We start from the raw sequence: 57,102 nt of genomic DNA, 5'->3' as shown, positions 1-57,102 counted from the left end.
GTCGAAATCGGCGGAGATCGCCGCGAGCCCTTCCAGCAATTGCGTTGAGCAGCGCTGCGGGCCGGACGGGCCGATGGCCCAGTGCAGGCGCGGCGGCAACGGATTGCGGCGCGCGATTTGCGCGCGGAGGAAGGCGATGTCGGCTTTCGCATCGCCCGGCTTGCCGTTGATGATCGCCGCCACGTCATCCGGAATGCCCGGCGGCAGGAACGGCTGAATATCCAGCGCGGCGAGGTCGCGCACCGCGATGGAGAACACCACGCGGATGCCGACTTCGGCATAGGCGGACAGGATCGTATCGAGCGTCTCCTCGTCCTGCGGCACCAGCGAGTTCATGTCCTGGATGGTGGTGATGCCGTGCCGCAACGCCTCCAGCGCACCGAGCAGCGTGCGCGCGCGGAGTTCCGCCTTGCTGCGCGTGCCCCAATAGGCCGGCTGCGAATGCAGCATCCAGACGTCGAACGGCATGTCCTCGAACCGACCTTTGGAGAGGACGTCGTAGGAATGGTAATGCGCGTTGACCAGGCCGGGGATGACGAGCATGCCGGCGGCGTCGATGACGCGCGCGTCCGGCTGGCCGACGCTCGCGGCGCGAGCAATGTCGGTCGCAGCCTGCTCGCCGGGCTCTACGACGCCGAGGATGCGGTCTTCTACGAGGATGACATCGCGCAACGGCGGGCGATGGATGTCGCCCGCCCGGTCATAGACGCGGCCGCCCCTGATGAGTGTTTTCATTCACTCAGTTCGGCTTCGGCGCAAACATCCGGTCCGACTTGGCCGGCAGGAACGAGCGGTTGAACACCTCCGACGCCTTCGGCTTGGCCTTCAGGTCATAGGCTTCCGCAATGACATCAATCGACCGCGTGAGCTTGTCGTCGGTCAGGTCACCGAAGCCGAGTTCGGTGAATTCGGCGCCGTTCATCAGGTTGCCGAGCGCATAGGCGATGCGCTTCTTCTCGACATCCTGATTGATCAGCGGCTCGATCTTGGCCAGCGTCTTCACGCCCATCTCCGGATCGGCAATCACGTCCTTAATCGCCCTGTTGATCGCGCGCACCAGACCGGCGACTGCCTTGGGATTCTCCTTCAGCAGTTTCTGCGACACCATAATGCCGTTGGAATACAGATCGAGCCCGTGATCACCGTAATTGAACCAGCGATAATCCTTGTCCGGATCCTGCTTCTGCTGGATCAGGTTCATGTAGCTGGTGACGTTAAAGACCAGCGAGCCCTGCACCTGGTCCTGGATCAGCATCTGCTCCTGAAGATTCGGGGCCATGTTGAGGATATCGACCTTCGAAATGTCGAGCTTGTTGGCCTTGGCGAGGCTCGGAAGCAGTTTTAACGTGGCGCTGCCGGCCGGCCCGCCGAGCTTCTTGCCTTCGATATCCTTGATGGTCTTGATCGGCCCGCTCGCCTTGGTGACCAGCACGAAGGGCGGCCGGTTATAGATCTGATAGACCATCACCGGCGCTTCGCCCGGCTTGGTCGCAGCCATCTGGATGATGGCATTCATGTCACCGAAGCCGGCGTCGTAAGCGCCCGAAGCGATGCGCGTGATAGTCGCGGCCGACCCTTCGCCCTGGTCGATCTTCACATCGAGCCCTTCGTCTTTGAAGTAGCCCTTTTCCTGCGCGACATAATACCAGGCGTGAATGCCCTGATGCTTGAAGTCGAGGGTGAAGCGGATCGGCGTCAGCGATTGCGCGAGCGCCGGCATCGCCGTCATGACCGCAAGCGCACCGGCAAGAACCGCACGGCGCGCAATCTTATGAGTGATCATCGAAAACTCCCTGCGCCAGCTCCAATGCCCTGGAAGGCAATTGAGCTGCGACTTCGCGTTGACGTAAGGGTGAGGTCAGCAATCCGCGTGCCACCCGATCAGGGCGACGCTAGAGCCGTCCACTGCGCCAATCTGCCGCCGATTTCTTTCCGCAACGATGCCGAAACGACAGCGCTTAATCTTTCGGCGACATCGTCGCGCCGATCGGGGCCCGGACCGAAGTCCCTGCGGAGTTTGCCTTCGGAGCGAGCGCAAACCAACGTCCGGAGCCCAATATTTAATCGCGTCTGCTGGTACTCGCGGATCCCATGATCAGGCGTATAATGAGCCATCAGACTTGGAGACTAGAGATGGCCCAGCTTCCGCTCGCGACCGTTCACGGCCTTTTCCATCTTGCGATTAAGACCGCAGACCTTGGCGCCACCGTTCATTTCTGGACCAAGGTCATCGGCCTGCGCGAGATGCACCGGCCGGATTTCGGATATCCGGGCGCCTGGCTGGCCTGCCCGCAGCCGGGCGGGCTGGGCATCATTCATATCTATGCCGGCGGACCGGCGCTCGGCCCGGAAGGCAAGGCTCCCTACGGCACCGGCGCCATCGACCACGTCTCGCTGTCATGCTCGGGCTATCGCTCATATATCGAGCGCTTCCGGAAGGCCGGACTCGACTGGCGCGAGTTCGAAGTGCCCGGCACGACGCTGTGGCAATTGTTCGTCTATGACCCGAGCGGCGTACAGCTCGAACTGACCTTCGAAGGCGCCATCGAGGGCGACGAAGGGCCCGACCTCTCGCCGGGGCGCGTCTATGTGCCGGGCGCCAGCTTCTTCAAGCCTTCGACCTATCCGAAACTGCTCGAACCGGCGTAATCGTTTCGCCCCTGGGTGGCGGCTATTTCGCCGCCACCGTGAGCGAATAACGGCCCTCGGCGGCCAAGCATTCCGCTTCCGGCAAACCCAGTTCCTTGCGGACGATGTTGGTGCCGAGCACCATCGACACCATCTTGTACGCGGCGTGCCGCCGGCCCATGCCTTCCCGGCCCATGCCGCAATCCGACGAGATCACCAGCCGCTCGGCCGGAATATGCTTCAGCGCCTCGCGGATCAGCGCCGCGACCTCGTCCGGCCGCTCGATCTGCAAGGTGTGATGATCGATGACGCCGATCACCACCTTCTTGTCCTTGATGATCTCGCCGATCGCCTTGAGATCGCCCGTTCCCGACGAGCAGGTCTCGAATGTCAGCGCATCCGCCTCGACCGTATTCAGCGCCTCGAGTGTCGGCTGGTAGCTCTGCGGCTCCTTGAAGATCCGCTGTTGCGAGGGGTTGCCCCAGCAGGTGTGGCACCAGACCTCGGTCTTGTCGCGCAGGCCCTTGACCGTATTGTTGAAGACCTTGACCAGGTCGGCGACATCGAGCTTGCCGAACGCCTTGCCGCGCACCGGCACCATATGGATCTGCGGCTCTTCCATCTGCAGCACCGGACATCCGGCATCCGCGAGATCGTTCAGTTCCTCATTGATCGCGTCGCTGAGCGCCCAGGTGCGCTCGATCGGATCCTTGTAATAGCTGTCCTCGCATGAGGCAGCGAGCAACTCGGGCAGAATCGTCCCGAACTTGACCGGCCTTGTGGTCATGCGCTGCGCCACCTTCCACATCGGCGCGTATTGCAGATTGCCGCGGCCAACCGGGCCGGTGATCTTCGGGAATACCCGCGCTTCCAGGAAGTCGTGCAAAATATGACCGCGCGGATAGGCGACAGCGCCGACCTTGTAGACCGACGGGACCGCCTCCTTCGAAAACCCTTCCATGTGGGTCAGCGGATAGCTCTGCCAGCTCATGCCGCCGACCTGCTCGTCGTAATGCGCGTCGCCGTCTGTGACGATGTCGAGGCCGGCCGTTTCCTGCGCCCGCAGATAGCAGGACACCGCGTCCTCGTATTGCTCGCGATAGCGCGAATTCACCATCGCTTCGAGAAACGGGGTCGAGCCCAGCGTCGCGGTGTACCAGGTCGGACGCGGCAGCGATCCGATAATCGAGGTGGGCAGCATGACGCCGGCCGAGGCCTTGAACATGAATTCCTCCGTATCCGTCCGCCGTTGATCGCGGATCGGTGACGCGTGCATGCACGCAACATTTCCGATGTGCCAGCGATTTTTCGCGCCGGCTGTCGCGAGTGCTATCATCGTGGCAAACGATTGCCAAGTTTTGCCGCACGCGCTAGGTTCTTTTCAAGGCCGGACATAAGGCCAATCGGGAGGACACAATGATCAACAGATCTAGCCGCCGGCTGGCAGCGCTTGTGTTGAGCGTATGCGCAGCCGTCACGCTCGCCCTTTTTTCACATGATGCGAAAGCAGCCGATCCGCTGCGCATCGGCTTCAGCATCAGCGCCACCGGACCGACATCGCCGGCCGGCAAACAGGTGTTGGCGGGCCTCGAAATCTGGCGTGCCGACGTGAACAAGCGGGGCGGCCTTCTCGGACGCCCGGTCGAGTTCGTCTATTATGACGATCAGGGCAATCCGGCGAACGCGCCCGGGATCTATGCGAAGCTGATGAGCGTCGACAAGGTCGACCTGCTGATCGGGCCCTACAGCACCAACGTGATCGCCGCGACCATGCCGGCGATTATCCAGGCCAACCGCACCACGATCGGGATTTTCGGCCTCGGCGCCAACAAGGAATTCAAGTACCCGCGTTATTTCTCGATGAACTCGCAGGGGCCGGATACGGCGAACTACTCCAAATGCGTGTTCGATCTCGCCGCCGAGCAGAAGCCGAAACCGACACGCGTTGCGCTGATCGGCGCCGATGTCGAATATTCGCGCAACGCGCTCGATGGCGCACGTGCGAATGCGAAGAAGCACGGCATGGAGATCGTCTTCGACCGCACCTATCCGCCCTCGACCACGGAATTCACCTCGGTCGTACGCGCCATGGCGGCGGCAAATCCGGACGTGGTGTTCGCGGCCACGCTGCCGATCGACACCGCTGGCATCATCCGCACTGCGAACGAAATCCAGTTCAAGCCGAAGGTGATCGGCGGCGCGATGCTGGGCCTGCTCGTCACCGGCATCAAGCAGCAGCTTGGACCGATGATCAACGGCTATATCAGCAACGAATTCTACATCCCGGCGCCCAGCCTGCAATTCGACGGTACCAAGGAGATGATGGCAGAGTACCAGAAGCGCGCGAAGGACCTCGGCCTCGATCCGCTGGGCTATACCTATCCGCCCTACGCTTACGCCGCCGGGCAGATTCTGGAAAAGGCCGTCACCGCCACCAAATCGCTGAACGATGACGTGCTGGCGAAATATCTCGCAACCAACACCTTCGACACGGTGATCGGCCCGATCTCGTTCGGCCCGGACGGCGAATGGAAGGACCCGCGCATCATCTGCATCCAGTTCAAGGGGGTGACCGGCAACGACATGAGCCAGTTCACCGACTGGTCGCGCCAGGTCGTGGTCTATCCGCCCAAGTATAAGGCCGGCGACCTGATCTTCCCGTTCGCCGAGGCATCGAAATAAGCCGATGATGACGGTTTCCCGATCGACTAAACAATGCTTCGGGCGGTACGCCGCCCGAACCGCGACAAGGGCCGCCCGGTGAAGTCGCGTAAACTACCGCGGGTTGGGCTGAAGGATCTCGCACGCGAGGTCGGCGTTCACGTATCCACCGTGTCGCGCGCGCTCAATCCGGACAGCGGCCATCCGGTCGCGCCGGACCTGATCGAGCAGATCCGCAAGGCCAGCAAACGCCTCGGCTATCGGCAGAATCTCGCAGCCTATTCGCTCAAGACCAGCCGCTCGCGCACGATCGGTGTCGTGGTCCCGGATATCACCGACGCGGTCTTTCCGCCGATCATCCGCGGCATCGAGGATGGCCTGGCGCAATTTGGCTATGTCGCGATGCTGGCGAATACCGACGGCAATACGCGACGGCAGGCCAAGGTACTGGAGACGATGCGCGCACGCGGCGTCGACGGCCTGATCCTCGCGAGCGTGCTTCGGACCGACAAGATGGTGTCGCGCCTGGCCGCCGACCTGCCGGTGGTGACCGTCAGTCGCCGGACAGACGATCCGCGCTTCTCGTCGGTGGTGCATGACGAAGACGATGGCATCGGCCGCCTCATCACGCATCTCGTCTCGCTCGGTCATCGCGACATTGCCTGCATCGCCGGCCCGCAGACCGTGTCCACCGGCTTCAATCGCTACAATGCCTTTCTGCGTCACGGCGGCCTTGCCGGTCTCAAAAGTCCGGCGCTGGTGTCGTTCGCCAAAGCCTTCAACGAAGCCGAAGGCGAGCGCTGCGCCGAAGAATTGCTGGCCGCTGGACGCCCTTTCACCGCGGTCGTTTGCGCCAATGACCGCTTGGCGATCGGCGCGATCTCGGCCTTCCGGCGCCACGACATCGCCTGCCCCACCGATGTATCGGTCACCGGCTTCAACGACATGCCATTGATGGACCGGCTGTCGCCGTCGCTGACCACGGTGCGGGTCCAGCATCACAAGGCCGGATTCGAAGCAGCCGGCGTCATGGTCGACATCATCGAGAACGAATCGTCCGACCCGCATCATCTGGTGCTGCCGGTCGAGACCATCGTGCGCCATTCCACCGCCCGCGTTCACGGGACCACGAAGAGAAAAAGAACCGACATGGCAGGAGAACAAGCGTGAGAATTGGTTTTGTCGGCCTGGGCGTGATGGGCCTCGGCATGGTGCCGCGCCTGCAGGCCGCGGGATACAAGGTCACCGGCTGGAACCGGACCAAGGCGAAAGCGCAATCGCTGATCGATGCGGGGATGGGATGGGCGGACACGCCCAAGGCCGTAGCCGAGATGTCGGACGTGGTCTTCACGGTGGTCACCGACGGCAAGGCGGTGAAGGACGTTGCGCTCGGGCGCGACGGCATCATCGAAGGCCTCAAGCCCGGCGGCATCTATATCGACATGAGCACGATCGCGCCGGAGGTGACCCGCGAAGTCGCCGATGCATTCGCCGCCAAAGGCCTCGTGATGCTGGATGCGCCGATCTCCGGCTCGCCGGTCACGCTCAACCAGGGCAACGCCTCTGTGATGGTCGGCGGCGACGAGGCCGCGTTCGAAAAGGTGAAGCCGGTGCTGTCCGCGATCGGGCCGAAGGTGACGCGGATCGGCGCCAGCGGCCTCGCGGTGAAGATGAAGATCGCGGTCAACCTCCTCCTCATGGTCGAGGTGATCGCATTCGGCGAAGCGGTGGCGCTGGCGGAAAAGGGCGGCGTGTCGCGCGAATCCGCGGTCGATGCGATCCTGAAAAGCGTCGCGGCCTCGCCGGTGCTCGGCTATCGCGGGCCGTTCATTCTCGAAGGCAAGATGCCCGAGGTGCCGCTCGCCGACGTCACGCTGCAGCAGAAGGACATGATCCTGGCGCTCGACATGGGCCGCAAGCTCGGAAGTCCGGTGCCGCTCGCCGCCGCTGCCAACGAACTCATGAATTCCTGCCGCGGTCTCGGAATCGACCAGAACGATTTCGTGGTCGCGCATCAGGTCTATCGCCGCCTTGGAGGATTCCCGAAGTGACCGCGCCGAAGATGTACCGCACCAATATCCGCGACGTGCCCAAGGTCGAAGGCCTTGCGCGCAAGGACGGCTGGGTCGAGATGCAGGTCCAGTTCCTGATCGACAAGAAGTCGGCAGGCGCCGACCATGTCGTCGGCTGGACCGTGCTGAAGCCCGGCGCGCGGCATGAAAGCCACCGCCATCATAATTGCGATGAGTTCTTCATCGTGCTGAAGGGGCATGGCCACATCTACACCGACGAGGGCGACAAGCCCTCCGGCGAAGGCGACGTGATCTATTCGCCGCGCGGCTGCTGGCACGGTTTCAACAATACCTCCGACGAAGACGTGGTGCTGGTCTGGGGCTGGATGGGCGCAGGCTCGATCGAAGCTTCAGGTTACGAAGTCGATCCCGCGAGCCATTCATGAGCGGAGCTTTGAACGACCCCCGCATCCAGGCGGGGATGCGCCGGCAATTCACGCTCCTCGAACAGCGAAGGCGCGACGGCGCCAGGCGGATCGGCTGGAAGGTCGGCTTCGGTGCGCCGGCCGCCAAGGAAAAGCTGAAAATCGAAAGCGCACTGGTCGGCTTTCTGCTCGACCGGGCCGTGCTGCCCCACGGTGCGAGCGTATCTCTGGTCGGCTGGAGCAAGCCGGTCGCCGAGCCGGAGATCGCGGTCGAGATCGGCCGCGACGTGCCGGCCGGCGCGAGCGAGCAGGAAGCGGCGCAATGCATCGCCGCGATCGGCCCGGCCATCGAACTGGCCGACATCGACGGACCGATGGATGACGTGGAGTCGATTCTCGCCGGCGATATCTTCCAGCGGCATGTGATCTTCGGTCCGCGCAAGGCGGTGCCGTTGCCGGAGGGATTGTCCGCGCTGTCCGGCGCGGTCATCCGCAATGGCGAGCCGGTGCCGGTGCCCGCCGATCTCGAGGCCAATACCGGACGCATCCTGGAAACAATCCGTCAGGTCGCGTCGACCCTCGCGGCATGCGGCGAAGTCCTGCGCGCGGGCGATGTGGTGATCGCGGGTTCGGTCACGCCGCCGCTGTTCCTCGGCGCCGACGATCGCGCGCTGTCATGGGAATTGCGGCCGATCGGGAAGGTGGATGTATCGTTTACATAGGTCGGCTGTTTTCTGTATCAGCCTGTCATCGCCCGCGCAGGCGGGCGATCCAGTACACGCGAGAGGGTAATCGTGGAATGGATGCCCCGCCTGCGCGGGGCGCATGACACCGGAGGGCAGGCGGCGGGGCCCCTCAAAACCCGTCCGGCAGCCCCGCCCACACATCTGCCTCGGTCATCGGCCGCGGCAGCATGCTCTGCGCGGAAATATACTTCAGCGCGAGCGCCACACTCGGCTCGATCGCGCTGCGCCCGATCGGCAAATCCTTGGCGGACGGGGTGTCCTTCCACGCCGCCTTCACCGCGTCCCAGAATTCCATCAGCGTATCGCGCTGCGCATCCACCACCGTCTGCTTCGCAACGATCACGTGGTTCACCGGGACGAACCCGTGCTTGCGCGTGAATTCACGGCCCGCAGCATCGGCATCCGGATAGACATCGGCGAGATCGGCATCCGCCGGCTTGTCGTTGCCGACAATGATTGCATCGAGTTCGCCTGACCGCAGCATATCGAGCAGCGCGCTACCCGGCTTCGCGCGTGTCGCAAAAGACGGATCGGAATATTCCGCGACATGCGGGTCCTCGAACGTGGTCCAGTGCACGTCCTCAGGCGTCACACCGAAAGTCTCCGCCAGGATTCCGCGCACCCAGGCGCCCGTGGTCTGGCTGTAGGCGCGCACGCCGATCCGCTTGCCCTTCAGGTCGGCCGGCCCCTTGATGCTGTCGTTGTTCGCGAGCCGGATCAGGCTCACCTCCTGCGAGCGCGCCGCCACCGCGGCCGGGATCAGCACCAGCGGCTTGCCGAACGCCTTGGCCTGCAGGAAGGTGACCAGCGCCATCTCGGAGATGTCATAGGTGCCCTGCCGCACCATCTGCGCGAACGCCTTGGTGATCGGCGACACCTCGACGAAATCGAAGTCCTTCGATCCGGCCAGCCGCTCTTTCAGCAGCCGCGTATGCGGATAGTTACCAATCGCCACACTCAACACGCATGTTCTCCGTCGAACTCTCGCCTCTGTCATGCCCCGCGCATGCGGGGCATCCAGTCGGCTCCGCGGTTATGACTGGATTGCCCGCTTTCGCGGGCAATGACAACCGAGGACGGACCGCCTCAGAACATCGGCGGGAACGGCCGGCCGCCGCGATCGAGCGTGATCCAGCGCGTCTCGGTGAAGGTCTCGAGCGACCAGCGGCCGCCATGCTTGCCCGAGCCTGACGCCTTGAAGCCGCCGAACGGTACATGCGGCTCGTCGTTCACAGACGAGCAGTTGATATGGCAATTGCCGGTATCGAGCTTGCCGACGATGGCCAGCGCCCTGCCCTCGTCGCGACTCATCACGCCGGCCGAGAGGCCATATTCGGTGTCGTTGGCAATCTGGATCGCCTCTTCGTCAGTGCGGAACGGGATCACCGGCACCACCGGACCGAAGGTCTCGTCCTGATAGAGCTTCATGTCGGGCGTCACGCCGGTCAAAATGGTCGGCTCGACGAAGCGGCCCTCGATCTTGCCGCCGAGCACCACCTTGGCGCCCTTGGCGATGGCGTCTTCAAGCTGCTCGCGCACTTTCGCGACCTGCTTGTCGTTGATCAGCGGCCCGATGATGTGTTCCTTGTTCTTGGTCGGATCGCCGACTTTGAGCAGCTTCGCGCGCTCGACAAAGCGCTTGAGGAAGTGATCGAAAATCTTTTCGTGCACCAGCACCTTCTCGACCGACATGCAGATCTGGCCCTGATGCATGAACGAGCCGAAATTCGCCGCCTGTGTGGCGCGCTCCATGTCGGCGTCCTCGCACACGATCAGCGAATCCTTGCCGCCGAGTTCGACGCAGCATTTCTTTAAGTGTGCCCCGGCCTTGGCCGCAATCTGACGGCCGACCGCCGTCGATCCGGTGAAGGAGATGCCCTTCACATAAGGATGCTCGATCAGTTCGTCGCCGACCTCCTGCACATTGTCGCGCGAACAGGTCACCACATTGAACACGCCCTTGGGCAGGCCCGCTTCCTCGAACACCTCGGCGAACAGCAAGCCGCCGCAATACGGCGTCTCTTCCGAAGGCTTCAGCACGATGGTGTTGCCGGCGGCGAGCGGAAACGCGAAGCCGCGCGACGACAGGATGCACGGGAAATTCCACGGGCTGATGATCGACACCACGCCCATCGGCCGGCGCACCGCCATCGACAGCTTGCCGTATTCGGACGGCATCACCTCGCCGGTCGACTGCCACACCGAAGCCGCGGCCGCGCGGAACACCTCGACCGTATAGCCGGTCTCGAACATGCCCTTGCCGAACCAGCCGCCGCCTTCGGCCTGCAGCGCATCGACGATGTCCATGCGGCGCTTCTCGAGAATCTCGGCGGCCTTTTCGAGATAATGCGCACGCTTGGTGAAGGGCAAAGCCGACCATTCGGCGAACGCGGCCTGCGCCGCCTCGATCGCCGCTGCGGTCTCGGCGCGGCCGCAATCCGGCACTTCCGCCCAGACCGAGCCGTCGGCGGGATTGAGGTCCTTGAACATCCGCCGGCTGGACGACCGTCCGCCAATGAACTGGCCTTCGAAAACGCGTGCCATGTCAAATCTCCCTTGAGACTTTGCCTGGGACTTTTGGTCCCTGTGCCTTTGGTCCAATCTTACGCCGTGCGGCGGCTATTTGGTATCCGGTCCGCCATCGTTCGGCAGGTCGCCGGGCTTGAGCTTCACCATGGTGAGGCGCTTGCGTCGCGCCGCGACATGCTGCGACTGGATCGTTGCCGCCCGCGACACCAGCGCATCGATATTGATTCCGCCACGCGCCGGCGGCGCCTCGATCTTGTCTTCATCCGCATCGATATCCACGCCGCGGCTGTTATGTCCGAGCAACGGATCGCGGGCGCTCTTGTCTTGCTCGGTGGAAGACGGTTCACCTTTGCCAGCGAAGGCGCTTGGCACCGGAGCGGCAAGACGCCGCTGCCGGATGTGATCCGCCATCCGCGTCGCGGCGTTCCGCGCCAGACCCGCAGGATCGAGCGCATCGAGTTCGATCAGCGCCGTTGCCGGATCGTAGAGGCCCACGAAGGCAGATGGGTTCTCACGCGTGGCGCGCAATGAGCGAATATGCCGCGCGTGGCGCAGCGACGCCGCCTTCGCGAGTTCGGCTGCATGATCAGTGAGCCGCTTGCCATCGGACGCAGCCGATGCGGTTGGCGGCGCCACTCGTGAGGTTGCGCTGTCGAGTTCCGCCCACGGATCGCCGGCCATTTTTGGGTCATAGCGTCCGGCGAACGCGCTCGGCAGAGGCGCGGCCTGACGTAGCGCCTGCACGAAAGCCACGCGGATCGCACCGGCGCGCGACGCCAGGGCTCCGATAAAGCGGCCGACCGACGCCAGATCGAGCGGCAGCGGGAACGGTGACGGTAGACGGATCTTGGTCGTCGCAGCCTTGCCGCCGCGTGCGCCGCCGAGATAGGCGTTCACCACCGCCGGATCGGTCATCAGGCTTTGCGCGGTGCCTTCGCCGGTGATGCGGCCGACTTCGATCAGATAGCCGCGGTTGGCGATCTTCAGGCTTTGCCGCGCATTCTGCTCGACCAACAGAATGCCGACACCAGTCTCCGCGATCTTGCCCAGCGAGCGGAACAGCTCCTTGGTGAGCACGGGTGACAGCCCGAGCGAGGGCTCGTCCAGCATCAGGATTTCCGGTTGCGACATCAGCGCGCGGCCGATCGCCACCATCTGCTGCTCACCGCCCGACATCGTGCGCGCGATCTGCGAACGCCGTTCCGCGAGCCGCGGAAACAGTGCAAAGATCTGGTCGAGCGTGGCGCGTTCATTTGCGCGGGCGCGGTTCGGGAAAGCGCCCAGCTCGAGATTTTCCGCAACCGTCAGCTCACCGAAAATACCGCGCCCCTCGGGTACCAGCGCAACGCCCTGCTCCACGACCAGATGCGCCTTCATGCCGACCAGCGGCGTGCCGTTCATCACGATCTCGGAGCCGGGCTCGGCCCGCACCGTGCCGGCGATCGCCTTCAGCAGACTGGACTTGCCCGCACCGTTAGCGCCGAGAATGACGCAGACCTCGCCCTTGGCGACCTTCACCGACACATGGTCGAGCGCCTGGTGGCGGCCATAACGGACGCTGAGATTTCTCACCTCAAGCATCGTCGTCGTCCCCGAGATAGGCTTCGATCACCTCCGGGTCGGCCAGCACATCGTCAACGTCGCCTTCCTTGATCTTGCGGCCGGAATTCATCACGACGCAGCGCCCGCATAGCGAGCGAATCGCGTCCATCACATGTTCGACCATGATGATGGTGCGGCCCTGGCGGCTCAGTTTGTCGATCAGCTCGATCCCGATATTCAGTTCACTCGGATTGAGCCCGGCCAGCCATTCGTCGAGCAGCAGCACCCGCGGGTTGGACGCCAGCGCCCGCGCCAGTTCGACCCGCTTCTGGTCGATATAGGTCATTGCGGCCACGGGCACATGCTCGCGGCCCCGCAGGCCCACCAGTGCGAGCAAGTCATGCGCCGCGTCGCGCGCCTGCGTGCCCCACAGCCGCTGATGGCCGAACACCGCGCCGGCCATCACGTTGTGCTCGGCATCCATCGCCGGAAGCATGCGCACCAGCTGGAAGGTACGCGCCACGCCCTGCCGCGCGATCTTGTGCGCCGGCATTCCGGATATCGGCGTGCCGCCGAGCACGATGTCGCCGGCATCCGGCTTCAGCGCGCCGGAGATGAGATTGAGCATCGTGGTCTTGCCGGACCCGTTAGGGCCGATCAGTCCGAACAACTCGCCTTCCTGCACCTCGAACGACACGTCGTTCACCGCGACCAGGCCGCCGAAGGCCTTGCGCGCGCCGTTGACGCTGAGCGCCGCCGCGGTCATGCGCGCTCCTCCACCGGGACGGGCTCGGGTTGCGCGCGCTGCTTTCGTACGTTCGCCCACAATTGTTCGAGCCGGCCGGTGATTCCATCGGGCAGCAGATAGACGATCACGAGGAAGGCGATGCCGATGACGATCGAGGTGTCGTTCGGAAAGCGAACCGACACGAAGTCCATCACCAGCGTGAACGGGATCACCCCGACCAGCGGTCCCCACAGCTTTCGCGTGCCGCCGAGCAGCGCCATGATCACGACTAGAAACGAGATCATCGGGTTGAACGCCGCGGGCGGCTCGATATAGGCGTAACGCGGCGCCAGGATCGCACCCGCCATGCCGATGAAGGCGCCGGAGATCATGAAGAGAATGATCTTCAGCTTCGCGGTATCGATGCCGGAATGCTTTGCTACGGTCTCGTCATTGCCGATGATCTGCATCGCGAAACCGAGCCGCGAGCGGTTAATCAGCCAGCCGGTGACGAAGACCAAGGCCGTCAGCGCCAGCAACATCCAGTAGATGTGCTTCTCGGTGAAGTCGGTGAAGACATAGAGACCCATCTTGCTGGTCAGCTTGATCTGCGTATACGAGACCACCTGACGGACCAGTTCGGCGAGCCCGAACGTGAAGATCACGAAATAAACGCCGGAAATGCGGAGCGTCGCGCCTCCGACCAGCCCGGCGAGGATCGCCGCCACCGCGCCGCCGAGCAGGACGAGCACCGGAAACGGCAGATGCTCGAGACCGAGCCCGACGGCATAGGTGCCGAGCCCGAAAAAGGCGGCAGTCGCGAGCGACACATAATGCGTCGGACCGGAGAACAGGGTCCAGGCCGTGCAAAGCGCGGCATACATGACCATGTTCAGGGCGAGCGAGAGATAATAGCCCTCATCAAACAGCGGTAAGGTCGCCGCTGCGACAACCGCGATGGCGCCGGCAATCCCCGTCCAGACTTCGGCGGAGCTTAACCGGGTCATGCCTGCTGCCTGCCGAAAATGCCCTGCGGCCGGAACATCAGCACCAGTACGAACAGGGCGTAGGTCGCCGCCAGGGTCAGGCCCGGATCGATCAGGCGCGCGACAGTGGTCTCCGCGATCCCAAGGATCAATGCTGCGATCACCGCGCCACGCACGTCGCCGACGCCGCCCATGATGACGATGATGAGCGCCTTCATGGTGAAGATCACGCCCATCGATGCGTTGAAGGTGTAGAAGGTCGACAGCAACGTGCCGCCGCAAGCCGTCAGTGCGCCGCCCAGTGCGAACGACAGCGCCGCGGCCTTGGCGACATCAATGCCGACCAGATTGGCCGAATTCGGGTTCACCGCGACCGCGCGCACCGCGGTGCCATAGCGCGTCCGGTAGAGAAACAGATACAGCAGGGCGGCGATCACGCAGGCCGCACCGAATGCGACCACGCGGTTGAGGCCGTAGAACGTGCCGAGGATATCGAACCGGTCGGCGAGGAATGTGTAGGACGTGTAGGCGCCACCGAAGCCGCGCAGCATCAGGCCCTGAAACAGAAACAGAAGCCCGAAGGTCGCGAGAATGGAATCGACCTCCAGCATCCCTTGAGACTTGGCGCGCACGACGAGCGGCCGTAGCAGCAGGGCATAGATCGCCCAGTTCACGAAAAACGCCACCGGCGCGATGATCAGGATGCCCCAGAGCGGATTGACGGCGTAGGAGGTGAACAGCCAGAAGGCGATAAAACAGGCGGCAACGAAAGTCTCGCCATTAGCGAGGTTCATGATGCGGGCGACGCCATATTGCAGGGTCAGACCGATCGCGATGAGCGCGTAGGTTCCGCCGAGCAGAATGCCGGTGACGATCGTCTCCATTGGGGTCCCGCAACAAATCGTCCGGCGCAGACTTCGGCTGCGCCGGACATCTTCGTTCCTCGAAGGGTTACTTCCAGGGCTCTTTCTTCACCGGCGCCTTCGCACCGGGAATGCCATCGGACGCCACGCCGTTGAACACGCCGTCCTGCCACTGGCCGACGGTCCAGACCTTTTGGTTGATGCCGTCCTTGAGGTCGACCTCGCCGACGATGGTCTTGAACGGCGCCTTGCGGATTTCCTCGGCCACCTTCGCCTTGTCGGTCGTGCCGGCGCGCTCGATCGCCTGGCCAAGGATTTCGAGCCCGGCATAGGTCACGGGGCTCGCCCACGAATCCGCATCGACCCCGGTCACTTCCTTGTGCCGCTTGCGATAATCCTGGATTGCCGGAGAGCTCGAGTCGAAGCCGCCGACGCCCATCACACCATTGGCGGCATCCTTGAAGCGCCCGATATAGCTAGGGAACGCCGTTCCGACACCAACATAAAAGGCGCCGACATCGAACTTCTGGATGCGGGCCTGATCGGTCAGCGCCATCGTGTCCGGCGGATATGAGAACGCCACGAACGCATCCGGATTGGCCGCCTTGGCCGCGGAGATGATCGGCGCAACGTCCTGCGTGCCAAGCGGATAGGATGCTTCATACACGATCTCGAAGCCGGCCTTCTGCAACGCCGGCTTGCCGGCATTGAGCAGTTCGAGGCCGAAGGCGTCGGCGACGTTGACCAGCGCCACGCGCTTGCCGATCGCGCCGGAGTCGCGAAGCTTCTTCAGCGCATCGGCGGCGCCCTCGGCGAGCTGCTTGGAGGTGCCCAGCATCCAGACCGAATTCTTCCAGCGCTTGGCGAAGTCTTCCACGCTGTTCGATGCGGCCGTGGTCGCGATATGCGGATAGCCGAATTTCGCGATCAGCGGCGCGGTCGCGGCATTGATGCCGGTCGAGTACGGCGTCACGAGGAAGTCGACCTTGTCGACCGTGGCGAGGCGCGTGATGTTCTTGATCGCCTCGTCGGCCGAGGTCTTGTCGTCCAGCTCGATGACTTCGACCTTCATCTGCTTGCCGCCGACCTTGAGGCCGCCGCGCTTGTTGACCTCTTCGACCCAGAGCTTGATGTTCGGCCAATGCGTGACCGCGGCAGGCGCGCCGAGCGGCCCGGTCTTCGGTGCACTTGCACCAATCTTGATGGTGTCCTGGGCGGCCGCCAATCCGGTCGCCATGACGAACGTGGCGGCCGAAGCCGCAAGCATCATCGTCATTCTCCTGAACATGAATTCCTCCTCTGCGTTGTCGACTATGGCGCGTTCGGCGCCTTGTTATTGCCGGCGGCAATGTATCGGCCAGTGCGGGTTATGGTCCAGCATGGTTCATCGTTAACGTCAATTGGTTCGCGGCCAACAGGCGCAAACATCGCCCACCTTCAAGGCAATACTAATTGCCTATCCGGTGCGGCGTTCTGCCGCCAAGGGCGCGCCGTTCTGGACACGCCCACGGATCGGACGGTGTTGTCGAAGGCCGGGATCGTCCCGGCCGATCACGCAAAATGGATAGTCTTGGTCTCGACGTAGTTGTCCAGCCCTTCAATCCCGCCCTCGCGGCCCACGCCGGATTGCTTGAACCCGCCGAAGGGATGCTTCGGGTCGACGATCATGCCGTTGACGGTCACGCTGCCGGTTCGCATCCGGCGCGCCATGCGATAGCCGCGTTCGGGGTCGGCGGTGTAGACCGCGCCGCTCAATCCGTAGACCGAGTTGTTGGCCTTGCGGATCGCGTCATCCTCGTCGGTGTAGGTGATGACGGACACCACCGGGCCGAAGATCTCCTCCTGCGCGATCTTCATAAACGGATGCACGTCCGTGAATACGGTCGGCTCAATGTAATAGCCTTTGTCGAAATCTTTCGGCCGGCCGCCGCCGCACGCCAGCGTCGCACCTTCCGCGCGACCTGCGGCGATATAGCCTTCCACGCGCGCGCGTTGCCGCGCCATCGTCAACGGCCCCATCTGCGTGTCCGGGCTGAACGGATCGCCGACCTTGATCTTCGACACCGCGCCCAGGAACATGTCGAGGAACTCCTGCTTGCGCCGCTCCGGCACCAGAATGCGCGTCAGCGAGAAGCAGACCTGCCCGGTGATCGGCATCGAATAAACCATCAGGCTCGGCAGCGCCGCGGCAAAATCGGCGTCATCGAGCAGGATCGCGGGTGACTTGCCGCCGAGTTCGAGGCTGACGCGCGCCAGCCGCTCCGCGCACACCGCCGCGATATGCTTGCCGGCCGCGGTGGAACCGGTGAACGCGACCTTGTCGACCTCCTTGTGACGCACAAGATAGTCGCCACCCTGGCGTCCGGCCGGCACCAGATTGAACACGCCGGCCGGCAATCCGGCTTTCTCGATGCATTCGGCGAGGATGTAAGCCTCAAGCGGGGTTTCGGGCGACGGCTTCGACACGATGGTGCAACCGGCGGCAAGACTTGCGGCAACCTTGTAGCTCAACAAGACGAGCGGCGCGTTCCACGGCGTGATTGCGGCACAGACCCCGACCGGCTCCTTCACAACCCTCACCCGGCCGCCGTCGTCGCGCTTGCGCTCATCGACGAACGGATAGGTTTCGATCAGGTCGGCGTAGTAGTTGAACAGCGTCGGATTTTGTCCGACCAGCTTCTTGGTCAGCATGATCGGCGCGCCGACCTGCAGCGTCCAGGCATTGGCAATGTCATCGAGGCGTTGCGACAACAACTCCGCGATCTTGCGCAGATAGCCTGCGCGTTCGGACGGCGCCATGCGCGGCCACGGTCCGTTGTCGAACGCATCGCGGGCTTCGGCCACGGCGCGGTCGATATCCGCCCGCCCCGCCTCGGGATAGCTCAGGATCAGTTCCTCGGTGACCGGTGAGATCACGTCGAGCGTCTGCTTCGAAATGGGCTCGACCCATCGGCCACCGATGAACAGCCGATCCGGCGCCGCGGGGACCGGCTTGATCTTCGACATCATGTTCATCGCGCGTCTCCCGCGGACCGCTGCGTGGCCCTAGTTTCTTTGTGATGATTGCCGGGCCAAACTGGCCGCGTGCGGCAACATCGTATCGCAACCCTGCGCGGTGCGCCAATCGGCGCGCCGCACCCCACGTCCTGGTTGGGACGACAAGTTGGGTTCGCCGGTTTGCGCGCTGGGTCAGACGCGCCACAAAACGCGGATTCTGCTTCCGACATCATAGGAATAAAGGCATACAAATGCGTCACCTCGTTCATGAGGGGCGTCAGCCGGTGACGTCTGTTGATGGAGCGTGGTGCGGCGCCCGCGGGTGTGGCTTCGTCGGCCATGCTCCCGGGGAGCCCCGGGACCCCGCTCTACGGGCACTACGACCCGTGCGCGAGGAGCTTGCTGAAGGGCCTGCGCCCCGTTGGCGCAGATACGCAAAGACGCCGCCAAAAAGAGCGCCCGGGACGAGCGCAACCTTGACGCGGGTGCGATGCGCCGTGAGGCGTCCGCGTTCGTGTCAAAGCGAGCGTGGCTTATCAGGAATGCCCTGCGTTTTTCGGCCGCATCATTCCCCTCACCGCTTTCATTTGAGGCAAGGCGCACCAGCGCATTTCAAACAACAGGGCCGTCCAAGCGCGTCCGCTTGGAGCGCTGGAGCGCCGGTCAGCGCACGACGAGCGTTTCGGTTTCGAAGCGCTCGACGAAATACAGGCCGATCCGTCGCGTCAATGTCGCGGCAACGACCGTGGAGACGACAAGACCGAAGGCACCGGCGAATGGCGCGGCGAAGGACAATGTCGTCGCCGTCGCCGCCGCTAGTCCGGTCGGTGTCGCGCCGCCCATGAGGCCGAGCACGATCGACCGCATCTTGTCGCGCTCGAATGCGATCCCGTAAAGATCGCTCAGCACCTTCACCATCCGCAGATTGATGGCGGTCACGCTGGCGACGTTCACGGCGGGCATCGGCACAAGTCCACCGAGACCGGCATACATCTTGTGCCGATCGACAATCTTGAAGGCCAGTTGCAGCCGCCGCTCCGCCTCGCCCTGCGTCAGCGGCGGCAACACGACAAACGAGTCATTCGCCGGCGGCGGCGACGGCTTCCAGTCATCGGCCTCGACCTGGACTGGTTCTTTCGGCGTCGTGGGCTTGGCCGTTACCGATTGCGGCAGCGGCGCCTCGGTGCCGGCTTCGCCCGGAATGTATCGCAAGCCCGATCCGGCCGGCTTGATCGCCTTCGGGAGTTGTTTGCGTGTCATGCGGCGGCCTGCTGCTGACCGAGCACCGCGTCCATCTCGTCCGCGATCGCCGCGATTTCCTTCGCCGCCGGTCCCTTCCAGCTGATCAGGCTGGGTGTCGCGCCCCACAATGACGCTTCCGGATAGGCAACCCGGTTCTGCATCTCGTTCTCCAGCACGGGAAGGCCGGCCTCGGTGAGTTCTGCGCGAATATGCCTCGCTATCACGGAATCGCGCGTCGTCTGGGTCAGGAGGCAGCGATAGAGCGGGCGGCGCCCATCGTTGCGCTCGGTCAGGAAGCCGATGGTATCCAGCGTCCGGTCGACGTCGAACGGCGACGGCTTCACCGGCACCAGAAGGAAGTCCGACGCCGCGACGCAGTCCAGCGTGGTCTTTGCGCGAAATCCCGGCGTGTCGATGATCACCAGTCCGCCGGCAAGCGAGAGCCGGCGCGCGGTCCTGGTTACCTCTTCGGTCGCATCCTCGATGACGGCAACGCCGCCAAGTCCGCGCTCTCGCGCTGCCAGTCCCATGATCGAACGCTGCGGATCCGCATCGATGAGGGTCGGGCGCCGGCCGCGCAAATGCCAGTAGACTGCCAGACAACTGGCAACAGTGCTCTTGCCGCTGCCACCCTTCATCGTGGCCACTGTGATGATCATCTCACGGCCTCCTCGGCAACAGACCCACGCTGTGATTCGTCAACAATGGTACCTAATTTCCGCAGGCAACGCCTACAGCTTGAGGCCCGGACGGCACAGAAAAGCGGTCATGCACAAGGGTGGTCACAGCTTTGTTGAAGGGTCGCTCGGCTTAACGGCCAGACGATGAGCCCATTCGGACCGGCAGGGCTTGAGCCCGATGAACTGAAGCATGTCGGATTCGGGTTCGCCGCAATTCGCGGGCGTCTCGCGGGCGGAAGCACAAGCCCGACACAGAAACGCACAGGCAAAAAAAATAACGCCGTTTCCGAGCTATTCGGAAACGGCGCCAAATTGTCTTTTCAGACAAAACCGTCCGGAGATTACCAGGCCGGGCAAACGGACAGGCCGGTGCACGAACCCAGCGTGTAGTTTGCGGAGGTCTCGGTTCCTGCGGCACTTTCCAGCACTTCGTCGGAAACGTCGAAGCTCAGGATCTCTTGTTCTTTTTGGGTGGTGAGGGTCATGGCGTAAATTCCTTTCATCCGCCAGATGCATAGAAAGTAACGAGGAAACTCGGAGAAATTTCCCCCTGCTGGCAATGCAAGGATTCGCCAAGTGAGGTAAAAAGTCAATCAGTGGTCAGTTTCTCACCACAACGAACCCTTAAAAATCCTGACTAACGATTCATGTCGATTCCCTGACCGTGACACATTGACGACGCGGTCTTGTTCGGCCGGTCGCGCGGTCCGATGCGAAACGGCCTGTTTTTACCGATCGGCGGACGTTATCGCCCGATCCGGCTGCAAAAACAGTGCAGATTGTGTGTCTCTTCGCATCGTGACATTCGTTATGCCGCGGGGGATAAGCGTGCGCGGGGCCCCTGAGACAGAGTGATGGAAGCGTTTTTCGAGCGTTTGATCGCGCGCGCCGCGGCAATTGACGAGCTCCTGTCCGGTGACTTCGAGCCGCTACCCGGTCAGGCCGGCGATCCGGACTTGGCCAAGGCCCGAATCACCGCTTGGTCCCGCGCTTCCGCCAATGGCGACGCCGGGTTGTTTCGCCGCAGGTTGGAACGCGACGGGTTGTCTTACGAGGATGTTCAGCGGCGCCTGTCGGTGGCGGTTCGCGCGGCCCCGCGTCGGCAGTCCGCCTGGGTCGAAGACGCTGCCTGGATCGAATCAGCGCTGCGGAGCCGCTCGTCGGGGCAAACCAGCACGGCTCAGGCGATGGCGCCGCAGGCTTTCGAGCATCTGCTGTTTCCGGTCGTCGAACAGGCCGAAAATCTGCTCTGGAGCGCGATCGGGACACCAGTCCGCCGCCATTTCACCGAAGCCGCGCGTGCCGACCTCCGGCGGATGCTTCTGGACCAGCTGACCGACCTCTGCGTACCGCCGCTGTATGAGCGCTTCTCTGCGGCCCGTGGCGACATGCCGTCCGAAACGGCGCCGACGGGACCCGAGGCGTCGACTGCGCTCTATGACCGGTTTGTCGCGGACATGAAGGATGGCGGCTTCCGCAGCTTGTTCGAGGAGAAGCCGGTCCTCCTGCGATTGCTCGCCACGCTGACCCGGCAATGGATCGACGCCGTCCACGAATTTGCGTTGCGGCTTGACGCCGATATCGACGCGATCCGCCGCGACCTGGTCCGCCGCGACGGCCACGCGTGCGTCGCCCGTATCGCCGGCGATCTTTCGGATCGTCATAATGGCGGTCGCTCGGTCTTCATCGTCACCTTCGAGGACGGCGCCCGGGTCGTCTACAAGCCCAAGGATCTGCGGCTCGATGTCGCCTGGCACGCCTTGATCGGGCGGCTCAATGCATCCAGCCCGCCGCTGGACTTGCGGGCGGCCGACGCGATCGCGCGTGACCATTACGGCTGGGCGGAATTCATCGACCATACCGACGTCGCCGATGAGGCCGACTGCGAGATGTATTTCCGCCGGGCCGGCGCCTGGCTTGCGCTATTCCACTGCTTTGCCGCGACCGACATGCACCAGGAGAACATCATCGCCGCCGGCGACCAGCCCGTGCCGATCGATCTCGAGACCATCCTGCAGCCGCCCGGGGCGGCGCCTAAATCGCAGGAGGCCGAAAGTGCCGCCTCCGATGCCGCCGCCGACATGATCGCGAATTCGGTGATGGCGGTCGGCATCCTGCCCGCTTATGGCCGCGCGCCGGACACGTCGGTGTTTGCGATGGGCGCCCTGACCGCCGACTGGAATTCCAGGGTCAGGATCGCTTGGATCGACATCAACACCGACACCATGCGGCCGACCCGAACCAAGCTGGTCGATACGGCGAACCCAAATTTGCCGCATGTCGACGGTCGTTACGCGCGGTTCCGTGACCATGTCGACGCCCTCGTGGCGGGCTTCGAAGACTATGCCCGGTTCTTGTCGCACTGGACGCGCGGAGCCGATCAGGGACGGCTGTTCGAGGGGTTTGCTGGCGCGGCGGTCCGCAAGGTGGTGCGGCCGACCCGCTTCTATTCGATGCTGCTGCAACGGCTCAAAACCCACCGCAGCATGGACGACGGCGCAGCGTGGTCGGCCCAGGCGGATTTTATCGCCCGACTATCCGACTGGGACGGGGCTTCCGACCCGAACTGGCCGTTCCTTCGCGCCGAACGATCCGCGCTGCTCGCGCTGAACGTTCCGCATTTCGTTTTGCCGAGCGACGGGCATGTAGTCAGCGACTTCGAAGGCCCGGTTGCAACTTTCACCGGACCCACCGCTCTTGAGCGCGCCCAGGCCCGCCTGCGCGATTTCGACGAGCGGGAGGTCGCTTGGCAGACTGCCGTTATTCGGGCCAATACCACACCGACCAGGCCCTCGAACTCCGCCGACGCATTCCGGGCGCTGCTGAAATCGGACGTTGCAGCAACCGACACAGCGTTTGCCTTGGAATCCGATCGCGTCGCAGCCGAAATATCCGATCATGCGATCCGCCGGGGCGGATCGGCGTCGTGGATCGGTCTCGACTGGATGGGCGATGCCGAGGTGTTCCAGCTCGCGCCGCTGGGCCCCGATCTCTACAATGGCGTATCCGGCATCGCGGTCTTCCTGGCGGCGCATTCGGCAGTTGCCGGCCATGCTCCCTCTGCCGAGTTGGCGCTCGCCGCCCTGAGCCATCTGCGCAGGAAGCTGAAGGACCGGAACGCGGCACGGTTCGCCCGTTCGCTCGGGATCGGCGGCGCCACGGGGCTGGGCTCGCTGGTCTACGCGCTGACCGCCATCGCTCGAAGCCTCGACAACGCGGATCTGCTGGCCGACGCCAATGTGGCCTCGGCACTGATCACGGACGAGTTGATCGCGGCGGACAAGCGGCTGGATGCGCTCGGGGGCAGCGCCGGCGCCATTCTCGGCCTGCTGCGGCTTCACCGCGATACGCAGGCGCCCGACGTCCTGGCGCGCGCGATCAGATGCGGCGAACATCTCCTGCGCCAGGAGCGCGCCGGCCCGGAGGGATTACGGAGCTGGGTCGGGCACGGCCTCGGCCCGAACGCCCTCAACGGAATGTCGCACGGCGCCGCCGGCTTCGCTCTGGCGCTGGCATCGCTTGCTGCCGCGACGGGACGTGACGATTTTCAGCAAGCCGCGTCCGAAGCACTCGCCTTCGAGAATTCGACTTACGATGCGGACCGTCGCAATTGGCCGGACCGGCGGCATGCGGACGAACCCGGCTGGGCCTGCCGCTGGTGTCACGGCGCACCGGGCATCGGCCTTGCGCGCGCCGCCCTGCTCAAACAGGGAAGGATGGACCCCGCAACCCTGCGGGACGATATCCGCCACGCCCTCGCCGGTGTGGACAAGGCCTGGCCGACGGAGCTGGACACCCTCTGCTGCGGCACGCTCGGCAATGTCGAATTCCTGTGCGAAGCCGGCGAGGCGCTCGGCCGTCCGGACATTCGCGAGACCGCAGCGAACCGCTTGGCCGCAATCGTCCAGGCTGCCGGGTCAACCGGGGACTATCGCTGGAATAGCGGCGGACAGCGCTTCAATCTCGGCCTGTTCCGCGGTCTCGCCGGCGTCGGCTACACGCTGCTGCGGCAACGCGACGAGAGCTTGCCGAACGTTTTGATCTGGGAATGACCGCGCGCGACGGCTACTCGACCTATCTCAGCTCTTCCGCACATGTGGCGTGGAGCACCGCCTTGAACATATCGAAGGACTGAATTGTCACCCGGCAGGTCCTGGAGTCGCTGACCTTGGCGGTGATGACGTCGCCGGCGGCCGCGAGGTATCGCTGGCCGTTGACGTTCACATTCACGCCCTGGATGGTCGGCGCGCCCATGAGACCGACGGTCACCCCGCCGCCCGCGACGATCAGCGACTGGTTCGGCAACACGACGTAGATGTTCTCCGATGGGACGATGCCATCCAGCACGCCCTGCACGTGGTTCAGACGCGTCTGCAGGGTGAGGATTCGATCCGCGCGCAGGTTCAGTTCTGCGCTGACCTGCTGCCTTTCCTCGCGAAGCTGCTGGATGGTCAGTTCACGCTGCGCCAACTGGCGTCTGGCCAGTTCGCGTCCGGTGATATGCCCGATCAGGGCCACACCCAGGATCAGCAAGGTCTCGATCAGCAGGATGTAGACGCGACGGCGGCGCGTCAGCAATCGCCAGGCCGCCCGCGAACTCAAATCCGCTTCGACCGCACGAGCGGCTTGCGCATTGGCCACGCCTGCCGCCCTCCTCTGTCTGATCCCACGCCACCGCGCCATCTCACCCACCACCGCGATTTCGGGTTTGCCGGACACAACCTGTGATCCGAACTCTGCTGCCCATGGCCTCTGCTACCGCTTCTCAGCCGCCGCCGGCCTGGCCGGCGCTTCGGCGCCATCCTGCTGGCTGGCCGGCCGCGAGCCGCCGGTGATCCGCGACAACACCGACTCGTAACTGGACAGGTCGAAAGGATTGAAGACCGCCGGCTTTTCGCTGGCTTGCGGCTTCGCACCCGGCTTGTTGGCGGCACCGGGCTCCGGCGAATTCGCCGGCTTTTCGCCCGGCCCGGGCGGCGTCTGCGGTGATGCGCTTGGCTGCGGATTCACGTTCACCGCTGCACCCGGCTGGACCACCACCGTGGTCGGCGACGTCACCGTCGGCGGCGTCCCAGTCGGCGGCGTTGCCGTTGGAGCCGCCCCAGTTGTCGGCCCCTGTGGCGGCGCAAACTCCCGCGGCAATGCCTGCGGAGCGAATGCGCGGGGCACCGCCTGCGCCGGGGCATAGGCACCCGGCACGGTGTCGGTCGGCGAAGATGGAACTGCATCCTTCCGCGGCGGCGTTGCGGGCCCCGCAGGCTGGTCGACATTCCCAAGAATGATCGGCAAACCGTCCTTGCCACCGCCGATCACGACGATCTTGGAGTTCTGTGACTGCGACAGGGCGAGCGTGGCCTCGATGCCGCGCCAGCGCAGATACGAATCCGTAATGCCCTGACCGACAGTCTGCTGGAAAGCAGCGATACCATTGGCCTCGATCTGCTTGCGACGCGACTCCTGCGCTTCGCGCTCGACGCGGTAACGGTATTCCTGAATCAGGTAGAATTGCTCGGTCTGGCGGTTAATGGCTGCAACGATGGCCGGGGGCAGCTCGATGCTCAGCACGAGCGTATCGATGATCTGGATCGAGTATTGCAGAACGTCGTTGTAGTTCCTCGGATCCGGCTGCTCCATCGCCTCCGGCTGAACCAGCTTGTTGAGATTGGTGCCGAGAGCCTTGCGGGCGTTGTCGCGGACACGCTCCTGAATCGCTTCGCGGGACGTGTAGACCTCCTGCGCGGTGTATTGCGAAATCACCTGCCGGGTCTGGCTCCCGATCTCGGGACTGACGACGGAATCGAAATAGGCGGGCCCGATGAACTTGTGCAGAACCGCAACCGCGTTGTGCAGCAACTGATATCGAATGTTCATCTGAATGGCGACGTTCACGCCATCCCGCGAGATCGCGTTGTAGGTCTGCGCCGTGGATTGCAGGCGAAGATTGTAGATGAACAGGTGATCCCACGGCCAAACGAGGTGCAGGCCCTCCCCGCGCAATTGCTGCGGATTGAGCATGGTGCCGCGACCGGCGAAGCACCAGCAATAGTAATCGAAGGTGTTGAACCGCTTCCAGAGAACGCCGACATGGCCGCTTGGCACCGTGATGACAACGAAGCGCCAGAGCACCGTCACCGCGAGGAACAGCACCAGCAGCATGAAGGCGAAGCTCGGCAGACGTCGTGTCAGAAAATTCCACGCGCCGCGTCTCCTCGCCGGCGGCGGCGGGTTGCCATCGAGAGTCTCGGGATACGTTGCCATCAGTCGTACCTCATCGAACGCCTTCAGCCGCCCACTGGACGTTCTTCGACAATTCGGCCCTCTTCCATATGTATGCGTCGTCCCGTGAGATTAAGCTCGTCCAGAAAGCGGTCGTCGTGGGTGATGACCACGACGGTCTTTCCGGCGCTTATCATCTCCGGCAATAGCTCATAATAGAACTTGCGCCTGTATTCCGGATCCTGCTCGGCGGTCCACTCGTCTAGCAGCATGATGGGGCGGTTTTCCAGCATACTGACAATCAGTGCGAGGCGCCGGCGCTGGCCGCCGGACAGGTCGAGGGTGCGGAACTCGCCGTCGATCAGGCCGGTCTTGTCCTCCAGCCGGAATTTGGCGAGCAGGTTCGCAAGATCGCTGGGGTCTGCGTCCGGGATCCCGTAAAGCCGCCTGAAGAGGTGATAGTCGTAGAAAATTGCCGAAAACAGCTCGCGATACTCATCCCGGGTCACCTTGTTGACCCGCCTGCCGTCCAGCAGGATGTCCCCCTCTTCGGGATGGTAGAGCCCGGCGAGCACCCGCAGGAAGGTCGACTTTCCCGACCCGTTGCCGCCGGTGATGAAGACTAGCTCGCCCGCGCGCAGGGTGAAATCGATCGGCCCGATATGGAACGCCGCATCGGAATGGCGATCGACATAGCTGAAGACGATGTCGCGCATCTCGATCGTCTTGAAGCTCTTCGGCGACACGATCTCATCGGTCTCCGAGGACACGGTCGAGCGCAGCAAATCTTCCAGCCGCGCGATGCGATCCGCCGCGGCATTGGCATTCATCAGGATCGGGATCGACTGCACCAACGCGAAACATGCGCCGATCACGTAGAGGAGCGCCGCGGTGATCTTTGCGACGGACGTTCCGCCAAGGCTGTCGCTGAATTGCGGCGCCACGAAAACGACGGTGCCCAGCAGGATATACATGTAGCCCTGCGAGTAGGCGATCTGCTTGAACGTCTCCGACTGCGCGCGGATCTTGATGTTGGCAGCGGTCCGCGACACGTTGACGGCGTCGTCGAAAAGGGCGTCGCTGCGCGGGCGGTTGAGCCTGAGTTCCTTGAAGCCATCGAGGAAGTCGGTGATGCGGTCGAATAGCCGCCGCTCATGCTCGGCCGCAAGCGAGCGCTCTGCGGTCAGCCGGCGGCTCCTGAAATGGAAGATCACGCCAGCCATGCTGACGATCAGGACGCTGAGCAGAAACGCAACGATCGAGAGATAGGCTACATAGATCGCGACGAACCCGATCAGCACCGGACCCTGGATCGAGAAGCTGAGCATGTTGCTCGCTTGCGTCAGGATCGCGGCATCGCCGGAAATCGATGCGATGATCCGCGACCGCCCGATGTCCTCGATCGCAAGCAATTCCGAGCGCCGGACATAGTCCATCATCCGGACGCGAAGCTTGTGAATGATGGCCTCGATCTCCGAGGTGATCGTGGTCGAGACATAGACCTGCGTCTTGAAGAACAGGAACAGCGAGACCACGAACAGCGTCGCAGCCCACAGGCTGCCGCGTTCTTCGGTGTCGGCCGCCGCGGCACCTGCGTTGATGGCGGTGAGAATGGCCGCGTTGCTGACGCCGCCGATCACCGACATGAACACCAGCTTCCGCACCGAAGCGTGCATCTCGCGGTGGACAAGCTGAAGGAAGGACATTGCGGTGCTGCCGGCCGGCTATTGTTGCAAGGAGCGCAGCCGGGCCCCGGAAAAAGCCGCGCGCCGGTTTCTATATGACAGGATCAGGGCCGCCGACGCCATTCCGTATTTCGCGACGGGCCGGTGAGCAGAAGCAGGGGCAGAACCACCAGCGGCGTGGTCAGAAGTGCGAGCCCGAACGTGCCCAGGAAGCCCATCCTGCGCCCGATACCGCAAAGCCCGGTGAGCGCACAAAACACGATATAGAGGGCCGCTTCGATCATCGGTCTCATTGGAACAGCCGCCGATTTCGCAATCGCGGCTGCCCTCCGGTTTGATACAGACCCTGCAGGTCAATGGTTGTTTGCCGCCTCCGTCGTGGCGCCAGCAGCGGGCGTTTGCGTCGCTGACACCTTGTTGCGCGAGCGCGAATCCCACTTCTCCTTCTGCACCTTGATGAATTCACGGTAGTCCGGCGGATTGAAGTCGAGCAGCGTGCCGCCCGATTCGAAGTGCTGGACGAACGCCTTGCCAATGGCAAAGGTTGCACCGGCGGCCAGCGCCGGCATCACAAATCCCGACGCGATGGTGCCGATGATCGGGATCGACTTCAGCATGCTGGCCGCGCCGATGCCGCTGGTGGCGGGAATCATCGTGCCAGCGAGTGCCGCGATCACGGCCTTGCCGCTGTTTTCCGAAAACGGCACGTTATAGATTTGCGACAGTCGGCGCAGCATCTGCAACTGGATGCCGGCGACGGCGGCGACATCGACAACCGGCACCGGGACAAGGCCAGCAACGCCGCCCCACAAGGAGAAGCGATCGACGAGCTTGTCCGCCATCTCATGGCGCGCCGCAGGGGTTAGCTCAGGCGCTGCGGTTTCCGGCGCCCCGGGCTTTACCTCTGCCTCTGAAGTCGTTTTTTGTGCCATACGAGAACCCTTTCGGCATGCATGGATCGGCCGCCATCTGATCGAGCGATCCACTCGCCTCAATCTAGCCTGCTCCGAAAAAAAGCTATCATGGCGGGTTGCCACTGCCAAGCGCTGGCGCCGGGCGTTACATGCTTGCAAACCAAAGAGTTATCGTCGCTGCCAGGAAGGCTCCCCGGACGTGTGTCGTTCACCCTTGCCTCGTGTGAACCGATACCCATAATATTTGCCTGACGGGACATTCCGGAGGCGAGATGCGGTCACAGCTTTCAGACACTGGTCCCCGGCAGGAACGGCGAGCCTGGGAAGCCCCTGCGATTGTCGAAGTGCCGATCGGGACGACGACGAAAGCCGCTGTAACCGGACAATTGCCTCCCCACCCGCCCGAACCGGCTCCCACCTCGCCGTCATCCAAGCTCGGTTTTGCTTTCGAAATGTCGTTTCCGCTGTCGGCTCGGACCGAATAACGGCTGCCAGTCGAACCCAGCCTGATGGCGAAGACTTTCCGCTTCGGCTAGTTTGCCGCCTCAGGCCGGCGATTTGTGGAGCCTGTTGAGCGTGGGTGTGACGATTGACAGCATCCTGGTCCGCGACCGGACCCTCCCCGCGGCAGATCTCGATGGCCGCATGGTCGTCCTGAGCCTCCAGTCGGGCACCTATGTCAGCTTCAACGGAGTGGCGAGCGAAATCTGGCAGATGCTGTCCGAACCGCGCCGGGTCGGCGACATTTTCGACAGCCTGTCACAAAACCATGATGTCGATGCCGCGACCTTGTCGCATGACGTGTTGCCTTTCCTTCAGCGCCTGATCGAACGCCGGCTGGCCCGGCACATCGATCGAGACGCCTCGCGATGAAGCCCCGGACAAGGCGGCGAATCCACTTGCGCGAGGCAGCGATCATGCTGCTGCTGGCGCGGCTCGCAGTGCGGGTCTTGCCTCCGGCCCGCCTGTTTGCCTGGGCGGATCGTCCGCCGAGGCGGCTGAACCGCTTTGCAGGCGATGACGTACACTGGATCGCCTGGGCGATCGAGCACAGTGCGACGCGGCAGCGGATGGACAGGATGTGTCTGCCCCGCGCACTGGCCGCGCATGCGATGCTCCGCCGACGCGGAATCGCAAGCCGGCTATGCCTCGGTGTCGCACGCAGCGGCGAAGACCTTGCCGCTCATGCCTGGATCGAGGTCGGCGAACAAAAAATCATAGGCGACGATGGCGACGGCGGGTTTACGCAACTTGCCGCATTCGGCAGCCTGCGATGAATTGACCGGCAGCCTCACATGAGCGGTATCGCGGGCATGCTGCGTTTCGATGGCCAACCGGTCAGCCGCAGCGAACTCGATCGGGCGGCGAACGCCCTTCGCGCCCATGGGCCCGATCGATCCGATATATCCATCAGCGGCAGCATCGGCTTTGTCCATGTGCTGATGCGGATGACGCCCGAGGATCGCGCCGACCATCAGCCCTATCGGGGACAAAGCGGAGCGATGATCACCGCCGACCTGCGGCTCGACAACCGCGAGGACATCCTCCGCCGCATCGGGCTATCGAACCAGGACGCGATGACCTGGCCGGATTCGCGGGTTCTGCTGAGTGCGTGGGAACGGCTTGGCGACGCCGTCTGGCCGATGCTGCGTGGCCCATTTGCGGCGGCGATCTGGAATCCGCAGCAACGTCTCCTGACGCTGGCCCGAGACCACATCGGGCTCAATGTCGTCATGTGGCATCGAAGCGAGCGCTTCTTCGCTTTCGCCACCATGCCCAACGGCTTGTTCGCGATGAATGCGGTCCCGCGCGAATTGAGCGAGGAGAAGTTCGCCGATTTTCTTGTGCTCAATCATGCCGAGCACACGACTACGATCTACCGTGACATTTTCCGTGTTCCGCCCGCGCATGTCATGCAGGTCGATTCCGGCGGCGCCACAAAGCTTCTGCCATACTGGTCGGTGCGCGACATCCGTCCCGTACGATTGCCGTCGGACCAGGATTACGCCGAAGGCTTGCGCGAAAGACTTAATGTCGCGGTACGGCGGCAGATGCGAAGCGCTCATCCGATCGGCTGCCTGCTCAGCGGCGGACTGGATTCGTCGTCTGTTGCCGCGCTTGCGGCGCGTGCACTTCACGAGAACAAGCAACGGCTCGCCGCCTTCACCGGCGTTCCGCGCCGCGGGTTCGACGCACCGGTCGCAGCCGGACATTACGCGGACGAAACGCTTTATGTCGACGCCATCGCCAGGGCGGCAGGCAATATCGATGTGACTTACGTCGTGAACACTGCCGCTGACGACTTCGCCGAAATCGACCGGTTTTTCATCGCGCTCGAAGGGCCGGTTCGAAACCCGACCAATCTCGGCTGGGTGCTGGCCATCCTGCGGCTTGCGCGCCAGCAAGGCCGCCGCGTGCTGCTCGGCGGCCTGCGCGGCAATTCCACGATCAGTTGGAGCGGCTGGTCGCAGGCGGCCGCGCACCTCAAACGCGGACGCTGGCTGACCGCGCTTCGCCAGTGGAGGCTCTACTATCGCCGCACGCCGCACTCGCGCTGGGCGACGACACGAAACCTCTTCATCGAACCGCTGATATCGCAATGGCTCTCCAGCGAGCGACGGCATCCACGCCGTGTCGCGCCATGGCAGCAGCATTCGCCGATCCGGCCGGAATTCGCAGCGGCGATGGGCGTCGACGCACGCGCGCGAACGAACCGGCACGATTTTCTTTATCGCACGCGTTCGGACGAGCGTATCCAGTCGCTGCTGCAGGCCGATTATGCCGGCGACTGGTATGCGGCGGAGAAAGCGCTGACAGGCGTGGAGGTCCGCGATCCGACCGCAGACATCGATGTCGTGTCCTATTGTTTCGGCGTACCGCCGGAGCAATATCTGGCCGAAGGCACCGATCGTTCGCTGATCCGGCGCGCGATGTGGGGGCTGCTTCCGGACGCCGTCCTGACCAACAATTTGCGCGGGCTGCAGGATGCGGATTGGCATGAGAGATTTTCAGGCCGGCGCAACCAACTGGCGTCCGAGATAGAAGCCCTTTCGCGCTCGCCGCTGGCAAGCCGCGCGATCGACCTTGCCCGTCTTGAGCGCGCCGTGTCGAACTGGCCGACAGACGGCTGGCATCGTCCCGAGACATTCACCGAATACAATCTGGCGCTGATGCGCGGGATTGCCGGCGGCCGCTTCCTGCGCTGGTTCGAGTCGGCAAATTGACGCAAACGCGGTACGGTGGCCGGATTGAGGACAGGCGCCTGTGAATTCGGAACCTGACAGCGACAGCTTCTATGACCGCGTCCCGGTGTTTCGCGGTTTTCCGCGCGTCCTGGACGAGACATTGTATCAACCGCTACCGCCGGATTGGGTAATCGGCACGACCGATGTCGTCGGCTCCACCCGCGCCATCCAGGATAATCGCTACAAGGCGGTCAACATGGCCGGTGTGGCGGGCATTGCCGCCGTGGTCAATGCAATCGGCCGTGAGTTTCCGTTTGTATTCGGCGGCGACGGCGCGAGCTTTGCCGTGCCCCCCTCCGCCGCCGAGGCCGCGCGCGCGGCGCTGGCTGCGACCTTACGCTGGGCGCAGGAGGAAATGTCACTCGAATTGCGTGGCGCCATGGTGCCGGTCGAAGAGTTGCGCGCGAGCGGACTTGATGTCCGCGTTGCCCGCTTCGGACCATCTGAAGACGTGAACTACGCCATGTTCATGGGCGGCGGACTTGCCTGGGCCGAGGCGGCGATGAAGCGTGGTCTGTTCGCGGTGGCGCCGGCGCCGCCCGGCACGCGACCCGATCTGAGCGGGCTGTCCTGCCGCTTTGAGGAAATGCCTTCGCTGCACGGTGTCGTGCTGGCGCTGCTGGTGGTTCCGGGCGCGCGAGGTAACGACGGAAGCTTCCGCCGCGTGGTGGAGGACCTGATCCTGCTGTCCGAGCAGAGAGGCCACGCGCCCGTCCCCGAGCAGGGACCGAAATTCGGCTGGCAGGGCGTGGACATGGAGGCTCGCGTATCGCGCCGTACCGGCATTCCGTTGTTCATCCGGCGCAGCGCGGCATTCCTTTTGACGTCATTCTACTACCTGGTCTTTCGCTTCCGCCTGCGCATCGGACAATTCATTCCCGCGGTCTATCTGAGGCAGCTTGTTGCCAATTCCGACTTCCGCAAATACGACGATGCCCTGCGCATGATCATCGACTGCACGCCAGAACTCGCCGAGGAAATCGAACGCAGGCTCGCTGCCGCCGCGCGCGCGGGATCGGTCCGCTTCGGATTGCATCGCCAGCAGGCTGCGATGATGACCTGTTTCGCGCCCTTCCCGACGCACTCGGATCACATGCATTTCGTCGACGGAGCGTCCGGCGGGTATGCGCTGGCGGCGGCGGCCCTGAAAAGCGCGGATCAGGACGCCACTAGCGCTGACCGGATTGAGGGGGCGTGATGGCGGGTAACTTGCCGATCGACGGCCGGCGGCTGTGGGACGACCTGATGCAGCTCGCCGAGATCACCGATCCGGGCAAGCCCTATACCCGCCGCTCGTTCTCCCCGCTATTCGACCAGGGCCGGATCTGGCTGCGCCAGCGCTTTGAAGCGGCGGGCCTGGAAACGCGCATTGACAATGCGGGCAATCTCATCGGCCGCCGCGCCGGCTCAGACCCAGCCGCCGGCACGATTCTGATCGGCTCGCATTCCGACTCGGTGCCATCCGGGGGCCGCTTCGACGGGCCGGCCGGTGTGCTCGCCGCACTCGAAATCGTCCGCTCGCTTGCGGAATCGGGCGTCGTGCTGCGCCACGCAATCGAGGTGATCGACTTTCTCGCCGAGGAGCCGAGCGAATTCGGCCTGTCGTGCATCGGCAGCCGCGGCATGGCCGGCGTCCTTGACGACGGGATGCTGCGATATACCGACCCGTCAGGCGAGGTGCTCTCGCACGCGATCGACCGGGTCGGCGGAAATGTCGCGGCACTCGCGACGGCAAAGCGCAGCGACATCGCCTGCTTTTTCGAACTGCATATCGAGCAGGGGCTCGTGCTTCAGGACGGCCGGCTCGATGTCGGCATCGTGACGGCGATCGTCGGGATCACCCGTATCGAAGTCGTGTTTCGGGGCTCGGCCGATCACGCTGGAACCACACCGATGCATCTGCGGCGCGATGCGTTTACGCCGGCGGCCAAGACTGCCGTGTTCGTCGACCGGGTCGCCCGCGAATTCGTTTCCCGCAAGGAAGGCCTGTTCGTCGCCACCATCGGAATCGTCTCGGTCTCGCCGGGTGCGTCGAATGTGGTGCCGCAGGAGGCGCGCATCGTCATCGATGCGCGCTCCGAAAATCGCGCCCTGATGGACGAGTTTCTCGCGCTGCTGGATCGTGAGACCCGTACATTCGCGAGCGAGAGCCGCACCGAACGCGCCGTGTTCGCGAGACTGTCCGACACCAACCCGACCGCCTGCGATGCTCGCCTGCGCGGATTATTGCGGGACAGCGCGAATGCGCTTGGCTTCACCAGCACCGACATCGCCTCCGGCGCCGGACACGACGCCGCCTTCGTGGCGCGGATCGCGCCGTCGGCCATGTTGTTCATCCCCTGCCGTGACGGAAAGAGCCACGCGCCGGAGGAATGGGCGGAGCCTGATGCGCTGGCCGCCGGCACCGCGGTGATCGCCGAAGCGGTGCTGCGCTTCGACCGCGGCAGTTCAACAGGCTGAAAGCCTAGATCGCGACAAACGGATTGTCGCGGTCGCGCCGATAGACCAATTCGCCTGCGACATAGGTGGCCTGCACGGCACGATCGTCGCCGAGCGTCATCTGGATGAACAGGGCTTCCTCGAAATCCCTCGCGAATTGCATCCGATACTCGATCAGCGGCGTGGATTTCATATCGAGAACCACCAGATCGGCCTCCATGCCAGGCGCGATGCTGCCGATCTTGTCGTCCAGGTACATCGCATGCGCGGTGCCGCGCGTCGCGACGTAATAGGCGTGTCCGGCGGACAAGGCGTGGCCGTTCATCTGCGCCGCCTTGTAGGTCTCGCCCAATGTCGCGAGGATCGAAAACGATGTGCCGGCGCCGATATCGGTGCCGAGACCGACGCGGACCGGGCGCTCCTGTTGCATTGCCCGGGCGATATTGAAGCAGCCGCTGCCAAGGAAGAAGTTCGACGTCGGGCAATGCGCGATCGCCGAACCGGTGCGATGCATCACCTGCATCTCGTCGTCAGTCAGATAGATGCCGTGTCCGAACACCGCGCGCGGCCGGCACAGCGAATAATGATCGTAGACATCGAGATAGCCATTCCGCTCCGGGAAAAGCTCCCTGATCCACGTCACCTCTCGTTGGTTCTCGGACACATGGGTCTGCATGAAACAGTCCGGATGCTCGTTGCAGAGCGCGCCGGCGGCCTCCAGCTGCTCGCGCGAACTGGTCGCGGCGAAGCGTGGCGTGATGGCGTACATCAGCCGGCCGCGATTATGCCATTTCGCGATCAGCGCCTTCGACTCGTCGTAGCCCGACTGTGCCGTATCCCTGAGTTTCTCCGGCGCGTTGCGGTCCATCAGGACCTTGCCGGCGGCCAGCCGCATGCCGAGCTTCTCCGCCTCCTCGAACAGCGCATCGACCGACTGAGGATGAACCGTGCAATAGACGGAGCCGCTGGTGATCCCGTTCCTCAGATTTTCGCGCAGAAACATCTTGGCGACGCCGCGCGCAAACTCCTTGTCGGAATATTTCTGCTCGACCGGGTAGGTGTACTTGTCGAGCCAGTCGAGCAACTGGTCGCCATAGGCGGCGATCATCGGCGTCTGCGGAAAGTGCACGTGGCTGTCGATGAAGCCCGCCGAAATCAGCGCGTCGGGGCCGTAATTCCTGATGTCCGTCCCCGGCGGCAACAACGGCTCGATCGCGGCTGCCGGACCGAAATGCGTGATCAGTCCATTGTCCATCGCGACGATGGCGTCCGGCTCATGGACCATCGTGCTGTCGAACCCGCTCTTGAACGGATCGCCCGTATAGGTGAGCACCGGACCACGAATCGCTGTCGGCATTTCAAACTCCGCGGCAACGGATCAGGTCTCTCAATGCCACGATCGGCGTAAACATTAAGTCATCGTCTACACGGCTGCCAGGCCTGTTAGTCCGGCGCATTGCGTGCGGCTATTGCGGCCGCTCCGTCTCGACCTCCGACAGGGTGGCCCAGCCGGGACCGCTGGTCGGCGGAGTCATCTCGTCCTGCACGTTCTTGTGGCGAAAGATATGCGCCTTGGCCACCATGTTGGCCGTGACCGGGGCCGTCAGAAACAGGAACAGCGAGATCATCAGTTCGTGCGCCGTCGGCAAATTGTGAAACAGCAGAAAATACACCATCGACGCGATCAGCAGCGCACCGATGCCGAGCGTGGTCGCCTTGGTCGGCGCATGCAGCCTGCGCATCGTATCGGTCAGTTTCGCAAGGCCGAACGAACCGACGAAGAGAAAAAATGCGCCGGTGACGATCAGCGCCGAGACAAGGATTTCGCCTACCAACTGCATGACGTCTACTCGATCACATTGCCGCGCAACAGGAACTTGCAGAAGGCCACGGTCGAAATGAAGCCGACCATGGCAAACAGCAACGCGGCCTCGAAATAAATCGTCGTGCCGAACAAAATCCCGGCCAGCACGATCAATCCGATCGCGTTGATCACCATCGTATCGAGCGCCAGGATGCGATCGGTGGCGTCGGGACCAGCCCAGAGCCGGTACAGGTTGAGCATGACGGACACGGCGATTGCGATCAACGCAACTATGGATGCCATTGCTATCATTCGAAAATCCTCATCAGCCGGCTTTCGTAACGGGATTTGATTGACGCGACCGTGCCCTCCGGATCGTCGGTCTCGAGGCAATGAACCAGCAGGGAATGGCCGTCGGCGCTGAGATCGGCGCTCACGGTGCCGGGCGTCATCGTGATCGTTCCCGCCAGCACCGCGATGGCTTCGGGCGACTTCAAGTCGAGCGGGATCGTGATGAAGCGCGAGCGCAGGCTTTCGCTGCGCCTGAACAACACCAGGTAAGCCACCTGCACATTGGACACGACGATGTCCCAGAGCACGACAAGGCCATACTCCATGATCGCAAGCGGATTGCGGATCTTCGGACGGCCGGGCCAATACGGGCTGCTGATCTTTGCAATTGCAACGCCGAGGATCAGGCCGAACACGAAATTGCCGATCGAGAAGTCGTTCACCAGCAGCACCCAGACCACGGCCAGGGTCAGGCTCAGAAGCGGATGCGGAAAGATGCGCATGAGCAAAGTCATGGCGTCACCATCGCAGCGGTGCGGGGCGCGGATTTGAGGACCGCGTCGATGTAAAGCTGAGGCTCAAGCAGCTGCTTTGCGGTCGCAGTCATGTCCGACATGGCGGGGCCGGCGAAACCGGACAGCGCGGCCATCGCTCCAATCAGCACGGCGATGACGACGATTGGCAATGTCCGGAACCCGGTCTTGCCCGGATCGCCGAGCAACCGATCCGGCGCGGTCCAGAATGTCCGGATGCCGGCGCGGGCGAAGCTCAGGATCAACAGAAGACTCGTGATCAGGATCGCCGGCCATACGAGAGAGGCCTCCCCGCTCGCCCGCGCTGCGTCGAGGATCAGGAGCTTGCCCAGGAATCCGGCCAGCGGCGGCATGCCGACCATCGCGATCGCAAGCAGGAAATACAAGCCGCCGAGCAACATGACCTCGCCGCTCAGTCCGGCAGGCTCTACTGAAGCGGGGCGAACCTCCGGACGATGCACCAGAATGCCGGCCAGCAGAAACAGGCCGGCGCTCGTCAGGGTGCTCTGCACCGCATAATAGAGCGCCGCTGAAAGGCCATCGCCGCTGCCAAGTCCGACTGCAATGAGCAACGTGCCCATCGACGCGATGACCGAATAGGCGACCAGGTCGCTGAGCGCGCGGCTTGCCAGCATGCCGAATGTGCCAATCACGAGCGTGAGGATTGCGGCAGGCATGATCCATGGCAGCGCAATGCCCGCAAGCGGACCGGCATCGGCGCCGAATATCAGGGTGTAAACGCGAATGATCGAATAGGCGCCGACCTTGGTCATGATTGCAAACATGGCTGCGGCCGGCGGCGAAGTGGAGCCATAGGTCGGCGGCAGCCACCAATGCAGCGGCACCATCGCCGATTTGATCGCAAAAACCGTGAACAGCAGCAGCGCGCCCGCGGACAGCAGCGCCTCGTTGCCGGCGGCGACGTTCCGAACCTTGATCGCGAGATCGGCCATGTTGAGCGTGCCGGTCACTGCATAGATGGTGCCCACGGCGAACAGGAAAACGGTCGACCCGATCAGGTTGATCGCCACGTAATGAAAGCCGGCTTTCAGGCGGCGCGCTCCGCCGCCATGCAGCATCAGTCCGTACGACGCGATCAGCAGCACCTCGAAGAACACGAACAGGTTGAAGAGGTCCCCGGTCAGGAAAGCGCCGTTGACGCCAAGAAGCTGGAACTGGAACAGCGCATGGAAATGGCGGCCGAGCTGGTCCCATCTGCCGAGCGACGCGATCAGAACGCCGGTCCCCAGCACACCCGCCAGCAACAGCATTGTCGCCGCCAGGCGGTCTAGCACTAGAACGATACCGAATGGCGCCGGCCAATTGCCGAGCAGATAGACGCGGGTCTCACCATCGGCAGCCAGCGCATAAAGCCAGGCGGCGACGGCCAGTTGCAGCATGATCGCGACCACCGAGGTCACGCGCTGCACCCTCAGCCCATAACGCGACACCAGCACAAGCAATGCGGCTGCCATTGCCGGAATTGCGACCGGCAGGATCATGCCCTGGTTCATCGCCGGGGCTCCTTCGGCCGGGCCGCCACGTCATCGTCGGAGCCACCACCGAGCGAGACGTCATCCGAGCCGGTCTCGAGAAAGGCGCGCAGCGACAGCACGACGATCAGCGCCGTCATGCCGAAGGTGATGACAATCGCAGTCAACACCAGCGCCTGCGGCAGCGGGTCGGTATAACCCGTCGCGCTCTTTGAAATGATCGGCGGCAGGTCGATCACCAGCCGGCCCATCGCGAACAGGAACACATTCACCGCGTAGGACAAAAACGACAATCCGATCACGACCGGAAATGTGCGCCGCTGAAACAGCAGATAGATGCCAACGGAGGTCATCGCCCCGATCGCCGTCGCGAGCAGCAACTCCATGCTCATGACGGCCTCCCCGCTGCCAGGTTGGAGGCTTCCTCGGCGCGATTCTCGACGCGGGATATTGTCGCCAGCGACAGGATGCAGGTCCCGAGCACCGTGAAGAACACGCCAACATCGAACGCCATGGCGGAGGCCAGTTCAACCTCGCCGAAGAGCGGCAAGTCGAAATAGCCGAAGGTCGAACTCAGGAAGGGGCGATCGAACAGCAGCGACGCCAGGCCGGTCGCGCCGGCGATGGCGACACCGCCGCCGATCATCAGATGCGCATCCATTCGCGCGCGCTTCTGCGCCCAGAGATAGCCGCTCGCCATGTATTGCATGAGATAGGCGATGGCGACGATCAGCCCGGCGATGAACCCGCCGCCGGGCAAGTTGTGCCCGCGAAGCAGAATGTACACGCCGGTCATCAACGCCAGCGGCAGCACCACGCGCGTGATCACGATCATCATCAACGGATGCGGATCGAACGCCTGGGGCCCGAACCGCGTGGCCGCGAGCCGCCGCCCGGACGCTCCGTGCAGAGCGGCGTCAAGCAGGGCAAAGATCGTCAGCGCAGCGATCGCAAGAACGATGATTTCGCCGAACGTATCATAGCCGCGGAAATCGACCAGGATCACGTTGACGACGTTGGTGCCGCCGCCGCCGGGCTTGGATTGCGCGACATGGTAGTCCGAGATCGTCTCAAAGCCGCGGGTGAGAATGGCATAGGCCAGCGCAGCCACACCGGCGCCGACGATCAGCGCAAAAGCGCCGGCGCCGAGGCTGGCACGCCGCGGCAAATCGTTCGCGCTGATGCGGGGAAGCAGGTTGATCGCCAGCAGCAACAGGATGGTCGTGACGACCTCGACCGAGATCTGCGTCAGCGCGAGGTCTGGAGCGGAGAACTGCAGGAAGGCGAGAGAGACGATCAGCCCGACCACACTGGTGATGATCAGTGCGAACAGCCGGTCGTGATGGCGGGCGACGATCAGGATGCACGCCGCGATCAGCGCGAGCCAGCCGGTGACTGCCGGCAGGTTGACAGGAAGCGTCGGCCGCGTGCCCGGCGCATACGGTGAGGTCAGGAAGCCGGCGAAACCGAAAACGCAGACCGCAGCGACCGTGACCCCGAAATAGCGTGGCAGGCTGCCATTATCGAACGCTGCCATCAGCCGCCGGGAGAAAACAACGATGCCGGCGATGGTGGCCTGGAACATGGTCATGGCGTCCGGCCGGGGCACGGCCAGACGCAGTCGGTTCACCTGTGCGTACAGGAGATAAAGCAGCAGTCCGCCGAATGTGGCGATGAGGCTCATGATCAGCGCAGGCGTGATCCCGTGCCAGATCGCGAGATAGTAATCGGGAAGCGCGCCGCCCGCGGTTGCAAGCGCCGTACGCTCGACGATGGCACCGGCAAAAATCTGCGGCACCAAACCGATGGCGATCACCGGAATGACCAGCAGCGCGACCGGCAGCCACATTCCGAACGGAGGGTCGTGCGGATGATGAGCGTAATCATCGCGCTTGCGGCCAAAAAACACGGCGAAGATCAGCCGCGCCGAATAGGCCGCGGAGAACAGGCCGCCAAGGGTGGCGAATACCGGAAACAGCCAGGCCTGCCCGGCATAAACCGTGGTCGCCGCCTCCTCCAGCATCAACTCCTTGGAGAGAAAGCCGTTAAGCCCGATCATGCCGGCCATCGACGCCGCGGCGATGATCGCCAGCGTGGCGGTGATCGGCATCACATGGATGAGCCCGCCGAGCTTTCGGATGTCGCGGGTGCCGGTCTCATGATCGACAATGCCCGCGCTCATGAAGAGCGCAGCCTTGAAAGTCGCGTGGTTGAGCACATGGAAGACCGCCGCCACCACCGCCATGCGGGTCGACAAACCGAGCAGCATCGTCAGCAAGCCGAGATGGCTGACCGTCGAAAAGGCCAGCAGCGCTTTCAGGTCGTCCTTGAATATCGCGATCCATGCCGCGACGACCATCGTCACGAGTCCGGTCATGGACACGATCAGGAACCATTCCGGCGTGCCCGACAGCGCCGGCCACAGACGCGCCAGCAGGAACACGCCCGCTTTCACCATCGTGGCGGAATGCAGATAGGCAGAGACCGGCGTCGGCGCCGCCATCGCATGCGGCAGCCAGAAATGGAACGGAAACTGCGCCGACTTGGTGAAAGCACCGATCAGAATAAGCAGAAGCGCGGGCAGATAAAGCGGCGATGCCTTGATCTGTTCGCCGCGCGTCAGGATCTCGCTGATCTCGAAAGTGCCGGCAATGTTGCCGAGTAGCAGCATGCCGCCCATCAGCGCAAGACCGCCACCGCCGGTGACGATCAGCGCCATCCGTGCGCCAGCGCGCGATTCCGGAAGATGGTACCAATAGCCGATCAGAAGAAATGACGTGAGGCTCGTAAGCTCCCAGAACACAATCAGCAGAAGGATATTGTCGCTCAGAACAATGCCGAGCATCGACCCCTGAAACATCAGAAGATAACAGAAGAACCGGCCGACCGCATCGTTGCGGCTCAAATAGAAGCGCGCATAGAGGATGATCAGCAGCCCGATCGACAGGATCATGGCTGCGAAAAACAGCCCGAGTCCGTCGGCGAAAAACGAGAACGACAAGCCGAGCTGCGGCAGCCACTCGAACCGGCTATGCGGCACCCCGCCCGAATAGACCTGCGGGACCAGCGTCAGCAATATGATCAGCGACAGCGCAGAGACGCCGGCGGTGACCACGGTGCAGACGTTGCGGCCGGCACGGATGGCCAGGGGCGGCAGCAACGCCCCGATGAAAGGGATCAGAACGATAAGCGCAAGTTTCATGGAAGCTTGGATGGGTGCGGTCGCAGGTCGAGCATGGAAAGGAATTCACTTTTCTTATCGTCAACCCAGCCTTTTCTGCCAACCCCGCCTTTAGGGCGACGCTTTTCAAACTCCATCGCCGCTCAGCGACAGATGGCCGCATGGTTGCAAGCCGCGGATCAAATTGCGAGCACAAAAACAACCCAGGCCGCCGAACCGTTGGAAGTTGGGGACAGGTGGGTATCAATCCAGGGGCCGAACTCAATCCCAGGTCAGCGCGCCGCCATTCTGATATTCGATGACGCGGGTCTCGAAGAAGTTCTTTTCCTTCTTGAGGTCCATTGCCTCCGACATCCACGGAAACGGATTGTCGGTCTCTGGAAAGACCGAGACCAGCCCGAGTTGCGCACAGCGCCGGTTGGCGATGAAATGCATATACTGCTCGCACAATGCTGCGTTCAGCCCGAGGAAGCCACGCGGCATGGTATCGCGGCCATAGGCGACCTCCAGTTCGGCCGCTTCGCGCACCATTCCTGCGACCTCAGCCTGAAACTCGCGCGACCAAAGATGCGGGTTTTCGATCTTGATCTGATTGATGACATCGATGCCGAAGTTGAGATGAATGCTCTCGTCGCGCAGGATGTATTGGTACTGCTCGGCGATGCCCACCATCTTGTTGCGCCGGCCGAGCGAAAGGATCTGCGCAAAGCCGGTATAGAACCACATCCCTTCGAAGATCACATAGAAGGCAATGAGATCGCGCAGGAACGCGCGGTCGGATTCCGGTGTCCCGGTCTTGAAGTCAGGATCGTCGAGATGCTGTGTGTGCTTCAGCGCCCAGGCGGCCTTGTCGGTGATCGAAGGCACCTCGCGGTACATGTTGAAGAGCTCGCCCTCGTCGAGCCCGAGGCTTTCGACGATGTACTGGAAAGTGTGCGTATGCACCGCCTCCTCGAATGCCTGGCGCAGAAGATATTGCCGGCATTCCGGGTTCGTGAGGTGCCGGTAGATCGCGAGCACGATGTTGTTGGCAACCAGGCTTTCTGACGCCGCGAAGAAGCCCAGGTTGCGCTTGATCGCGCGCCGCTCGTCCTCGGTCAGGCCGTCGCGGGACTTCCACAGCGCGATGTCGGCCTGCATCGACACCTCGGTCGGCATCCAGTGATTGTTGCAGCCGGCGAGGTATTTCTCCCAGGCCCATTTGTACTTGAGCGGAAGCAACTGGTTCACATCGGCTCGGCAATTGATCATTGCTTTCTGGTCGATCGAGACCCGTCCGCCCTCGCGGTCGATCGCCCCGAGCCCCGTCGGCTCCGCCGAGGGCTTTGCGAACACGATCAGCGGCGCCGGTATCGCGGGCTTTGCGTCAGTATCGGACCAGTCGAGCATGATGGTTTTCCCCCTTGTTCTTGTCGCTACGCGAAATGCATCACTGGCAGGCTTCACAATCCGGATCATCGATGCGGCATGACGGCATCGCATCGGGCATCATTGCGCTCTTGGTGAAGACGGCTGACACGGCCGACACCGCATTGAGCTTTCCGTCCGTGCCCTTCAGCGTCGATTTTTCGACATGCGTCGCCGAGCGCGAGCGCAGGTAATAGGTGGTCTTCAGCCCGCGCTGCCATGCGAGCCTGTACAGCGCATCCAGCTTCTTCCCTGAGGGATTGGCGATATAGAGATTGAGCGACTGAGCCTGGTCGATCCACTTCTGGCGGCGCGCAGCGGCCTCGATCAGCCATGCGCTGTCGATCTCGAACGCGGTCGCATAAAGCGATTTCAGATCGTCCGGGATCCGGTCGATCTGGCCCGCGACGCCATCGAAGTATTTCAGGTCCGACACCATCACCTCGTCCCACAAGCCTCGCGCCTTGAGATCGCGGACCAGGAAGGCATTCACCACGGTGAAATCACCCGACATGTTCGATTTCACGTACAGGTTCTGGTAGGCCGGCTCGATCGACTGGCTAACGCCGCAGATGTTCGAGATCGTCGCTGTCGGCGCGATCGCCATCGTGTTCGAATTGCGCATCCCGACGGCCTTCACCCGCTCCCGCAGGCCTTCCCAGTCCAGCCGCTCCGAGCGGTCGAGATCAAGCGTGCTGCGGGCGTCCGCTAGCAGCTCGATCGAATCGATCGGCAAAATCCCCTTCGACCACAGCGATCGGTCATAGCTTGGATAGCGCCCGCGCTCGGCGGCAAGATCGGCAGACGCCGATATGGCATGGAAAGAAATCGCCTCCATGCTCTCGTCCGCAAAGCGCACCGCCCCCTCCGAGGCATAGGGCAAGCGGAGCATTTGCAACGCATCCTGGAAGCCCATGAGGCCGAGCCCGACCGGCCGGTGGCGCAGGTTCGAACGCCGAGCTTCCGGTATCGTGTAGAAATTGATGTCGATGACGTTGTCGAGCATGCGCATTGCGGTCTTGACCGTGCCGCCGAGTTTGTCGTGGTCGAGGCCTTGCGGCCCGATATGAGCCGCGAGATTGACCGAGCCGAGATTGCAGACCGCGACTTCGTCATTTGACGTATTGAGCGTGATCTCGGTGCAGAGATTGGACGAGTGCACCACGCCGGCATGGCGTTGCGGCGATCGGATATTGCAAGGATCCTTGAACGTGATCCAGGGATGCCCGGTCTCGAACAGCATCGTCAGCATGCGGCGCCAGAGATCGGCGGCGCGCACCTGCTTGAAGACTTTCATCTCTCCGCGCGCGGCTTTGGCCTCATAGGCTTCGTAGGCCGCCTTGAAAGCGTGGCCGAAAAGGTCGTGCAGGTCCGGCGCTTCGTCGGGTGAGAACAGGGTCCATGCCCCGTCGGCTTCGACCCGCTCCATGAAAAGGTCCGGCACCCAATTGGCAGTGTTCATGTCGTGCGTGCGCCGGCGGTCGTCGCCCGTGTTCTTGCGGAGATCGAGAAACTCCTCGACGTCGATATGCCAGGTTTCCAGATAGGCGCAGACGGCACCCTTGCGCTTGCCGCCCTGGTTGACCGCGATCGCCGTATCGTTTGCGACCTTCAGGAACGGCACGATTCCCTGGCTTTCGCCATTGGTCCCCTTGATGTGGGCGCCAAGACCGCGGACGCGGGTCCAGTCGTTGCCGAGACCGCCGGAGTATTTGGCCAGCAGCGCGTTGTCCTTCACCGACTTGAAGATGCCGTCGAGATCGTCCGGAACGGTGGTCAGGAAACACGACGAGAGTTGTGGACGCAGCGTGCCGGCGTTGAACAGCGTCGGCGTCGACGCCATGAAAGCGAACGACGACAGCAGGTTGTAGAACTCGATCGCCTTGCCCTCTCGGTCAATCTCCCGCAAGGCAAGCCCCATCGCCACGCGCATGAAGAACGCCTGAGGCAGTTCGATTCGTGTGCCGCGGACATGCAGGAAGTAGCGGTCGTACAGCGTCTGGAATCCGAGATAATCGAACTGAAGATCGCGTTCGGGCTTCAGCGCGGCGGCGAGACGGACCAGATCGAAGCGGGCCAGTTCGGGATCGAGCAGTTCTGCCGCTATGCCCGTTTTGATGTAGGCATGGAAATAGTCCGGATAACCCGCCTGCATTTCCGCCTGCGTCGATTCCGTCGGGCAGCCAAGAACATGCGTCAATGCTTCGCGGCGCAGTTTGTCGAGCAGTAGTCGTGCGCTGGCCTTGGCATAGTTCGGCTCGGTTTCAATCAGGGTTCGTGCAGCAAGAATGGGTGCGAGCGCCAATTCCTCGATCGAAATGCCGTCATAAAGATTGCGGTGTGTCTCGGTGACAATGGCTGCAGAGGAAACGCCGTCCAGTCCGTCGCACGCTTCCGCGATCACCGCATCGAGACGCGTGCTGTCGAGCGGTGCTTTCGTGCCATCGGCCGCCGTCACATGCAACGTACGCGACTTCGCGATCTCCGGCATGTCCTTCGGCGCAGATCGCGCGCGCTCACGCGCCCGCTCCTCACGGTACAACACATAGGCCCGCGCAACCTTGTGATGTTCGCCACGCATCAAGGCCAGTTCGACCTGATCCTGAACATCCTCGATATGGAAAGTGCGGCCGGCATCGGCACGCCGGGTCAGGTTCGACACGATCTGCCGCGTCAGTTCGGCGACCACATCGTGGACGCGGCGGGACGCGGCGGCACTGTTGCCCTCGACAGCGAGAAACGCCTTGGTCAGGGCGACCGCGATCTTGGACGCATCGAATGCCGTCACATCGCCATTACGCCGGATCACCTGATAGTCGGGCTGCGCCGCTGACGGAGACACTGCCGCGACGGGAAGGTTTGGGGCTGGGGATCGGACGGTTTCGAGCGCGAGAGACATTCGGCTTTCCCAATTTTGGGGCGGTATGGCCGAAGGTTCGCGCACAGCCGACCCGGCGAAGAGGCCGGCGGCAACAAGCGAATCCATCGGGGCACCCCGCCCGAGGACGTTCTATGCGGTCACGGCAGGTCTCCTGGCTCGCGGGTCGTTGCGTCCGTCGGGCCTTCCCGGAAACAGGGCGTTTCCAGTGGCGCGTGATCGACTTCGGCTCGCCGCTTACAGTTGCGGGGGCAGCGCCGGCCTCGCCTGACGGCTCACCGGCTTCCCTCTTGGCCCTCGATCTTGCGATTCAAGGGACCGTGACAACAAGATTTAGTAGTTTGTTCGCGGGCTGTGTCAATTGCTGGCGTGAGAAAATCGTCGGAGCCTGTTAACTGAAGGCCCGGCATGCGGATTTACGTGCATTTGCGCCATTTCACGCAGACGGGATTAGCCTTGTCGCTGGTACCCGCGCATCTGCGCCTTATTTCCTACTGTAATTGACGTAAGATGGCTGCCCAGTTCGAGGTTTGAAATGTATTCCCGCGTTTTGATCGTGTTCACGTCGCTCGCCGCATTCGCGGCCTCTCCGGCAATCGCGGATATCCAGATCACCGTCGATAAAGCCGCGCAGACGCTGACGGTCGCGCGCGACGGTGAGGTGCTGCACAGATGGCCGGTCTCGACCGGTCGGGTCGGACGCTTCACGCCGGACGGCAGCTATCAGGCTTTCCGCATGGAAAAGGATCAGCACTCGCGCGAATTCGACGACGCGCCGATGCCGCATTCGATTTTCTTCACCAAGCGCGGGCATGCGATCCACGGTTCTTTGGAGACCGGAAAGCTTGGCCGACCCGCTTCCAGTGGGTGCGTCCGGCTGGCTCCCGAGAACGCCAAAGTGCTGTTCGATCTGGTGAAGGCCGAAGGCGTACTGAAAACCAAAGTGACCATTGGGGGCGACGAACGGGTGGCGCTTGCACGTGCCGACCGGCAATTGACCCGAGGGCGCCCGAACGACAGCAGTTCGCGACAAGTCGAGCGCGGCACCGGCTTGCCGCCGACCTACTCACCACCGGTGGACGATGAGCGTCTTGCGCGCGAACGCTATGCCGCTCCGCGCCAGGTTTATCGGCAGCCGCAGCAGCAGCAGCAATATTACTACGATGGATACCAGTGGCAGCCGCATCCGGGACGAAGCTATCAGCGCGCGCAGCCCCAGCCCTATTACGGCCAGCCGCAATATTACTATCAGCCGCGCTTTTATTACGACTGACGCGCCGGCCGGCCAGCTGTCCGGGTTGTGCCCTGATCGCGCGATGACAAATTCGCTGGCTGACTGCCATCGTCGGGAGGGACACCATGAGCATCCTTGATATTCTGCTTGGCGGCGGCGCGGCCCGCGGCGGCGGGCGTGGCGGCAGTGCGAGCGGCAGCGGCAACATGACGAAGATCGGCATGGCGCTGATCTCGTACCTGCTCTGGCGCTGGTATCAGAATTCGCGGGCCGGCGGTGGCGCGCCCTCGCCCATGCCCGCGCCGGGGGGACACAGCGGTGACGCACGTATCCCTCGCGACGAGCCGCAGACCCGGTTTCCGGACAGCGATACGATGCCGGTACCGCGCTCGGGTTCCGCTGACGACAGCGACTTTGGTCCGCTGATCGAATCCACCCGCCGCATGCCCGAAACGCCGCGCGGCGACCGGCGCGGCCGTCCCATGAACGACGAAGACGAAGGCGACATGGGTGGGGGAATGGGCGGTGGCGGAGGCCTTGGCGATATTCTCAATGACATCCTGAACGGCGGCCGCGGCATGCCGGGCGGCGATCCGCGTGGCAGACCGGGGGGCGGATTTCCTGGCGGCGACCCCTCGCGTGGCGGTCGCGGCGGCAGCCTGGAAGACATTCTCGGCGATATCCTCAGCGGTGGCCGCGGGATGCCCGGTGCGCGCTTCTCGGGCGCGCAGAACGATCCGCTCAGCGGGCTCCTGCAGGGCGCCGGCATCGGCGGTCTCGGCGGATTGCTCGCGGGCGGCGCGGGCGGTGGCATGCTCGGTGACCTGATGCGGCAATTCGATCAGTCCGGCGCCGGCGATGCCGCCAGATCCTGGGTGTCGCGCGGCGAAAACATGCCGGTGACGCCAAGCCAGATCGAAAATACCTTCGGCTCCGACATCATTGACCAGCTCGCCGGTCAGTTCGGTCTCGACAAGCAAGAACTGCTGCAGGGCCTGAGCGAGACGCTGCCGGATGTGGTCAACCAGCTTACGCCGGATGGGCGGCTTCCGACCGAAGACGAAATCTCGCGCTGGACTTAAGTCAACGCAGCAAACAAAAAGGCCCGGCACGAAGCCGGGCCCAAGTTGCGCAGGCGGAGCGACACGACGTGACCCGGTCCTCCGCCACGGGAAACCGCCATACGGCGATCAAGTCGACGCTAGACGAGCTTTGGCGTTGACGATTTGATCGGCATCAATTCCGGCGGCCGGCCACGGTATTTTCGACGGGCGGCTACCTTGGCCCCTGCGGGGCGGCCGGCCATTTGCGCTCGATCCAGTGCAACATGCGCGCAAGCGGCGGCTGCAGACGCGGAAGATCGACCGCCAGCAGCACCAGCCCGAGCGGCAGCATCCAGAAACCCAAAATCGGAAGAAACCCGAAAACGCCGCCGAGAAGCAGGAGGCTCGCCGTCGGTATGCGCCACATCCGGGCACTCGGCTCCCGCAGCGAGCGCGACCGCCGCGCCATCCATCCGGGCAGCCGCTCCTCGAAACGATGCAAAAGCGCATGGAAGTCGGTCGGGCTCATGGCCATCAATGCCCCACCCCAAGCGCAAGTTCACCGCGATCCAGAATAAGCGGGACGATCAAATCCTCCTCATCGTCGAGATGGCGGATCAATCCCTGCAACAGAACGGTCGATTGCTGCATGCAGCTTTCGACGCAAGGACGCAGCGCGTCCGCCGGGCCCCCGAGTGCGCGCAGGAACCCGTTCGCCGCCTCGACCGAATTCTCGATGTTGGCGGCCAGGTGATCGTGGTCTCCCTCAAGCAAGTCAAAGCCGTGCGCAAGCCTCGAGTCGGCTTTGCGGAAGATGGGGAAGTAGTGATCGTCCTCGATATGATGATGTGCGTGAAGCTGCTGCAGAAGAAACTGCAGGCGCGGCGCGAAGAATTTGGCGAATTGCTGCGCGTCAGTCTGGCCTTCCCGAAAACGGACGGAGGCGTCCTCGAGCATGCCTCCGATTTCACGGAACATGGCGTGGCGCGACAACCAGAAACTTGCCATCTGACCGAGATTGGGGTGAGCGGCCCAGACCTCTCGCGGATAGCGCACGAGCAGCAGCCGAAGATCATCCGGTAGGCCCGACCGTGTGGCCAGCGAAAGATCGCGGACCAAAGTGGATGTCGGCTCGGTCATTTCTTTTCCAGCAGCAGCTTGCCGCGCGCACGGATGGTCGCCTGAGCCACCTCGGCAAATTTCTGCAGCAGCCAGGGAAGCGTAACCTCAAGCCGGACATGATCTTCGGCAACGTCGACGGTGCCTGCGGCGGACTGGCCGAGCGCACGCACGCGAAAAGTCAGCCGGTCGCCGGACCAGATCTCCTCGTCGACCTTTAGCACCGGGAACGCCTTGGCGGCGCCAGTGAGACCGGGGCCGAGACGGCGCAACGCCTCCTCCTTGCCGAGGGAATGCGGAATGGAAACGGTAATCGGCTTCGACATGGCCTCGTCCGGTTGAGATCTGTTCGAGGAATGTAGGTACGCGCCCGTCATCGGCCAAGCGTCAGACCGGAATGGACGCGTCCAACCTCAGGTCGGTAGCGATGTGAATAAATGCGGGGATTGCTTCAGAAGCCGCCCGAAATTCGCGCCGATGAACCCCTTGCCACGCTGGATTTGCAGTGCAAAAGCCTGTGCATCACGGTTGGCAAGACGGCTCCCTATTTGGCTTTTGAGTCCGGCTGTGAGTTCCCGCCTGTGATGTTCGGGCATTTCCCTTTCCGGCCATGATCATGACCGCTCCCGTCCCGCCTCACGAAACCCGGATCGCCCGCATCCCGATGGAGCGGGCAGCCGCGCACCGGCTTGCCGATGCGCTTGCCGAACGGCTCGATCCGGAGAGCTGTGCGGTCTCGATGTTTGAAAATGGCGACCGCTGGACCGTCGAGGCGGCCTTTCACGACGCCCCCGACCAGGAGCTGATTTCCGCAACAGTAGCGCAGGTGGTGGGAGCGGATGTTGCCAACGAACTCGTATTCTCGACCATCGCTACCCGCGACTGGGTTGCGGCAAGCCTCGAGGGCCTCGCGCCGGTTCGTGCGGGTCGTTTCGTGGTGCACGGCGCGCATGACCGCATGCGCCTGCGGCCGAATGATATCGGGATCGAGATCGAAGCAGCGCTGGCTTTCGGTACCGGCCACCATGGCACCACACGCGGTTGCCTGATCGCCTTCGAGACGCTGCGCAAGGGCTCACCCGCGGCGCGGCGCTGGCGCGTTCTCGATGTCGGAACCGGAACCGGGCTGCTGGCGATCGCCGCTGCAAAGGCGCTGCGGGTGCCGGTGTTTGCGAGCGACATCGACCCGGTCGCGGTGACAGTCGCGCAAGACAATGCGCGGCTGAACCGGGTCACGCCGCTGTTGCAGGCTTTTACCGCAAGCGGCGTCGACAGCGGCCGGATTCGTCGAGGCCGCTATGACCTGATCTTCGCCAACATTCTCGAACAGCCACTGCGCCGAATGTCGGCGCCTCTGTCGACGCTGTTGGCGCCGGGAGGACGCCTGATCCTGTCCGGCCTGCTTTCGGCGCACGCGCCGGGCGTCGTCGCAGCCTACCGCCGCCAAGGCTTGAGGCTGCAATCCCGGACAATACTGGACGGCTGGGTGACGCTGGTGATGCGCCGCGGCCGATGAGCCAGAGCGCCCCGGACAAACCGGGGCGCAGGACTTACTCACCGGCAAAATCCGGCCGAATTAGCGGACGAACGGCAGTTCTTTCTCGCTGTGTGCGAGCCGCTCGCCGGCGAGTTGAAACTGGCCCGGCAGCAAGTGGCTATGCAGCGCGATTTCGCGTTCAGCCTGGCGCATGCGGGCCTCAATGAAAGAGGTCAGCAGGCGGGACATCAGGCTCGGCTGCTTGGCGCGAACTGCGGCCGGGATCGAGGTTGCTGCGGAACCGGCGGTGATGGCGGTCATGGTGTCTCTCCTATGGAAAATCGACGGACACCCAGGGTCGTCCTCCAGACTTTCTGCAGTGCAACATAATGCGAGTCGGAATTTTTACGAACGCCAAGAATTCATAGGGGGGCTGCTAAGTATGCATAATCGCTTCATATTTCGGTAACGCCTGAGGCATTTTGAGGCGCCCTGATAATTGTTGCATCAGCACTAGTCATTGCATTGCACAAAATTACTTGCACTGGCAGCGGGGGGATTGAAAATTTCGTGCCTAACAGGAATGCGGGCATATCCTTTCGCGCGGTGCCAGCGGGCCGCAAAACCGGTAAGCACGTCCGATCCAGCGCGTAAGGCACCCTTAATGTTCTCAGCCAAATTCCAGACCTTCGACGACATCACCGACCGCGCCGGCGCAGCACCGCGCATCGCGGCGCTGCGGGCCGCGCTGAAACAACGGGGGCTGGACGGTTTCGTCGTGCCCCGGGCCGATCGCCATCAGAATGAATATGTCCCCGAGAACGAGGAGCGGATTGCCTGGCTCAGCGGCTTTACCGGCTCCGCCGGCTTCCTGATCGTCCTCGCCGACAAGGCCGTGCTGTTCACCGATGGCCGCTACACCTTGCAGGCGCGCGAGCAGACCGATCCGGCGATCTTCACTCTGGTCAACAGCGTCGAGACGGCCCCGTCCTCTTGGATCGAGCAGAACCTGACGGCGGGCACCCGGCTTGGCTACGATCCCTGGCTTCACACCGCCGAGGGTGCCGAGAGGCTGGCAAAGGCGTGCGGCAAGGCCGACGCGGTACTCGAACCGGTCGCGGATAATCCGGTCGACGAAATCTGGAGCGACCGGCCGGCGCCGCCGCTCGGTGCAATCGTACTCCACGATCCTCGCTTCGCCGGCGAAGCCGCCGAAGACAAGCTGCAGCGCGTCGCGACTGAGGTCGGCAAGCAACGCGCTGACGCCCTGGTCATCTCCGATCCGCACAACATCGCGTGGACCTTCAATATCCGCGGCTCCGACGTAGCGCACACGCCGTTGCCTTTGGCTTTCGCGATGGTCCCGAAAGCTGGACGGCCGGCGCTCTATGTGGATGGGCGCAAGCTCTCCAATGCGGTCCGCGACCGGCTCGCGAGCATAGCCGAAATCCGCGAGCCCGATGCGCTGACCGACGATCTGGCCAGGCTCGGTGCAACGCAGGCCGCGGTGCTTCTCGATCAGGCGACGGCGGCCGACGCTCTCGCCAAGCTGGTGAAACAGGCCGGTGGCAAAGTGATGCGGGTGGCCGATCCGGTGACCGCCATGAAGGCAGTCAAGAACGCGACCGAGATTGCAGGCGCGCATGCGGCGCAGGCCCGCGACGGCGCCGCCATGGCGCGCTTTCTCGCCTGGTTCGATCGCGAGTCACCGCGCGGCACACTGACCGAGATCGCGGCGGTGCAGGCGCTGGAGACCTTCCGGCGGGACAGCGGGCTGCTCAAGGACATCTCGTTCCCGACCATATCGGGAGCGGGCCCGAACGGCGCCATCGTGCATTATCGCGTCACCAGCAAGAGCAACCGGCCGATCCAGCCGGGCGAATTGTTCCTGATCGATTCCGGCGGCCAGTACGAGGACGGCACCACCGACATCACCCGCACAGTTGCCGTTGGCACGCCGACGGCCGAGATGCGCACGCGCTTCACCCAGGTGCTGAGGGGCCATATCGCGATCGCACGCGCGGTGTTTCCCGACGGGATTTCCGGGGCCCAGCTCGACACGCTGGCGCGCCAGTTCCTGTGGCAGGCCGGCGTCGATTTCGACCATGGAACCGGCCACGGCGTGGGCAGCTATCTCTCGGTGCATGAGGGACCGGCGCGGATTTCGAAGCTCGGGACGGTGCCGCTCAAGCGCGGCATGATCCTCTCGAATGAGCCCGGCTACTACAAGGAAGGCGCATTCGGGATCCGGATCGAGAATCTGGTGCTAGTGGTAGAGGCGCCGCCTATCCCGGGGGCTGAAAGGCCTATGAATGCGTTCGAGACCATCACCCTCGCGCCGATCGACAGACGCCTGATCGATGTCGGCCTGATGACGGCGGACGAGATGGCGTGGCTCGATAGCTACCATGCGAGAGTTGCAGAGACGGTGGCACCACTAGTTGATAAGGACACGGCGAACTGGCTCGCCGAGGCGACCCGCCCGCTCCTCAACCGATAGAGTCTAGCCTTTCGTGGATGCGCCAACGCCCAAATCCGAGGCGGCCTCCGATCAGCGCCCGGCGCCGTTCGGCCTGATCGTGCTGCTGATGGCGATGAGCGCCATCGGCCCGGTCTCGCTCAATATCCTCGTGCCGGCCACGCCCGGTCTGGTGGTGCTGTTCGATACCAACGTCGAGACCGTGCAGCTGACGCTGTCGCTCTATCTGTTCGGACTCGCAGTCTCGCAACTCCTGCTCGGGCCGCTCTCGGATCGCTTCGGCCGCAAGCCAGTGCTGCTGGCCGGCCTGTTCATCACCGCCGCAGCGAGCGTGGCAGCTGTCTTCTCGACCTCGATCGGCATGCTGATCGTGTTTCGGACGCTGCAGGCGCTGGGCGCCTCATCCGGGCTGGTGATCGGACGCGCCATCATCCGCGACCTCTATACCCGCGACCGTGCCGCCGCCATGATCGGTCTGGTCACCACGGTGATGGTGCTGGCGCCGATGGCGGCGCCGCTGATCGGCGGACTGCTCGATACGCATTTCGGCTGGGAATACACGTTTGTCCTGACCGGCGTGATGTCCGCCGTGGTGATGGCCTGGGCGTTCGCGACATTGCCCGAGACGCGGCCCGATCACATCACCGGTGGCGGTGTACGCTTTATTTTGCACGAGAGTCGCGAATTGCTCGCGAACCGGAAGTTCGTCGGTTATGTGCTGGTCTGCGCGATCGGCACCGCAACCTTTTTCGCCTTTCTCGGCGGCGGCCCCTTCGTCGTCATCAACATTATGGGGCGCACCTCTGCGGAATACGGCGTGTGGTTCATCGCGACCTCCGGCGGTTTCATGCTGGGCAATTTCATCACGTCGCGCACCTCGCAGCGTTACGGCATCGACCGCATGATCGAGATCGGCCTCGCCCTGCTGCTGACCGGCTCGGTGCTGACGATTGCAACCGTCGCGGTGTTTCCGGATGGCGGGCCGTGGACCATATTCGTGCCGCAGCTTGCGATCTCGGTCGGCAACGGGATTTTCCTGCCGAATTGCGTGGCCGGTGCGGTGAGCGTGCGGCCGCAGGCGGCAGGCACGGCGTCAGGCATTACCGGCTTCCTGCAGATGTCGACTGGTGCGGTCGCGGCTCAGGGCATGAGCCATATCGTCGCGACCGCAACCACGGCGATGCCGCTTGCGATCGCGATGGCGGTGCTGTCGGCTGCGGCGTCGCTGTCGTTCTATGTCTTTCTGCGAAAGCGGAGCCAGCCGCAGCACCCACAGGCTTGATTGTTTAACCGCAGCCATCGCCTCACATCACTCGACCTCACTCCATCTGGCCGTGCCGGGCCATGCAGGCGCGATAAAGCTCGAATTCCAGCGAACTGAACGTTGTCTCCGGATAGCGTTGCGACACGAGTGAGCATTCATGAATGGCGGCAGCGCGCGCTGGGTTGATACCCGCTCCCCGCGCATGTGCGGTGGATAAGGGCGCAAGGGATAAGGGAGCAAGCGCAGCGGCAGTCAGGATCATGGCGGCGATGTAATGCTTCGGCATGACGGGCACTCCTGTGTCGTTTCAAAAACGACATAGGGAGCCCCAGTCGCCACCGGTCCCGCTAAACTTCGAAGGCTGCCATGCGGCTTCGCGGATCACGTCGCAGTGATCCGCTGGCGAACGATTACTGCCCCGCCATGGCCAGCCATTCGTCTTCGGTGAGGACGGTTACGCCGTGCTTTTGCGCTTCAGCGAGCTTCGAGCCGGCGCCCGGTCCGGCCACCACGTAATCGGTTTTCTTGGAGACCGATCCCGCTACCTTTGCTCCGAGCCGCTCCGCCTGCGCCTTCGCCTCGTTACGAGTCATCTTTTCCAGCGAGCCGGTGAACACGACGGTCTTGCCGGAAATGGCGGAGTCGGACTTCGCCTTTTCCATCGGCTCGACCTTGATGTGTTCGAGCAGGCGGTCGAGGGCCGCGCGGTTATTCTTCTCCTTGAAAAATTCGACGATCGCGCCGGCCACGACGTCACCGATGCCGCCGATATTGTTCAGTTCCTGATAGGCCTCGTTCTCAGGCCCCTCGCCGGCAGCCGCCATGCCGTCGAGAAACGCGTCGATATCACCGTAGTGACGCGCAATAAGTCGCGCATTGGTCTCGCCGATATGGCGAATGCCGAGCGCATAGATCAGCTTGTTGAGTGGGATCTTGCGGCGCTCCTCGATTGCTGCAAACAGGTTGCGCACCGAAGTCTCACCATAGCCTTCGCGTTCGCTCAGCTTTTTCGATGCACGCTGATCACGCGCAGCGAGTGTGAAAATGTCGGCCGGTTCCATCACGAGGCCGTCCGCGTAGAAGGCCTGCACCTGCTTCTCGCCCAGCCCCTCGATGTCGAAGGCGTCGCGGGAGACGAAATGGCGCAATCGTTCAACCTGCTGCGCAGGACAAATAAGACCACCGGTGCAGCGGCGCACCGCCTCGTCCTCCTCGCGCACCGCATGGCTGCCGCAGGCCGGGCACGTCTCTGGAAATTTATAGGGCTTCGCGTTCTTCGGCCGCTTGTCGAGCACAACGTCCAGCACCTGCGGGATCACGTCGCCGGCGCGCTGGATCACCACCGTATCCCCGATGCGGATATCGACACCGCCGCGGATCGGATTGCCGTCGTTTCCGATGCCCTTGATATAGTCCTCGTTATGGAGTGTGGCGTTCTGCACCACCACGCCGCCGACCGTAACCGGCTCCAGCTTGGCCACCGGTGTCAGCGCGCCGGTGCGGCCGACCTGGATATCGATGTCGTTCACAACGGTGGTCGCCTTCTCGGCCGGGAACTTGTGCGCAATCGCCCAGCGCGGCGACCGCGACACGAACCCAAGCCGCTGCTGCCAGTCCAATCGGTTAAGCTTGTAGACGACGCCGTCGATGTCGTAGCCGAGTGTCGCGCGCTTCGCTTCGATGTCGCGATACATCGCGAGCATGTCGTCGACCGACTTACACAGCCGAAACAGCGGATTGATGACAAAGCCGCGCTCGCCGATCCACTCCACCATCTGCTGCTGCGTGTCCCGCGGCATCGCGCTCATTTCGCCCCAGGCATAGGCGAAGAATTTCAGGTTGCGCGAGGCCGTGATCGCCGGGTCTTTCTGGCGGAGCGAGCCTGCCGCAGAGTTGCGCGGATTGGCGTAGACGGGCTCCTCGGCCTCGGCCTGCCGCTTGTTCAGCGCGAGGAAGTCCTCATGCGTCATGTAGACTTCGCCGCGCACCTCGACGATATCCGGTATGCCTCGCCCTGCCAGCTTTTGCGGAATGTCGGACAGCGTCCTGACATTCGCCGTCACGTCTTCGCCTTCGGCGCCGTCGCCGCGCGTGGCGCCGGTCACCAGTTCGCCGTTCTCATAGCGCAGCGACAGCGACAACCCGTCGATCTTCGGCTCGGCCGTGAAGGCCGGCGCCTCGTCCAGCTTCAGGAAGCGCACCACCCGGTCGACAAAGTCGGTCACGTCCTCGTCGTAAAACGCGTTATCGAGCGAAAGCATCGCCACCGCATGCCGGACCTTCTTGAACCGGCCGGTCGGCGCAGCGCCGACCTTCTGGGAAGGCGAATCCTTGCGGATCAGTTCCGGGAACCGCGCCTCGA

50 protein-coding genes, 1 pseudogene and 1 riboswitch (2 of these 52 running past the window's edge) are annotated in these 57,102 nt (G+C 63.3%); of the genes and pseudogenes, 17 read left to right on the top strand and 34 right to left on the bottom strand.

What is annotated here, in order from left to right; genetic code table 11:
* Together AC5I5I_RS20815 and AC5I5I_RS20810 are read right to left on the bottom strand one after the other, a co-directional pair.
* Nucleotides 1–735: the start of an amidohydrolase family protein gene (locus AC5I5I_RS20815; protein WP_495976196.1), read on the bottom strand. 813 nt of this gene lie to the left of the window's left edge; the window shows 735 of its 1,548 coding nt (coding positions 1–735); the start codon lies at nucleotides 733–735; the stop codon falls past the left edge of the window.
* A gap of 4 nt (nucleotides 736–739) precedes the next feature.
* Nucleotides 740–1,783 (bottom strand): ABC transporter substrate-binding protein, encoded by a 1,044-nt coding sequence (locus tag AC5I5I_RS20810; RefSeq protein ID WP_495976194.1) that lies wholly within the window; start codon nucleotides 1,781–1,783, stop codon nucleotides 740–742.
* Nucleotides 1,784–2,133: 350 nt separating this feature from the next.
* On the opposite strand from AC5I5I_RS20810, the gene AC5I5I_RS20805 reads away from it, so the two are divergent.
* A complete protein-coding gene (locus AC5I5I_RS20805) occupies nucleotides 2,134–2,649 on the top strand; it encodes a VOC family protein (RefSeq protein WP_495976192.1) in 516 nt (171 codons plus the stop codon).
* A gap of 22 nt (nucleotides 2,650–2,671) precedes the next feature.
* Here the strand turns inward: AC5I5I_RS20805 and AC5I5I_RS20800 are convergent, their stop codons facing one another.
* A complete protein-coding gene (locus AC5I5I_RS20800) occupies nucleotides 2,672–3,853 on the bottom strand; it encodes a hypothetical protein (protein ID WP_495976190.1) in 1,182 nt (393 codons plus the stop codon).
* Nucleotides 3,854–4,044: 191 nt separating this feature from the next.
* Here AC5I5I_RS20800 and AC5I5I_RS20795 point away from each other — a divergent pair, with 191 nt between their 5' ends.
* The 5 genes from AC5I5I_RS20795 to AC5I5I_RS20775 are packed head-to-tail and all read left to right on the top strand — an operon-like array spanning nucleotide 4,045 to nucleotide 8,448.
* A complete protein-coding gene (locus AC5I5I_RS20795; protein ID WP_495976188.1) occupies nucleotides 4,045–5,310 on the top strand; it encodes an amino acid ABC transporter substrate-binding protein in 1,266 nt (421 codons plus the stop codon).
* Nucleotides 5,311–5,343: 33 nt separating this feature from the next.
* Nucleotides 5,344–6,459, top strand: a complete 1,116-nt coding sequence (locus AC5I5I_RS20790) for a LacI family DNA-binding transcriptional regulator (protein ID WP_495976186.1) — start codon at nucleotides 5,344–5,346, stop codon at nucleotides 6,457–6,459.
* The gene (locus tag AC5I5I_RS20785; protein ID WP_495976184.1) at nucleotides 6,456–7,340 is read left to right on the top strand and encodes an NAD(P)-dependent oxidoreductase; all 885 of its coding nucleotides are present in this window, start codon (nucleotides 6,456–6,458) and stop codon (nucleotides 7,338–7,340) included. The genes AC5I5I_RS20790 and AC5I5I_RS20785 overlap by 4 nt, the downstream gene beginning before the upstream one ends.
* Nucleotides 7,337–7,747 carry a cupin domain-containing protein gene (locus tag AC5I5I_RS20780; protein WP_495976182.1) on the top strand — a complete coding sequence of 137 codons (411 nt, stop codon included), beginning with the start codon at nucleotides 7,337–7,339 and terminating at the stop codon, nucleotides 7,745–7,747. Before AC5I5I_RS20785 ends, AC5I5I_RS20780 begins: the two co-directional genes overlap by 4 nt.
* Nucleotides 7,744–8,448: a fumarylacetoacetate hydrolase family protein gene (locus AC5I5I_RS20775; RefSeq protein WP_495976180.1), complete on the top strand. Its 705-nt coding sequence runs from the start codon at nucleotides 7,744–7,746 to the stop codon at nucleotides 8,446–8,448. Before AC5I5I_RS20780 ends, AC5I5I_RS20775 begins: the two co-directional genes overlap by 4 nt.
* A gap of 133 nt (nucleotides 8,449–8,581) precedes the next feature.
* Here the strand turns inward: AC5I5I_RS20775 and AC5I5I_RS20770 are convergent, their stop codons facing one another.
* The 11 genes and pseudogenes from AC5I5I_RS20770 to AC5I5I_RS20720 form a co-directional block, all read right to left on the bottom strand.
* Complete coding sequence (locus AC5I5I_RS20770) at nucleotides 8,582–9,427, bottom strand: ABC transporter substrate-binding protein (RefSeq protein WP_495976314.1); 846 nt, start codon at nucleotides 9,425–9,427, stop codon at nucleotides 8,582–8,584.
* A gap of 131 nt (nucleotides 9,428–9,558) precedes the next feature.
* Nucleotides 9,559–11,016: an aldehyde dehydrogenase family protein gene (locus AC5I5I_RS20765; protein ID WP_495976179.1), complete on the bottom strand. Its 1,458-nt coding sequence runs from the start codon at nucleotides 11,014–11,016 to the stop codon at nucleotides 9,559–9,561.
* An 861-nt stretch (nucleotides 11,017–11,877) separates the two neighbouring features.
* Nucleotides 11,878–12,582: pseudogene (locus AC5I5I_RS20760) on the bottom strand (ABC transporter ATP-binding protein); the annotation flags it as partial.
* Entirely contained in the window at nucleotides 12,575–13,309 is a 735-nt protein-coding gene (locus AC5I5I_RS20755) for an ABC transporter ATP-binding protein (RefSeq protein ID WP_495976177.1), read from the bottom strand. The pseudogene AC5I5I_RS20760 and the gene AC5I5I_RS20755, both read right to left, overlap by 8 nt.
* On the bottom strand, nucleotides 13,306–14,277 hold the full coding sequence (locus AC5I5I_RS20750; protein ID WP_495976176.1) for a branched-chain amino acid ABC transporter permease: 972 nt from the start codon (nucleotides 14,275–14,277) through the stop codon (nucleotides 13,306–13,308). Before AC5I5I_RS20750 ends, AC5I5I_RS20755 begins: the two co-directional genes overlap by 4 nt.
* The gene (locus AC5I5I_RS20745) at nucleotides 14,274–15,140 is read right to left on the bottom strand and encodes a branched-chain amino acid ABC transporter permease (protein ID WP_495976174.1); all 867 of its coding nucleotides are present in this window, start codon (nucleotides 15,138–15,140) and stop codon (nucleotides 14,274–14,276) included. Before AC5I5I_RS20745 ends, AC5I5I_RS20750 begins: the two co-directional genes overlap by 4 nt.
* Nucleotides 15,141–15,207: 67 nt before the next feature.
* Nucleotides 15,208–16,407 (bottom strand): amino acid ABC transporter substrate-binding protein, encoded by a 1,200-nt coding sequence (locus AC5I5I_RS20740; RefSeq protein WP_495976172.1) that lies wholly within the window; start codon nucleotides 16,405–16,407, stop codon nucleotides 15,208–15,210.
* Between the two features lie 263 nt (nucleotides 16,408–16,670).
* On the bottom strand, nucleotides 16,671–18,134 hold the full coding sequence (locus AC5I5I_RS20735; protein WP_495976170.1) for an aldehyde dehydrogenase: 1,464 nt from the start codon (nucleotides 18,132–18,134) through the stop codon (nucleotides 16,671–16,673).
* Nucleotides 18,135–18,779: 645 nt separating this feature from the next.
* Entirely contained in the window at nucleotides 18,780–19,376 is a 597-nt protein-coding gene (locus tag AC5I5I_RS20730) for a DUF697 domain-containing protein (protein WP_495976168.1), read from the bottom strand.
* On the bottom strand, nucleotides 19,373–20,017 hold the full coding sequence (locus tag AC5I5I_RS20725; protein ID WP_495976166.1) for a nucleotide-binding protein: 645 nt from the start codon (nucleotides 20,015–20,017) through the stop codon (nucleotides 19,373–19,375). Before AC5I5I_RS20725 ends, AC5I5I_RS20730 begins: the two co-directional genes overlap by 4 nt.
* 362 nt (nucleotides 20,018–20,379) lie before the next feature.
* The gene (locus AC5I5I_RS20720) at nucleotides 20,380–20,523 is read right to left on the bottom strand and encodes a hypothetical protein (protein ID WP_495976164.1); all 144 of its coding nucleotides are present in this window, start codon (nucleotides 20,521–20,523) and stop codon (nucleotides 20,380–20,382) included.
* Between the two features lie 369 nt (nucleotides 20,524–20,892).
* On the opposite strand from AC5I5I_RS20720, the gene AC5I5I_RS20715 reads away from it, so the two are divergent.
* Nucleotides 20,893–24,090, top strand: coding sequence for a type 2 lanthipeptide synthetase LanM family protein (locus tag AC5I5I_RS20715; protein WP_495976162.1), 3,198 nt, complete (start codon nucleotides 20,893–20,895; stop codon nucleotides 24,088–24,090).
* Between the two features lie 22 nt (nucleotides 24,091–24,112).
* On the opposite strand, the gene AC5I5I_RS20710 is transcribed toward AC5I5I_RS20715, so the two are convergent.
* From AC5I5I_RS20710 to AC5I5I_RS20690, 5 genes are all read right to left on the bottom strand, one after another.
* Nucleotides 24,113–24,757, bottom strand: a complete 645-nt coding sequence (locus AC5I5I_RS20710; RefSeq protein ID WP_495976160.1) for a hypothetical protein — start codon at nucleotides 24,755–24,757, stop codon at nucleotides 24,113–24,115.
* Nucleotides 24,758–24,793: 36 nt separating this feature from the next.
* Nucleotides 24,794–26,296 carry a prohibitin family protein gene (locus AC5I5I_RS20705; protein ID WP_495976158.1) on the bottom strand — a complete coding sequence of 501 codons (1,503 nt, stop codon included), beginning with the start codon at nucleotides 26,294–26,296 and terminating at the stop codon, nucleotides 24,794–24,796.
* A 23-nt stretch (nucleotides 26,297–26,319) separates the two neighbouring features.
* Nucleotides 26,320–27,960 carry a cyclic peptide export ABC transporter gene (locus tag AC5I5I_RS20700; RefSeq protein ID WP_495976156.1) on the bottom strand — a complete coding sequence of 547 codons (1,641 nt, stop codon included), beginning with the start codon at nucleotides 27,958–27,960 and terminating at the stop codon, nucleotides 26,320–26,322.
* Nucleotides 27,961–28,043: 83 nt separating this feature from the next.
* Entirely contained in the window at nucleotides 28,044–28,232 is a 189-nt protein-coding gene (locus AC5I5I_RS20695; protein WP_495976154.1) for a hypothetical protein, read from the bottom strand.
* Nucleotides 28,233–28,292: 60 nt separating this feature from the next.
* Entirely contained in the window at nucleotides 28,293–28,925 is a 633-nt protein-coding gene (locus AC5I5I_RS20690) for a YcjF family protein (RefSeq protein ID WP_495976152.1), read from the bottom strand.
* A 504-nt stretch (nucleotides 28,926–29,429) separates the two neighbouring features.
* On the opposite strand from AC5I5I_RS20690, the gene AC5I5I_RS20685 reads away from it, so the two are divergent.
* The 5 genes from AC5I5I_RS20685 to ertE are packed head-to-tail and all read left to right on the top strand — an operon-like array spanning nucleotide 29,430 to nucleotide 34,558.
* Complete coding sequence (locus AC5I5I_RS20685; RefSeq protein ID WP_495976150.1) at nucleotides 29,430–29,726, top strand: PqqD family protein; 297 nt, start codon at nucleotides 29,430–29,432, stop codon at nucleotides 29,724–29,726.
* Nucleotides 29,723–30,130, top strand: a complete 408-nt coding sequence (locus tag AC5I5I_RS20680) for a lasso peptide biosynthesis B2 protein (RefSeq protein WP_495976148.1) — start codon at nucleotides 29,723–29,725, stop codon at nucleotides 30,128–30,130. The genes AC5I5I_RS20685 and AC5I5I_RS20680 overlap by 4 nt, the downstream gene beginning before the upstream one ends.
* An 18-nt stretch (nucleotides 30,131–30,148) precedes the next feature.
* Nucleotides 30,149–32,077 (top strand): asparagine synthase-related protein, encoded by a 1,929-nt coding sequence (locus tag AC5I5I_RS20675; protein WP_495976147.1) that lies wholly within the window; start codon nucleotides 30,149–30,151, stop codon nucleotides 32,075–32,077.
* A gap of 40 nt (nucleotides 32,078–32,117) precedes the next feature.
* A complete protein-coding gene (locus AC5I5I_RS20670; protein WP_495976145.1) occupies nucleotides 32,118–33,296 on the top strand; it encodes a DUF3095 domain-containing protein in 1,179 nt (392 codons plus the stop codon).
* Nucleotides 33,296–34,558, top strand: coding sequence for an N-carbamyl-l-glutamate amidohydrolase ErtE (ertE, locus tag AC5I5I_RS20665; RefSeq protein ID WP_495976142.1), 1,263 nt, complete (start codon nucleotides 33,296–33,298; stop codon nucleotides 34,556–34,558). Before AC5I5I_RS20670 ends, ertE begins: the two co-directional genes overlap by 1 nt.
* A gap of 4 nt (nucleotides 34,559–34,562) precedes the next feature.
* Here the strand turns inward: ertE and guaD are convergent, their stop codons facing one another.
* The 9 genes from guaD to AC5I5I_RS20620 all read right to left on the bottom strand — a co-directional run bounded on the left by guaD (nucleotide 34,563) and on the right by AC5I5I_RS20620 (nucleotide 46,145).
* Entirely contained in the window at nucleotides 34,563–35,894 is a 1,332-nt protein-coding gene (gene guaD / locus AC5I5I_RS20660) for a guanine deaminase (RefSeq protein ID WP_495976141.1), read from the bottom strand.
* A gap of 109 nt (nucleotides 35,895–36,003) precedes the next feature.
* A complete protein-coding gene (locus tag AC5I5I_RS20655) occupies nucleotides 36,004–36,378 on the bottom strand; it encodes a Na+/H+ antiporter subunit G (protein WP_495976139.1) in 375 nt (124 codons plus the stop codon).
* 5 nt (nucleotides 36,379–36,383) lie between these two features.
* Nucleotides 36,384–36,653, bottom strand: coding sequence for a K+/H+ antiporter subunit F (locus tag AC5I5I_RS20650; protein WP_495976137.1), 270 nt, complete (start codon nucleotides 36,651–36,653; stop codon nucleotides 36,384–36,386).
* Nucleotides 36,650–37,147, bottom strand: coding sequence for a Na+/H+ antiporter subunit E (locus tag AC5I5I_RS20645; RefSeq protein WP_495976135.1), 498 nt, complete (start codon nucleotides 37,145–37,147; stop codon nucleotides 36,650–36,652). Before AC5I5I_RS20645 ends, AC5I5I_RS20650 begins: the two co-directional genes overlap by 4 nt.
* Nucleotides 37,144–38,679, bottom strand: coding sequence for a monovalent cation/H+ antiporter subunit D (locus AC5I5I_RS20640; RefSeq protein WP_495976133.1), 1,536 nt, complete (start codon nucleotides 38,677–38,679; stop codon nucleotides 37,144–37,146). The genes AC5I5I_RS20645 and AC5I5I_RS20640 overlap by 4 nt, the downstream gene beginning before the upstream one ends.
* Nucleotides 38,676–39,044 (bottom strand): Na+/H+ antiporter subunit C, encoded by a 369-nt coding sequence (locus AC5I5I_RS20635; RefSeq protein WP_495976312.1) that lies wholly within the window; start codon nucleotides 39,042–39,044, stop codon nucleotides 38,676–38,678. The genes AC5I5I_RS20640 and AC5I5I_RS20635 overlap by 4 nt, the downstream gene beginning before the upstream one ends.
* A gap of 2 nt (nucleotides 39,045–39,046) precedes the next feature.
* Nucleotides 39,047–41,860 carry a monovalent cation/H+ antiporter subunit A gene (locus tag AC5I5I_RS20630; RefSeq protein ID WP_495976131.1) on the bottom strand — a complete coding sequence of 938 codons (2,814 nt, stop codon included), beginning with the start codon at nucleotides 41,858–41,860 and terminating at the stop codon, nucleotides 39,047–39,049.
* A 240-nt stretch (nucleotides 41,861–42,100) separates the two neighbouring features.
* On the bottom strand, nucleotides 42,101–43,228 hold the full coding sequence (locus tag AC5I5I_RS20625) for a ribonucleotide-diphosphate reductase subunit beta (protein WP_495976129.1): 1,128 nt from the start codon (nucleotides 43,226–43,228) through the stop codon (nucleotides 42,101–42,103).
* 40 nt (nucleotides 43,229–43,268) lie between these two features.
* Entirely contained in the window at nucleotides 43,269–46,145 is a 2,877-nt protein-coding gene (locus AC5I5I_RS20620) for a ribonucleoside-diphosphate reductase subunit alpha (RefSeq protein ID WP_495976127.1), read from the bottom strand.
* Nucleotides 46,146–46,251: 106 nt separating this feature from the next.
* A riboswitch (cobalamin riboswitch) is annotated at nucleotides 46,252–46,462 on the bottom strand.
* Between the two features lie 197 nt (nucleotides 46,463–46,659).
* Between AC5I5I_RS20620 and AC5I5I_RS20615 the strand changes: the two genes are divergently transcribed.
* Nucleotides 46,660–47,397 (top strand): L,D-transpeptidase, encoded by a 738-nt coding sequence (locus tag AC5I5I_RS20615; protein WP_495976126.1) that lies wholly within the window; start codon nucleotides 46,660–46,662, stop codon nucleotides 47,395–47,397.
* A gap of 86 nt (nucleotides 47,398–47,483) precedes the next feature.
* A complete protein-coding gene (locus AC5I5I_RS20610) occupies nucleotides 47,484–48,440 on the top strand; it encodes a YidB family protein (protein WP_495976124.1) in 957 nt (318 codons plus the stop codon).
* 193 nt (nucleotides 48,441–48,633) lie between these two features.
* Here AC5I5I_RS20610 and AC5I5I_RS20605 read toward each other — a convergent pair whose 3' ends face one another.
* The 3 genes from AC5I5I_RS20605 to AC5I5I_RS20595 are packed head-to-tail and all read right to left on the bottom strand — an operon-like array spanning nucleotide 48,634 to nucleotide 49,846.
* The gene (locus tag AC5I5I_RS20605; protein ID WP_495976122.1) at nucleotides 48,634–48,930 is read right to left on the bottom strand and encodes a hypothetical protein; all 297 of its coding nucleotides are present in this window, start codon (nucleotides 48,928–48,930) and stop codon (nucleotides 48,634–48,636) included.
* A gap of 5 nt (nucleotides 48,931–48,935) precedes the next feature.
* Nucleotides 48,936–49,541: a hemerythrin domain-containing protein gene (locus AC5I5I_RS20600; protein ID WP_495976120.1), complete on the bottom strand. Its 606-nt coding sequence runs from the start codon at nucleotides 49,539–49,541 to the stop codon at nucleotides 48,936–48,938.
* Nucleotides 49,538–49,846: a polyhydroxyalkanoic acid system family protein gene (locus tag AC5I5I_RS20595; RefSeq protein ID WP_495976118.1), complete on the bottom strand. Its 309-nt coding sequence runs from the start codon at nucleotides 49,844–49,846 to the stop codon at nucleotides 49,538–49,540. The genes AC5I5I_RS20600 and AC5I5I_RS20595 overlap by 4 nt, the downstream gene beginning before the upstream one ends.
* A 290-nt stretch (nucleotides 49,847–50,136) precedes the next feature.
* Here AC5I5I_RS20595 and AC5I5I_RS20590 point away from each other — a divergent pair, with 290 nt between their 5' ends.
* Complete coding sequence (locus AC5I5I_RS20590) at nucleotides 50,137–51,036, top strand: 50S ribosomal protein L11 methyltransferase (protein ID WP_495976116.1); 900 nt, start codon at nucleotides 50,137–50,139, stop codon at nucleotides 51,034–51,036.
* Nucleotides 51,037–51,096: 60 nt separating this feature from the next.
* Here AC5I5I_RS20590 and AC5I5I_RS20585 read toward each other — a convergent pair whose 3' ends face one another.
* Nucleotides 51,097–51,318 (bottom strand): hypothetical protein, encoded by a 222-nt coding sequence (locus AC5I5I_RS20585; RefSeq protein WP_495976114.1) that lies wholly within the window; start codon nucleotides 51,316–51,318, stop codon nucleotides 51,097–51,099.
* A gap of 343 nt (nucleotides 51,319–51,661) precedes the next feature.
* On the opposite strand from AC5I5I_RS20585, the gene AC5I5I_RS20580 reads away from it, so the two are divergent.
* On the top strand, nucleotides 51,662–53,497 hold the full coding sequence (locus AC5I5I_RS20580; protein WP_495976112.1) for an aminopeptidase P family protein: 1,836 nt from the start codon (nucleotides 51,662–51,664) through the stop codon (nucleotides 53,495–53,497).
* Between the two features lie 13 nt (nucleotides 53,498–53,510).
* On the top strand, nucleotides 53,511–54,758 hold the full coding sequence (locus tag AC5I5I_RS20575; protein ID WP_495976110.1) for a multidrug effflux MFS transporter: 1,248 nt from the start codon (nucleotides 53,511–53,513) through the stop codon (nucleotides 54,756–54,758).
* A gap of 37 nt (nucleotides 54,759–54,795) precedes the next feature.
* On the opposite strand, the gene AC5I5I_RS20570 is transcribed toward AC5I5I_RS20575, so the two are convergent.
* Nucleotides 54,796–55,026: a hypothetical protein gene (locus AC5I5I_RS20570; RefSeq protein WP_495976108.1), complete on the bottom strand. Its 231-nt coding sequence runs from the start codon at nucleotides 55,024–55,026 to the stop codon at nucleotides 54,796–54,798.
* Nucleotides 55,027–55,150: 124 nt separating this feature from the next.
* On the bottom strand, nucleotides 55,151–57,102 hold the 3' portion of the coding sequence (ligA, locus tag AC5I5I_RS20565; protein WP_495976106.1) for an NAD-dependent DNA ligase LigA. The gene runs 178 nt beyond the window's last position; only the last 1,952 of its 2,130 coding nucleotides appear in the window; its start codon lies off the right edge, out of view; it ends in the stop codon at nucleotides 55,151–55,153.

Source organism: Pseudorhodoplanes sp. (genome assembly GCF_059499825.1).
This window is presented reverse-complemented; position numbering and strand designations above follow the sequence as displayed.

What these genes read in the sequence shown, in the direction of transcription:
- AC5I5I_RS20730 (WP_495976168.1), bottom strand. Translation starts at nt 19,376, where the DNA reads ATGACACGCAAACAACTCCCGAAGGCGATCAAGCCGGCCGGATCGGGC.
- AC5I5I_RS20595 (WP_495976118.1), bottom strand. Translation starts at nt 49,846, where the DNA reads ATGTCGAAGCCGATTACCGTTTCCATTCCGCATTCCCTCGGCAAGGAG.
- AC5I5I_RS20735 (WP_495976170.1), bottom strand. Translation starts at nt 18,134, where the DNA reads ATGAACATGATGTCGAAGATCAAGCCGGTCCCCGCGGCGCCGGATCGG.
- AC5I5I_RS20630 (WP_495976131.1), bottom strand. Translation starts at nt 41,860, where the DNA reads ATGAAACTTGCGCTTATCGTTCTGATCCCTTTCATCGGGGCGTTGCTG.
- AC5I5I_RS20695 (WP_495976154.1), bottom strand. Translation starts at nt 28,232, where the DNA reads ATGAGACCGATGATCGAAGCGGCCCTCTATATCGTGTTTTGTGCGCTC.
- guaD (WP_495976141.1), bottom strand. Translation starts at nt 35,894, where the DNA reads ATGCCGACAGCGATTCGTGGTCCGGTGCTCACCTATACGGGCGATCCG.
- AC5I5I_RS20750 (WP_495976176.1), bottom strand. Translation starts at nt 14,277, where the DNA reads ATGACCCGGTTAAGCTCCGCCGAAGTCTGGACGGGGATTGCCGGCGCC.
- AC5I5I_RS20600 (WP_495976120.1), bottom strand. Translation starts at nt 49,541, where the DNA reads ATGACCGAGCCGACATCCACTTTGGTCCGCGATCTTTCGCTGGCCACA.
- AC5I5I_RS20585 (WP_495976114.1), bottom strand. Translation starts at nt 51,318, where the DNA reads ATGACCGCCATCACCGCCGGTTCCGCAGCAACCTCGATCCCGGCCGCA.
- AC5I5I_RS20615 (WP_495976126.1), top strand. Translation starts at nt 46,660, where the DNA reads ATGTATTCCCGCGTTTTGATCGTGTTCACGTCGCTCGCCGCATTCGCG.
- AC5I5I_RS20800 (WP_495976190.1), bottom strand. Translation starts at nt 3,853, where the DNA reads ATGTTCAAGGCCTCGGCCGGCGTCATGCTGCCCACCTCGATTATCGGA.
- AC5I5I_RS20725 (WP_495976166.1), bottom strand. Translation starts at nt 20,017, where the DNA reads ATGATCATCACAGTGGCCACGATGAAGGGTGGCAGCGGCAAGAGCACT.
- AC5I5I_RS20570 (WP_495976108.1), bottom strand. Translation starts at nt 55,026, where the DNA reads ATGCCGAAGCATTACATCGCCGCCATGATCCTGACTGCCGCTGCGCTT.
- AC5I5I_RS20655 (WP_495976139.1), bottom strand. Translation starts at nt 36,378, where the DNA reads ATGCAGTTGGTAGGCGAAATCCTTGTCTCGGCGCTGATCGTCACCGGC.
- AC5I5I_RS20745 (WP_495976174.1), bottom strand. Translation starts at nt 15,140, where the DNA reads ATGGAGACGATCGTCACCGGCATTCTGCTCGGCGGAACCTACGCGCTC.
- AC5I5I_RS20645 (WP_495976135.1), bottom strand. Translation starts at nt 37,147, where the DNA reads ATGACTTTGCTCATGCGCATCTTTCCGCATCCGCTTCTGAGCCTGACC.
- AC5I5I_RS20700 (WP_495976156.1), bottom strand. Translation starts at nt 27,960, where the DNA reads ATGTCCTTCCTTCAGCTTGTCCACCGCGAGATGCACGCTTCGGTGCGG.
- AC5I5I_RS20765 (WP_495976179.1), bottom strand. Translation starts at nt 11,016, where the DNA reads ATGGCACGCGTTTTCGAAGGCCAGTTCATTGGCGGACGGTCGTCCAGC.
- AC5I5I_RS20680 (WP_495976148.1), top strand. Translation starts at nt 29,723, where the DNA reads ATGAAGCCCCGGACAAGGCGGCGAATCCACTTGCGCGAGGCAGCGATC.
- AC5I5I_RS20610 (WP_495976124.1), top strand. Translation starts at nt 47,484, where the DNA reads ATGAGCATCCTTGATATTCTGCTTGGCGGCGGCGCGGCCCGCGGCGGC.
- AC5I5I_RS20795 (WP_495976188.1), top strand. Translation starts at nt 4,045, where the DNA reads ATGATCAACAGATCTAGCCGCCGGCTGGCAGCGCTTGTGTTGAGCGTA.
- AC5I5I_RS20590 (WP_495976116.1), top strand. Translation starts at nt 50,137, where the DNA reads ATGACCGCTCCCGTCCCGCCTCACGAAACCCGGATCGCCCGCATCCCG.
- AC5I5I_RS20790 (WP_495976186.1), top strand. Translation starts at nt 5,344, where the DNA reads ATGCTTCGGGCGGTACGCCGCCCGAACCGCGACAAGGGCCGCCCGGTG.
- AC5I5I_RS20805 (WP_495976192.1), top strand. Translation starts at nt 2,134, where the DNA reads ATGGCCCAGCTTCCGCTCGCGACCGTTCACGGCCTTTTCCATCTTGCG.
- ertE (WP_495976142.1), top strand. Translation starts at nt 33,296, where the DNA reads ATGGCGGGTAACTTGCCGATCGACGGCCGGCGGCTGTGGGACGACCTG.
- AC5I5I_RS20650 (WP_495976137.1), bottom strand. Translation starts at nt 36,653, where the DNA reads ATGATAGCAATGGCATCCATAGTTGCGTTGATCGCAATCGCCGTGTCC.
- AC5I5I_RS20740 (WP_495976172.1), bottom strand. Translation starts at nt 16,407, where the DNA reads ATGTTCAGGAGAATGACGATGATGCTTGCGGCTTCGGCCGCCACGTTC.
- AC5I5I_RS20620 (WP_495976127.1), bottom strand. Translation starts at nt 46,145, where the DNA reads ATGTCTCTCGCGCTCGAAACCGTCCGATCCCCAGCCCCAAACCTTCCC.
- AC5I5I_RS20580 (WP_495976112.1), top strand. Translation starts at nt 51,662, where the DNA reads ATGTTCTCAGCCAAATTCCAGACCTTCGACGACATCACCGACCGCGCC.
- AC5I5I_RS20635 (WP_495976312.1), bottom strand. Translation starts at nt 39,044, where the DNA reads ATGGAGTTGCTGCTCGCGACGGCGATCGGGGCGATGACCTCCGTTGGC.
- AC5I5I_RS20755 (WP_495976177.1), bottom strand. Translation starts at nt 13,309, where the DNA reads ATGACCGCGGCGGCGCTCAGCGTCAACGGCGCGCGCAAGGCCTTCGGC.
- AC5I5I_RS20705 (WP_495976158.1), bottom strand. Translation starts at nt 26,296, where the DNA reads ATGGCAACGTATCCCGAGACTCTCGATGGCAACCCGCCGCCGCCGGCG.
- AC5I5I_RS20625 (WP_495976129.1), bottom strand. Translation starts at nt 43,228, where the DNA reads ATGCTCGACTGGTCCGATACTGACGCAAAGCCCGCGATACCGGCGCCG.
- AC5I5I_RS20715 (WP_495976162.1), top strand. Translation starts at nt 20,893, where the DNA reads ATGGAAGCGTTTTTCGAGCGTTTGATCGCGCGCGCCGCGGCAATTGAC.
- AC5I5I_RS20605 (WP_495976122.1), bottom strand. Translation starts at nt 48,930, where the DNA reads ATGAGCCCGACCGACTTCCATGCGCTTTTGCATCGTTTCGAGGAGCGG.
- AC5I5I_RS20640 (WP_495976133.1), bottom strand. Translation starts at nt 38,679, where the DNA reads ATGAACCAGGGCATGATCCTGCCGGTCGCAATTCCGGCAATGGCAGCC.
- AC5I5I_RS20720 (WP_495976164.1), bottom strand. Translation starts at nt 20,523, where the DNA reads ATGACCCTCACCACCCAAAAAGAACAAGAGATCCTGAGCTTCGACGTT.
- AC5I5I_RS20775 (WP_495976180.1), top strand. Translation starts at nt 7,744, where the DNA reads ATGAGCGGAGCTTTGAACGACCCCCGCATCCAGGCGGGGATGCGCCGG.
- AC5I5I_RS20810 (WP_495976194.1), bottom strand. Translation starts at nt 1,783, where the DNA reads ATGATCACTCATAAGATTGCGCGCCGTGCGGTTCTTGCCGGTGCGCTT.
- AC5I5I_RS20675 (WP_495976147.1), top strand. Translation starts at nt 30,149, where the DNA reads ATGAGCGGTATCGCGGGCATGCTGCGTTTCGATGGCCAACCGGTCAGC.